The 54,194-nt window shown below is 69.1% G+C and carries 57 protein-coding genes and 1 pseudogene (1 of these 58 running past the window's edge); 20 read left to right on the forward strand and 38 right to left on the reverse strand.

The genetic code is table 11. The features are described 5' to 3' along the window. Positions 1–198: 198 nt before the first annotated feature. From AC07OZ_RS15485 to AC07OZ_RS15505, 5 genes are all read right to left on the reverse strand, one after another. Positions 199–360: a YbdD/YjiX family protein gene (locus AC07OZ_RS15485; RefSeq protein WP_495468540.1), complete on the reverse strand. Its 162-nt coding sequence runs from the start codon at positions 358–360 to the stop codon at positions 199–201. A gap of 79 nt (positions 361–439) precedes the next feature. Further along, positions 440–2,518, reverse strand: coding sequence for a carbon starvation CstA family protein (locus tag AC07OZ_RS15490; protein ID WP_495467992.1), 2,079 nt, complete (start codon positions 2,516–2,518; stop codon positions 440–442). Between the two features lie 145 nt (positions 2,519–2,663). Then, a complete protein-coding gene (locus AC07OZ_RS15495) occupies positions 2,664–3,740 on the reverse strand; it encodes a hypothetical protein (RefSeq protein WP_495467993.1) in 1,077 nt (358 codons plus the stop codon). Between the two features lie 151 nt (positions 3,741–3,891). Further along, positions 3,892–4,614 (reverse strand): response regulator transcription factor, encoded by a 723-nt coding sequence (locus AC07OZ_RS15500; RefSeq protein ID WP_495467994.1) that lies wholly within the window; start codon positions 4,612–4,614, stop codon positions 3,892–3,894. Then, positions 4,611–6,017 carry a cache domain-containing protein gene (locus AC07OZ_RS15505; protein ID WP_495467995.1) on the reverse strand — a complete coding sequence of 469 codons (1,407 nt, stop codon included), beginning with the start codon at positions 6,015–6,017 and terminating at the stop codon, positions 4,611–4,613. The genes AC07OZ_RS15500 and AC07OZ_RS15505 overlap by 4 nt, the downstream gene beginning before the upstream one ends. Before the next feature lie 168 nt (positions 6,018–6,185). On the opposite strand from AC07OZ_RS15505, the gene lspA reads away from it, so the two are divergent. Then, the gene (gene lspA, locus AC07OZ_RS15510) at positions 6,186–6,683 is read left to right on the forward strand and encodes a signal peptidase II (RefSeq protein WP_495467996.1); all 498 of its coding nucleotides are present in this window, start codon (positions 6,186–6,188) and stop codon (positions 6,681–6,683) included. Positions 6,684–6,939: 256 nt separating this feature from the next. Further along, positions 6,940–8,724, forward strand: a complete 1,785-nt coding sequence (locus AC07OZ_RS15515; RefSeq protein WP_495467997.1) for a sensor histidine kinase — start codon at positions 6,940–6,942, stop codon at positions 8,722–8,724. Here AC07OZ_RS15515 and AC07OZ_RS15520 read toward each other — a convergent pair. Then, a complete protein-coding gene (locus AC07OZ_RS15520; RefSeq protein WP_495467998.1) occupies positions 8,704–9,687 on the reverse strand; it encodes a quinone oxidoreductase family protein in 984 nt (327 codons plus the stop codon). The two genes, AC07OZ_RS15515 and AC07OZ_RS15520, sit on opposite strands and share 21 nt — an antisense overlap. Before the next feature lie 96 nt (positions 9,688–9,783). On the opposite strand from AC07OZ_RS15520, the gene AC07OZ_RS15525 reads away from it, so the two are divergent. Continuing rightward, on the forward strand, positions 9,784–10,701 hold the full coding sequence (locus tag AC07OZ_RS15525) for a DMT family transporter (protein WP_495467999.1): 918 nt from the start codon (positions 9,784–9,786) through the stop codon (positions 10,699–10,701). Between the two features lie 47 nt (positions 10,702–10,748). Here AC07OZ_RS15525 and AC07OZ_RS15530 read toward each other — a convergent pair whose 3' ends face one another. Together AC07OZ_RS15530 and AC07OZ_RS15535 are read right to left on the reverse strand one after the other, a co-directional pair. After that, positions 10,749–11,537 (reverse strand): SDR family NAD(P)-dependent oxidoreductase, encoded by a 789-nt coding sequence (locus AC07OZ_RS15530; protein WP_495468000.1) that lies wholly within the window; start codon positions 11,535–11,537, stop codon positions 10,749–10,751. 27 nt (positions 11,538–11,564) lie between these two features. Then, positions 11,565–12,500, reverse strand: coding sequence for a DMT family transporter (locus AC07OZ_RS15535; protein WP_495468001.1), 936 nt, complete (start codon positions 12,498–12,500; stop codon positions 11,565–11,567). 276 nt (positions 12,501–12,776) lie between these two features. Between AC07OZ_RS15535 and AC07OZ_RS15540 the strand changes: the two genes are divergently transcribed. Further along, positions 12,777–13,802, forward strand: a complete 1,026-nt coding sequence (locus tag AC07OZ_RS15540; RefSeq protein WP_495468002.1) for a GGDEF domain-containing protein — start codon at positions 12,777–12,779, stop codon at positions 13,800–13,802. Positions 13,803–13,869: 67 nt separating this feature from the next. Next, entirely contained in the window at positions 13,870–15,423 is a 1,554-nt protein-coding gene (locus tag AC07OZ_RS15545) for a sensor histidine kinase (protein WP_495468003.1), read from the forward strand. A 46-nt stretch (positions 15,424–15,469) separates the two neighbouring features. On the opposite strand, the gene AC07OZ_RS15550 is transcribed toward AC07OZ_RS15545, so the two are convergent. Both AC07OZ_RS15550 and AC07OZ_RS15555 read right to left on the reverse strand, forming a co-directional pair. Continuing rightward, entirely contained in the window at positions 15,470–15,691 is a 222-nt protein-coding gene (locus tag AC07OZ_RS15550; RefSeq protein WP_377156019.1) for a hypothetical protein, read from the reverse strand. A 121-nt stretch (positions 15,692–15,812) separates the two neighbouring features. Beyond that, positions 15,813–16,271: a hypothetical protein gene (locus AC07OZ_RS15555; protein WP_495468004.1), complete on the reverse strand. Its 459-nt coding sequence runs from the start codon at positions 16,269–16,271 to the stop codon at positions 15,813–15,815. Between the two features lie 245 nt (positions 16,272–16,516). Here AC07OZ_RS15555 and AC07OZ_RS15560 point away from each other — a divergent pair, with 245 nt between their 5' ends. Next, positions 16,517–17,392: a transglycosylase SLT domain-containing protein gene (locus AC07OZ_RS15560; RefSeq protein WP_495468005.1), complete on the forward strand. Its 876-nt coding sequence runs from the start codon at positions 16,517–16,519 to the stop codon at positions 17,390–17,392. Positions 17,393–17,495: 103 nt separating this feature from the next. Here AC07OZ_RS15560 and AC07OZ_RS15565 read toward each other — a convergent pair whose 3' ends face one another. The 4 genes from AC07OZ_RS15565 to AC07OZ_RS15580 all read right to left on the reverse strand — a co-directional run bounded on the left by AC07OZ_RS15565 (position 17,496) and on the right by AC07OZ_RS15580 (position 20,940). Next, positions 17,496–19,178, reverse strand: a complete 1,683-nt coding sequence (locus AC07OZ_RS15565; RefSeq protein WP_495468006.1) for an MFS transporter — start codon at positions 19,176–19,178, stop codon at positions 17,496–17,498. Between the two features lie 220 nt (positions 19,179–19,398). Then, on the reverse strand, positions 19,399–20,040 hold the full coding sequence (locus AC07OZ_RS15570; RefSeq protein ID WP_495468007.1) for a 2-hydroxychromene-2-carboxylate isomerase: 642 nt from the start codon (positions 20,038–20,040) through the stop codon (positions 19,399–19,401). Between the two features lie 94 nt (positions 20,041–20,134). Next, entirely contained in the window at positions 20,135–20,398 is a 264-nt protein-coding gene (locus tag AC07OZ_RS15575) for a DUF1289 domain-containing protein (protein ID WP_495468008.1), read from the reverse strand. Next, positions 20,395–20,940 (reverse strand): YbaK/EbsC family protein, encoded by a 546-nt coding sequence (locus AC07OZ_RS15580; RefSeq protein WP_495468009.1) that lies wholly within the window; start codon positions 20,938–20,940, stop codon positions 20,395–20,397. The genes AC07OZ_RS15575 and AC07OZ_RS15580 overlap by 4 nt, the downstream gene beginning before the upstream one ends. A gap of 118 nt (positions 20,941–21,058) precedes the next feature. Here AC07OZ_RS15580 and AC07OZ_RS15585 point away from each other — a divergent pair, with 118 nt between their 5' ends. Beyond that, a complete protein-coding gene (locus tag AC07OZ_RS15585; protein WP_495468010.1) occupies positions 21,059–22,003 on the forward strand; it encodes a LysR substrate-binding domain-containing protein in 945 nt (314 codons plus the stop codon). A 32-nt stretch (positions 22,004–22,035) separates the two neighbouring features. Here the strand turns inward: AC07OZ_RS15585 and AC07OZ_RS15590 are convergent, their stop codons facing one another. Next, positions 22,036–23,997, reverse strand: a complete 1,962-nt coding sequence (locus AC07OZ_RS15590; RefSeq protein ID WP_495468011.1) for an FTR1 family protein — start codon at positions 23,995–23,997, stop codon at positions 22,036–22,038. Positions 23,998–24,311: 314 nt separating this feature from the next. Here AC07OZ_RS15590 and AC07OZ_RS15595 point away from each other — a divergent pair, with 314 nt between their 5' ends. The 4 genes from AC07OZ_RS15595 to AC07OZ_RS15610 all read left to right on the forward strand — a co-directional run bounded on the left by AC07OZ_RS15595 (position 24,312) and on the right by AC07OZ_RS15610 (position 28,027). Continuing rightward, the gene (locus AC07OZ_RS15595; protein ID WP_495468012.1) at positions 24,312–25,478 is read left to right on the forward strand and encodes a CaiB/BaiF CoA transferase family protein; all 1,167 of its coding nucleotides are present in this window, start codon (positions 24,312–24,314) and stop codon (positions 25,476–25,478) included. Beyond that, positions 25,478–26,386, forward strand: coding sequence for an HpcH/HpaI aldolase/citrate lyase family protein (locus AC07OZ_RS15600; RefSeq protein ID WP_495468013.1), 909 nt, complete (start codon positions 25,478–25,480; stop codon positions 26,384–26,386). Before AC07OZ_RS15595 ends, AC07OZ_RS15600 begins: the two co-directional genes overlap by 1 nt. Before the next feature lie 55 nt (positions 26,387–26,441). Then, complete coding sequence (locus tag AC07OZ_RS15605; RefSeq protein WP_495468014.1) at positions 26,442–27,416, forward strand: Bug family tripartite tricarboxylate transporter substrate binding protein; 975 nt, start codon at positions 26,442–26,444, stop codon at positions 27,414–27,416. 137 nt (positions 27,417–27,553) lie between these two features. Further along, positions 27,554–28,027, forward strand: coding sequence for a thioesterase family protein (locus tag AC07OZ_RS15610; RefSeq protein ID WP_495468015.1), 474 nt, complete (start codon positions 27,554–27,556; stop codon positions 28,025–28,027). Between the two features lies 1 nt (position 28,028). On the opposite strand, the gene AC07OZ_RS15615 is transcribed toward AC07OZ_RS15610, so the two are convergent. The 4 genes and pseudogenes from AC07OZ_RS15615 to AC07OZ_RS15630 form a co-directional block, all read right to left on the reverse strand. Next, positions 28,029–28,655 (reverse strand): helix-turn-helix transcriptional regulator, encoded by a 627-nt coding sequence (locus AC07OZ_RS15615; protein WP_495468016.1) that lies wholly within the window; start codon positions 28,653–28,655, stop codon positions 28,029–28,031. Next, positions 28,652–29,902 (reverse strand): MFS transporter, encoded by a 1,251-nt coding sequence (locus AC07OZ_RS15620; RefSeq protein WP_495468017.1) that lies wholly within the window; start codon positions 29,900–29,902, stop codon positions 28,652–28,654. The genes AC07OZ_RS15615 and AC07OZ_RS15620 overlap by 4 nt, the downstream gene beginning before the upstream one ends. 5 nt (positions 29,903–29,907) lie before the next feature. Next, on the reverse strand, positions 29,908–30,780 hold the full coding sequence (locus AC07OZ_RS15625) for a questin oxidase family protein (protein WP_495468541.1): 873 nt from the start codon (positions 30,778–30,780) through the stop codon (positions 29,908–29,910). 42 nt (positions 30,781–30,822) lie between these two features. Further along, positions 30,823–31,230 (reverse strand): annotated as a pseudogene (locus AC07OZ_RS15630) (VOC family protein); the annotation flags it as partial. A 177-nt stretch (positions 31,231–31,407) separates the two neighbouring features. Here AC07OZ_RS15630 and AC07OZ_RS15635 point away from each other — a divergent pair. The 3 genes from AC07OZ_RS15635 (at position 31,408) to AC07OZ_RS15645 (ending at position 33,445) form a co-directional block, all read left to right on the forward strand. Beyond that, the gene (locus AC07OZ_RS15635; protein WP_495468018.1) at positions 31,408–31,884 is read left to right on the forward strand and encodes a protein-tyrosine phosphatase family protein; all 477 of its coding nucleotides are present in this window, start codon (positions 31,408–31,410) and stop codon (positions 31,882–31,884) included. Between the two features lie 61 nt (positions 31,885–31,945). Beyond that, on the forward strand, positions 31,946–32,602 hold the full coding sequence (locus AC07OZ_RS15640; RefSeq protein ID WP_495468019.1) for a pseudouridine synthase: 657 nt from the start codon (positions 31,946–31,948) through the stop codon (positions 32,600–32,602). Between the two features lie 45 nt (positions 32,603–32,647). Continuing rightward, a complete protein-coding gene (locus tag AC07OZ_RS15645; protein ID WP_495468020.1) occupies positions 32,648–33,445 on the forward strand; it encodes an SDR family NAD(P)-dependent oxidoreductase in 798 nt (265 codons plus the stop codon). Positions 33,446–33,457: 12 nt separating this feature from the next. Here the strand turns inward: AC07OZ_RS15645 and AC07OZ_RS15650 are convergent, their stop codons facing one another. The 6 genes from AC07OZ_RS15650 to rpsP all read right to left on the reverse strand — a co-directional run bounded on the left by AC07OZ_RS15650 (position 33,458) and on the right by rpsP (position 37,718). Beyond that, positions 33,458–34,447: a CobD/CbiB family protein gene (locus AC07OZ_RS15650; protein ID WP_495468021.1), complete on the reverse strand. Its 990-nt coding sequence runs from the start codon at positions 34,445–34,447 to the stop codon at positions 33,458–33,460. Between the two features lie 69 nt (positions 34,448–34,516). Then, on the reverse strand, positions 34,517–35,320 hold the full coding sequence (locus AC07OZ_RS15655) for an NUDIX hydrolase (RefSeq protein WP_495468022.1): 804 nt from the start codon (positions 35,318–35,320) through the stop codon (positions 34,517–34,519). 133 nt (positions 35,321–35,453) lie between these two features. Then, entirely contained in the window at positions 35,454–35,825 is a 372-nt protein-coding gene (gene rplS, locus AC07OZ_RS15660) for a 50S ribosomal protein L19 (RefSeq protein WP_495468023.1), read from the reverse strand. A 208-nt stretch (positions 35,826–36,033) separates the two neighbouring features. Next, positions 36,034–36,807, reverse strand: coding sequence for a tRNA (guanosine(37)-N1)-methyltransferase TrmD (gene trmD, locus AC07OZ_RS15665; RefSeq protein ID WP_495468024.1), 774 nt, complete (start codon positions 36,805–36,807; stop codon positions 36,034–36,036). Between the two features lie 20 nt (positions 36,808–36,827). After that, on the reverse strand, positions 36,828–37,424 hold the full coding sequence (gene rimM, locus AC07OZ_RS15670; RefSeq protein WP_495468025.1) for a ribosome maturation factor RimM: 597 nt from the start codon (positions 37,422–37,424) through the stop codon (positions 36,828–36,830). 18 nt (positions 37,425–37,442) lie between these two features. Continuing rightward, a complete protein-coding gene (gene rpsP / locus AC07OZ_RS15675) occupies positions 37,443–37,718 on the reverse strand; it encodes a 30S ribosomal protein S16 (RefSeq protein ID WP_297523977.1) in 276 nt (91 codons plus the stop codon). A 265-nt stretch (positions 37,719–37,983) separates the two neighbouring features. On the opposite strand from rpsP, the gene AC07OZ_RS15680 reads away from it, so the two are divergent. Both AC07OZ_RS15680 and AC07OZ_RS15685 read left to right on the forward strand, forming a co-directional pair. Next, on the forward strand, positions 37,984–38,601 hold the full coding sequence (locus AC07OZ_RS15680; protein ID WP_495468026.1) for a GNAT family N-acetyltransferase: 618 nt from the start codon (positions 37,984–37,986) through the stop codon (positions 38,599–38,601). Continuing rightward, positions 38,598–39,071 (forward strand): NINE protein, encoded by a 474-nt coding sequence (locus tag AC07OZ_RS15685; protein ID WP_495468027.1) that lies wholly within the window; start codon positions 38,598–38,600, stop codon positions 39,069–39,071. Before AC07OZ_RS15680 ends, AC07OZ_RS15685 begins: the two co-directional genes overlap by 4 nt. Before the next feature lie 10 nt (positions 39,072–39,081). Here AC07OZ_RS15685 and AC07OZ_RS15690 read toward each other — a convergent pair whose 3' ends face one another. From AC07OZ_RS15690 to murJ, 9 genes are all read right to left on the reverse strand, one after another. Beyond that, the gene (locus AC07OZ_RS15690; protein WP_331613426.1) at positions 39,082–40,092 is read right to left on the reverse strand and encodes an inorganic phosphate transporter; all 1,011 of its coding nucleotides are present in this window, start codon (positions 40,090–40,092) and stop codon (positions 39,082–39,084) included. A gap of 21 nt (positions 40,093–40,113) precedes the next feature. After that, on the reverse strand, positions 40,114–40,761 hold the full coding sequence (locus AC07OZ_RS15695; RefSeq protein WP_495468028.1) for a DUF47 domain-containing protein: 648 nt from the start codon (positions 40,759–40,761) through the stop codon (positions 40,114–40,116). 153 nt (positions 40,762–40,914) lie between these two features. After that, positions 40,915–41,268 (reverse strand): DMT family protein, encoded by a 354-nt coding sequence (locus AC07OZ_RS15700; protein WP_495468029.1) that lies wholly within the window; start codon positions 41,266–41,268, stop codon positions 40,915–40,917. 60 nt (positions 41,269–41,328) lie between these two features. Then, entirely contained in the window at positions 41,329–41,823 is a 495-nt protein-coding gene (gene folK / locus AC07OZ_RS15705) for a 2-amino-4-hydroxy-6-hydroxymethyldihydropteridine diphosphokinase (protein ID WP_495468030.1), read from the reverse strand. A gap of 24 nt (positions 41,824–41,847) precedes the next feature. Then, complete coding sequence (gene pcnB, locus AC07OZ_RS15710) at positions 41,848–43,491, reverse strand: polynucleotide adenylyltransferase PcnB (protein ID WP_495468031.1); 1,644 nt, start codon at positions 43,489–43,491, stop codon at positions 41,848–41,850. After that, complete coding sequence (locus AC07OZ_RS15715; protein ID WP_495468032.1) at positions 43,488–44,156, reverse strand: histidinol-phosphatase; 669 nt, start codon at positions 44,154–44,156, stop codon at positions 43,488–43,490. The genes pcnB and AC07OZ_RS15715 overlap by 4 nt, the downstream gene beginning before the upstream one ends. 51 nt (positions 44,157–44,207) lie before the next feature. Next, positions 44,208–44,882 carry a DnaA regulatory inactivator Hda gene (gene hda / locus AC07OZ_RS15720; RefSeq protein ID WP_495468033.1) on the reverse strand — a complete coding sequence of 225 codons (675 nt, stop codon included), beginning with the start codon at positions 44,880–44,882 and terminating at the stop codon, positions 44,208–44,210. Positions 44,883–45,020: 138 nt separating this feature from the next. Continuing rightward, positions 45,021–45,797: a SirB1 family protein gene (locus tag AC07OZ_RS15725; RefSeq protein WP_495468034.1), complete on the reverse strand. Its 777-nt coding sequence runs from the start codon at positions 45,795–45,797 to the stop codon at positions 45,021–45,023. A 10-nt stretch (positions 45,798–45,807) separates the two neighbouring features. Further along, complete coding sequence (murJ, locus tag AC07OZ_RS15730; protein ID WP_495468035.1) at positions 45,808–47,382, reverse strand: murein biosynthesis integral membrane protein MurJ; 1,575 nt, start codon at positions 47,380–47,382, stop codon at positions 45,808–45,810. Between the two features lie 189 nt (positions 47,383–47,571). On the opposite strand from murJ, the gene rpsT reads away from it, so the two are divergent. Then, positions 47,572–47,868: a 30S ribosomal protein S20 gene (gene rpsT / locus AC07OZ_RS15735; RefSeq protein ID WP_067269869.1), complete on the forward strand. Its 297-nt coding sequence runs from the start codon at positions 47,572–47,574 to the stop codon at positions 47,866–47,868. Positions 47,869–47,942: 74 nt separating this feature from the next. Here rpsT and AC07OZ_RS15740 read toward each other — a convergent pair whose 3' ends face one another. The 3 genes from AC07OZ_RS15740 to AC07OZ_RS15750 all read right to left on the reverse strand — a co-directional run bounded on the left by AC07OZ_RS15740 (position 47,943) and on the right by AC07OZ_RS15750 (position 50,270). Continuing rightward, entirely contained in the window at positions 47,943–48,749 is an 807-nt protein-coding gene (locus tag AC07OZ_RS15740; protein WP_495468036.1) for an alpha/beta fold hydrolase, read from the reverse strand. Further along, positions 48,746–49,801, reverse strand: a complete 1,056-nt coding sequence (locus AC07OZ_RS15745) for a M14 family zinc carboxypeptidase (protein ID WP_495468037.1) — start codon at positions 49,799–49,801, stop codon at positions 48,746–48,748. Before AC07OZ_RS15745 ends, AC07OZ_RS15740 begins: the two co-directional genes overlap by 4 nt. A 133-nt stretch (positions 49,802–49,934) precedes the next feature. Next, entirely contained in the window at positions 49,935–50,270 is a 336-nt protein-coding gene (locus AC07OZ_RS15750) for a DUF3579 domain-containing protein (protein ID WP_067269864.1), read from the reverse strand. Positions 50,271–50,500: 230 nt separating this feature from the next. Here AC07OZ_RS15750 and AC07OZ_RS15755 point away from each other — a divergent pair, with 230 nt between their 5' ends. Next, positions 50,501–51,724, forward strand: coding sequence for an aspartate aminotransferase family protein (locus tag AC07OZ_RS15755; RefSeq protein WP_495468038.1), 1,224 nt, complete (start codon positions 50,501–50,503; stop codon positions 51,722–51,724). After that, positions 51,721–52,683 carry an ornithine carbamoyltransferase gene (gene argF, locus AC07OZ_RS15760; protein ID WP_431047585.1) on the forward strand — a complete coding sequence of 321 codons (963 nt, stop codon included), beginning with the start codon at positions 51,721–51,723 and terminating at the stop codon, positions 52,681–52,683. The genes AC07OZ_RS15755 and argF overlap by 4 nt, the downstream gene beginning before the upstream one ends. Before the next feature lie 75 nt (positions 52,684–52,758). Here argF and AC07OZ_RS15765 read toward each other — a convergent pair whose 3' ends face one another. Next, positions 52,759–53,658 (reverse strand): substrate-binding periplasmic protein, encoded by a 900-nt coding sequence (locus AC07OZ_RS15765; protein ID WP_495468039.1) that lies wholly within the window; start codon positions 53,656–53,658, stop codon positions 52,759–52,761. 261 nt (positions 53,659–53,919) lie between these two features. Between AC07OZ_RS15765 and AC07OZ_RS15770 the strand changes: the two genes are divergently transcribed. Further along, on the forward strand, positions 53,920–54,194 hold the start of the coding sequence (locus AC07OZ_RS15770; RefSeq protein WP_495468040.1) for a metallophosphoesterase family protein. The gene runs 484 nt beyond the window's last position; 275 of the gene's 759 nt are visible here — the first part of the coding sequence; its start codon is at positions 53,920–53,922; its stop codon lies beyond the right edge, outside the window.

Raw genomic sequence — 54,194 nt, forward strand, 5'->3', positions numbered from 1 at the left:
CCCTCTGGAACAGTGGGCAACGATTCAATCCAGCGATGCTCTCGTCCCTTGGAGCTTGAAAGGAACCATAGAACCTCGAACAGACGGCGCCCCAAGTCAGTCCGGGGCTCGACCACTCCGCCGGCCCCGGGCGACCTTGCGCCGTCTCCACGTCCGCCTTCGCGCTCGCGCTCGCGCTCGCCTTCGCTTCGTCAGCGCTCAGCAGCAACGGCCGGTGCGGGAGCTGTAGCGCGCCTCCTGGCGCTCGCGGAAGAAAGCCTCGTAGCTCAGCGGGGCGTCGTCCGGGTGCGTACGGGCCATGTGCGCCAGATAGGCGCCGTAGTCGGCACCGATCAGTTGCTGGCGCACGCCGCGCGCCATGTAGCGCCCCGCCTGCAGGACATCGGACGCGGTCGACAGCGCGGCTTGCGCCGCCTGCGCCGCGACCTCGGCCGCCTGCTTAAGCATGACCACCCGCCGTCGCGCCTTCAGGCATGCGCTCGAACGGCGTTTCGTGAACCGACGGTTTGCGCTCGGCTCGCGCCTTCAGCACCGCCTTCACGCTGTACACGAGCACGCTCACGACCACGAACATGAAGAGCCCGCACAGCGCCGCGTCCAGACGGTCGTTGAAGATCACGCGCTCCATCGCGTCCAGGCTCTTGGCCGGTGCCAGCACCTTGCCCGCCGCCAGCGAGTCCGCGTACTTCGCGGCATGCGCCAGGAAGCCCACCTTCGGATCGTCGCTGAAGATCTTCTGCCAGCCGGCCGTCATCGTGCAGATCAGCAGCCAGGCCGCCGGCAGGATCGTCGTCCAGGCATAGCGGTCCTTCTTCATCTTGAACAGCACCACCGTGCCCAGCAGCAGCGCGACGGCCGCCAGCATCTGGTTGGCGATGCCGAACAGCGGCCACAGCGTGTTGATGCCGCCCAGCGGATCCACCACGCCCTGGTACAGGAAGTAGCCCCAGGCCGCCACGCACAGGCCGGTGGCGATCAGGTTGGCCGGCAGCGATTCGGTGCGCTTCAGCGCCGGGACGAAGGTGCCCAGCAGGTCTTGCAGCATGAAGCGGCCGGCGCGCGTGCCGGCGTCGACAGCGGTCAGGATGAACAGCGCCTCGAACAGGATCGCGAAGTGGTACCAGAAGGCCATCATCGCCTTGCCGCCGACCACCTGATGCAGGATGTGGGCCATGCCAACCGCCAGCGTCGGTGCGCCGCCGGCGCGCGCGAGGATGGTGTTCTCGCCGACGTCCTTGGCCGTCTGCACCAGCATCTCCGGCGTGATCACGAAGCCCCAGGTGGAAAGCGTCGCGGCCACCTGGTCGGGGGTCGTGCCCACGAGCGCGGCCGGGCTGTTCATCGCGAAGTAGACGCCCGGCTCGATGCACGAGGCCGCCACCAGCGCCATCACCGCGACGAAGGATTCGGCCAGCATGCCGCCGTAGCCGATGAAGCGGGCGTTGACCTCGTTGTCCAGCATCTTGGGCGTGGTGCCCGAGCTGATCAGCGCGTGGAAGCCCGACACCGCGCCGCAGGCGATGGTGATGAACAGGAAGGGGAACAGGTTGCCCGACCACACCGGGCCGTTGCCGGCCGCGAACTGCGTGAACGACGGCATCTGCATCGGCGGGGCGACGATCACGATGCCGATGGCCAGCGCGATGATCGTGCCGATCTTCAGGAACGTGGACAGATAGTCGCGCGGCGCCAGCAGCAGCCACACCGGGATGCTGGCGGCGACGAAGCCGTAGCCGATCAGCATCCACGTCAGCGCCTTGCCGTCGTAGGTGAACAGCGGCGCCCAGGCGGGGCTCTCATGCACCCACTGGCCGCCGATGATGGCCAGCATCAGCAGCACGAAGCCGATGATGGAGACCTCGCCGATGCGGCCCGGACGGATGAATCTCAGGTAGACGCCCATGAACAGCGCCACCGGGATGGTCGCCGCCACGGTGAAGGTCCCCCAGGGCGAACCCGCCAGTGCCTTCACGACGATCAGCGCCAGCACCGCCAGGATGATGATCATGATCATGAAGGCGCCGAACAGCGCGATCACGCCGGGCACCGTGCCCATCTCCTGCTTGACGAGGTCGCCCAGCGAGCGGCCGTCGCGGCGCGTCGAGATGAACAGCACGATGAAGTCCTGCACCGCGCCGGCGAAGATCACGCCGGCCAGGATCCAGAGCAGGCCCGGCAGATAGCCCATCTGCGCGGCCAGCACCGGACCGACCAGCGGGCCGGCGCCGGCGATCGCGGCGAAGTGGTGGCCGTACAGCACGTACTTGTGGGTCGGGACGAAGTCCAGGCCGTCGTTGTACTTCCAGGCCGGCGTCTTGCGGGTGGGGTCCAGGCCCAGGACCTTGGTGGCCAGGAACAGGCTGTAGTAGCGGTAGCCGATCAGGTACACGCAGATCGCCGCGACGACGACCCACAACGCGCTGACCGCTTCACCGTTCGCCAGCGCGACGGTGGCCAGGGCGAAGGCCCCGAGGATGGCCACGCCCGCCCAGGCGAGGTGGCGACTCATGTTCGACATCGATGTCTCCTTTTATCGTCGCGCGCCCGGCGGCCACGAAGGACGTCGACACGCGCGGGCTGTCTTGCGGCGGCAGTTTCCGTTCCTGTGACGTTTCTCACATCCGTTGCACGGACTAGGTCCGGGACGTGGGAGCACGTAGGGGTCAACCCTCAGACCCCACGGTCGCCTCCGGTGGCTCCCACCGCGTGGCCTTCACCGCCCCCATCCGCACGATCCCGCGACTCAAGGCGTCCGCCAGGTCCTCTCCCCGCTCGAACATGTCCATGGCGGTCGCGGCCCGCCACGACCGTGCCTCCGAGATCCCGGCACGCGGAGCATCGGAAACACCGCGGACCAGTTCCGGATGCAGGCACTGCGCACCAAGCATCGTGATCGGCAGTCCCACACATTCGGTGTTGAAGGCGGCTCGTAGCGCCGTCGGGCTGACGCGAAGCGCGCGGGCCACGCGTTCAAGGTTGTTGCAGCGCAGCGCCTTCTCGCGCAAGTGGTGGTTCGAGAACATCACGCGCAGAAGATCGATCGGCGGCCGGTAATCGCAGGCCCGGGACTTCTTTCCCAGTTTCTCGAAGGAGGCTTGACGGTTCGACTCCGCGGAGTCGGCGGACAAGGGCGGCGGCTCGAAACGCCGCGCCAGCGGATGCCGCATCGTCAGCCGTTCCGCCATCGCCGGCTGGCTTCGCAAGTGGCGGACCAGACCCGCCCGCAACGCGATGCCGTCGCGGCAGCAGTCCGGCGCCGTCTGTCCGCGGGACTCGTGACAGCGTCGGGACGCCTGGGCCGCCAGTTCGAACACCAGGCTGGCCCAGAACGGCCGGCTGACCTGCATCACCGGATGGGCCTCGCCGCCGACGTCGCGCACTTCACCGAGGCCGATGTGCGCACTGCCGTCATACGCGAAGAATCCGCAGAGCCAGGGACGGCAGCACGCGGTGGACCCCGCGTCCGGATCCTGCGCAATCAGGACGCGTCCCGCCTTGCACCGGTCGAAGAACGCCCAGCTGACCAGCGGCGCCATGCCGGCCGGAAAGATGCCCATCCCCTGCAGGCAGACGCCGATGTCGAAGAGGAAAGCCGCGTGGTGATCGGGCTGGTCCGTCGACACCCAGGTCTCCGGCCCTTCGAGTTCAGCCAGCCAGCGGTGGGCCCCAGCGGACGGCGCGGGACCGGCTTCCGCGGCAACGGACGGGGGCAGGACAGCGGGCCGCTGGTCGGGCGGCATCGAAGAGGCGCTTCGGAAAGCACCGGATGCAGAGGGCAACATGGCGCGGCAGGTCGGGAGGAAGCTCCCTCTGTCAGCGCCCGCGTCACGCCGGTTTCACCGCCCGGTTCTTCACGCGCTCCGTCCAGCGCCAACCTGGCGCCAGCGCCCGTCAGACGGGATCGCGATGCAGTCCGCGCGCGTGCTCCACGGCATAGCGGATCAGCTCCGCCTGGCCTTCGAGGTCGAGCTTGCGCTTGATGTTCTGACGGTGGGTCTCGACGGTCCTCACGGACAGGTCGAGGGTGCGAGCGATCTGCTTGCTGGATTCGCCGCGGGCGAGCGCGGAGAGGATCTCGCTCTCGCGCGGCGAGAGGATGGGCCGGGGCTGCTGGCTGCGGAACATCCGCTTGGAGACGCCCGGGCTGAGGAAGGTGCCGCCGGCCGCGACCGCGTCGATCGCCGCGACGATCTCGCCCGCCGGCGCATCCTTGAGCACATAGCCGCGCGCGCCGGCCTGCAGCGCGCGCTGCACGTACTCGGGGTTGTCGTACATGCTGTACATCAGCACGCGCAGGTCGGGCACGCGTTCCAGCATCGTCTGCGCGAGCTGGATGCCGTTGTGCCCCTTCAGGCCGACGTCCAGCAGCACGACCTGCGGCTGCGTGGCGATCAGCATCATCATCGCCTCCTCCGCGGTGCCGGCCTCGCCGACGACGAGGTAGCGCACCTCGCCCTGCAGGCGCGAGCGCACGCCCTCGCGCACCAGCGGGTGGTCGTCGACCAGCAGGATCCGGACGGGCGTGGTCGTGCCGGCCGATGCGGCCGCGGCGTCGGCGGCGGTCGCATCGGCCGCGGCGGCCGTCGAGGTGCTGGAGGACGGGTCGGTAGTCATGGCGAGGGATTGTCGCGCGCCAGGCGGCTGATCGCCGACGCGGGCACGATGGCCTCCACCTGCGTGCCGTGGCCCGGACTGGACTGCAGGTCCAGGACGCCGCCGACCGAGGCCATCCGCTCGCGCATGTTGCGCAGGCCGATGCCCTGGCTGGGATCGGCGCGTTCGGCATCGGCGGGATCGAAACCCGTGCCGTCGTCGAGCACGCGCAGCAGCACCGCGCCCCCATCGCCGCGGGATGGCTCCGGCGCGAACTCGAGCGCCATCTCCACGCGCGCCGCGCCGGCGTGCTTGGCGACATTCGTCAACGCCTCCTGCGCGACGCGGAACAGCACCGTGTTGAGCAGCTCCGGCAGTTCGCGCGGCGTGCCGGAAACGCTCATGGCCACGGACACCGCGCCCGCCTCGTCGAACTCCCGCGCGAGATGCTCCAGCGCGGCCGGCAATCCCAGCGTGTCGAGCAGCGCCGGGCGCAGGCGATGGGACAGGCCGCGCACCTCGCTCAGGCTGGCGTTGAGCCGCTCCAGCGCGCGCGGCAACAGCGTGGTCGAACCCGCCTGCTGCGCCGATTCGATCAGCAGCTTGGTCGACACCAGGGTCTGGCTGACGCCGTCATGCAGCTCGCGCGAGAGGTGCGCGCGCTCGTCCTCCTGCGAACGCACGACCTCGTGCGCCAGCGCGCGCAGCCGGGCCTCGGACTGGCGGTGTTCGCTGAGGTTCAAGGCCAGCGCGGACGCGCTGATCAACGCGACGCCGAACACCGCGATCGCCGCGATGCCCCACATCGTCCGCGCGATGTTGGCCTGCGCCTCGCGGTCGAGCTGCTCCAGCGTCGCGCGGATGCCGTCCAGGTACAGGCCCGTGCCCAGCATCCAGTTCCAGCGCTCCATCGCGACGACATAACCCAGCTTGGGCGCCATCTCGCCGCTGGACGGCTTGCGCCAGAGGTACTCGACATAGCCGCCGCCGGCCCGGGCCTGTTCGACCAGCTGCTGGATCGTCGGCCGGCCCAGCGGATCGCGCAGGCCCCACAGGTCGCGGCCCAGCAGCTCCGGCTGGCGCGAATGCATCAGCACCCGGCCCTGCAGGTCGTAGACGAAGAAATAGCCGTCCTCGCCGTAGTCGAGCGAGGACAGCAGCCGCAGCGCCTCGCGCTTGTCGCGCTCGACATCGGCGTCGGTGGTCCGCGCGGCGATCGCGGGCGAGCGCTCGTACAGCGGCTGCAGCGTGCTGACGGCCAGTTCGACGTAGTGGCGCAGCTCATCGCGGCGCGCGTCCATGTAGGCGCGCTGCACGGCGGCATGCTCGCGGGCGAGCAGCTCGCGCTCCTGCTGGCGCACCGCCACCGCGATCAGCAGCAGCGAGGCCACCAGCGGCAGCAGCGCCAGCAGCAGGATCTTCACGCGCAATCTCATCGGGCCGTCATCCGTTCATCATCGGGTCGTCATCGGAAACGCATCGAGCGCGGCTCCCCGGGCCGCACTCTAGCCGCACGGCCAGGCCTCGGCGGGCGCTACAGTTGCGGGTTCCGCCCGACGTCTCCGTCACGCAGTCTCCATCCCGCAGCATCCATGGCCACCAAGTCTCCGTCCTCGTCGAACAACCGCCTGATCCAGTGGCTGGCGATCGCCCTGCTGGTCATCGTGGCCGATCAGTTCACCAAGGTCCTGATCCTGCACAGCTTCCAGTACGGGGACAGTCACTACGTGCTGCCCTTCTTCAACCTGGTGCGGGTCCACAACACCGGCGCGGCGTTCAGCTTCCTGGCGGGCGCGTCGGGCTGGCAGCGCTGGTTCTTCGTCGGACTCGGCGTCGCGGCGACGATCTTCATCGTCTGGATGCTGCGCCGCCACGGCCACCAGACGCAGTTCGCGTGGGCGCTCAGCCTGATCCTGGGCGGCGCGGTGGGCAACATCGTCGACCGGCTGCTGCACGGCTACGTCGTCGACTTCATCCAGCTGCACTGGGCCGGCTGGTACTACCCGTCCTTCAACATTGCCGACAGCGCCATCACCATCGGCGCCGTCCTGCTGATCTGGGACGAACTGCGCCGCGTCAAGCGCGGCTGAGCACCGGGCGCGCGGGAGCGCGCCCTCCCCCGAACGCCCCTCGGACCGAGGGTTCCTCCGGAGAAACGAGGCTGGCGTCCGCACGCCCGCCCGCATAGCCTTTGTCCTGAAGAGGGAGGCCGTCACGCGGGCGCGGACGGTTCGGCACGCGTGGGCCTTCGACGTGACGAAGTGGACATCGCGACCATGGACAGGACACGGCCGACGGCGACAATCCGCTGCGACCAAACGTAACCAAGAACAGGGCCTCGCCCCCATGCTCGACTTCTCCTGCCTGACCCACTATGACTGGCTCGATGTGCCCATGTGGGTCTACGACCAGGAGCGTCAGCGCAACCTCTGGGCCAATGCCGCCGCGCTGGGTTTCTGGCGCGCCGACAGCGCCGAGGAATTCCTCTCCCGCGATCTCAGCGACATGAGCCCCTCGGTCGCGGAGCGGCTGGCGGTGACCGCCGCCGATCACACGCAGGGGAAGCTGGTCCGCGAGCAGTGGACGCTCTATCCCAAGGGCCAGCCGACGACGGTGATGCTGGTCTCCCGCGGCATCCGCACGCCCGACAAGCGCCAGGTGATGCTGTTCGCGGCGGACTCGCTGGTCAGCGGCGTCGACAAGAGCCTGCTGCGCGGTGTCGAGGCGCTGCAGCACACCTCCGTGCGGATCGCGGTGTTCTCGCTGCGAGACGGCAGCGTGCTGATGCGCAATCCCGCCGCGGCGATGTGCTTCAACGGCCTGCGCAAGACCATCGGCGCGACCGACTTCAGCGCGATCTTCCCGGAACCCGACCTGGCGCGCCGCATCGTCGCGCAGGTGCGCGGCGGACAGACCTTCGGCGCCGAACTGGAGATCAACACCGCCAACGGCCGCCGCTGGCACGCCGTCGATGCGCGCCCGATGCGCGACCCGGTCAGCGGCGAGGTCGTGCTGCAGCTCAACGCGCGCGACATCGGCGACTTCAAGGCCACGCAGGCGCAACTCGAGGCCGCGCGCGAAGCCGCCGAAGCCGCCAGCCAGGCCAAGAGTTCCTTCCTGGCCAACATGAGCCACGAGATCCGCACGCCGATGAACGGCGTGCTGGGCCTGACCGAGCTGGTCCTGCAGACCGAGCTCAACGAGCGCCAGCGCAAGTTCATCGAGCTCGCGCACAGTTCGGCCAAAGGGCTGATGGTCATCATCAACGACCTGCTGGACATCGCCAAGATCGAGGCCGGCCGCGTGATCATCGACCAGGCGCCGTTCAGCCTGCACGACTGCCTGCGCGAGGCGCTGCACCCGCTGCTGCTGCAAGCGCACGAGAAGGGCCTGCAACTGCACGCGCGCGTGCAGCCGGGCGTGCCGCAGCATCTGCTGGGCGACGCGCTGCGGCTGCGCCAGATCATGGTGAACCTCGTCGGCAACGCGTTGAAGTTCACCGAGAAGGGCGAGGTCCGCGTCGACATCCAGCGCGTGGACAGCGATGGCGGCGGCGCCGAGCCGGCCCACGCGGGTCCGCTGCGCCTGCGCATCGCGGTGCACGACACCGGCATCGGCATGACGCGCGAGCAGATCGCGCAGATCTTCAGCCCGTTCACGCAGGCCGACGGCAGCATCACGCGCCGCTACGGCGGTACCGGCCTGGGCCTGACCATCGTGAAGCGCCTGGTGGAGCTGATGGGCGGCGAGGTCCAGGTGGAGAGCCAGCCCGGCGCGGGCTCCTGCTTCAGCTTCGAGATCAAGGTGTCGCAGCCGCTGGTGCTGGACGAGGTGCTGCGCACCGAGACCGTCGACGTGGACGTGCATGAAACGACGGCAGGTTCCCTCGATGGCGAGCCGGCCACCGACTTCGGCGCGGACACCGTGCCCGCGGGCCTCGACGATCTGCCCGCGCCGCAACGCATCGTCACCGACGAGCGCGACACTGAACTCAGGGAAGCCAGGGAGCCCAGGCACGACTCCCGGGCCGACGACAGCGCCAACGACGCGCTGCTGGACGCGGAGACGGTGGCGGCCGATCTGGATCCACCGCTCTCCGCGGCCACCGGTTCAAACCAGCAGCACGCCTGAGCCTGTCGTCGTGCGGGCTTCCAGCTCGCGGTGGGCGCGCTGCACCTCGTCGAACGGATAACGCTGCTCGACCTCGATCTTCACCACGCCACGCTCGACGGCATCGAACAGAGCGCCTGAAATCTCCTGCGTCGCCTCGAGCGACGAGAGGTGCACGAACAGCGACGGCCGCGTCAGGTAGAGCCCCGACGCCGACAGCGCCTTCAGCGGCACCGGCGGCACCACGCCGGACGCGTTGCCGAAGCTGACCATCAGTCCGAAGGGCCGCAGGCTCGCCAGCGAGCCTTCCCAGGTCGACGCGCCGACCGAGTCGTAGACGACCTTCACGCCCTGGCCGCCGGTGATCTCCTTGACGCGATCGGCGAAGTTCTCCTTCGAGTAGTTGATCGCGAACTCGGCGCCATGATCGAGCGCGAGCTGGCATTTCGCATCGCTGCCGGCAGTGCCGATCAGCCTCAGCCCGAGCGCCTTCGCCCACTGGCAGGCGATCAGGCCGACGCCGCCCGCGGCCGCGTGGAACAGCACATGGTCCCCGGGCTGCAGGCCCCCCTGCGGCAGCGTGCGCTGCAGCAGGTACTGCACCGTCATGCCCTTGAGCATCATCGAGGCGCCCTGCTCGAAGCTCAGGAAGTCCGGCAGCTTCACGACGCACTTCGCCGGCATCACGCGCGCGGTCGCATAAGCGCCGATCGGCTGGCTCGCGTACGCGGCACGGTCGCCGACCTTCAGATGGGTCACGCCATCGCCCACCGCCTCGATGACACCCGCCCCCTCCATGCCGATCCCCGTCGGCAACGGCAGCGGGTAGACGCCGCTGCGGTGGTAGATGTCGATGTAGTTGAGGCCGCAGGCCGCGTGGCGGATGCGGATCTCTCCGGGGCCCGGGTCGCCGACCTCGACGGATTCAATCGTCAGGACCTCCGGTCCGCCGGGTTGCGAGATGCGCACGGCTCTGTCGCTCATCAGGGTTCTCCTCAAGGGGGGGATGTCGCTCGCGCGTCGCCCGACGCGCCGATCGCGGCTATCGTGCCAGTCTCGCGACTCCAGCGCTTCGCCGCAATGACGTTGACCCCACGACTGGCCCTGATGCTGACGCTGCCGCCGCTGCTGTGGGCGGGCAACGCGGTCGTCGGGCGATCGGTCGGGCCGCTGGTGCCGCCGCTGCTGCTCAACGCGACACGCTGGACGCTGGCCTTCGTGCTGCTGGTGCTGATCGCGCGGCCGGCGCGCGCGCTGCTGCAAGACCTGACCCCGCTGCGCGCCCGCTGGGGCTACTTCGCACTGACCGGTCTGCTGGGCATGGGCTGCTACAACGCGTTGCAGTACCAGGCGCTGCACAGCTCCACGGCCCTCAACGTCACGCTGATCGCCGCGAGCCTGCCGGTCTGGATGCTGGCCGTCGGCGCCCTGCTCTACCGCGTGTGGCCGACGCGCCGCCAGTTGGCCGGCGCAGTGCTCTCGCTGGCGGGCGTGGCGCTGGTGATCTCGCGCGGTCACCTGGAGCGTCTGGCGCAGGTGCAGTTCGTCGTCGGCGACGTTCTCATGCTGCTGGCCGTGCTCAGTTGGGCTTTCTACAGCTGGCTGCTGGCGCGGCCGCCCGCGCACATGCAGGGCGAGCGCCGTCCCGACTGGGACTGGGCCGCGCTGCTGATGGCGCAGATGCTGTTCGGCCTGGCCTTCGGCTGGGCCTCAGCAGGCGTGGAACAAGCCGTCGGCGTGCCGCCGGTGCAATGGGGCTGGCCGCTGGTGGCGGCGCTCCTCTACGTCGCGATCGGGCCGTCGCTGATTGCCTATCGCTGCTGGGGACTGGGCGTGGCCCAGGCGGGGCCGACGCTGGCGGCCTTCTTCGGCAACCTCACGCCGGTCTTCGCGGCGCTGATGTCGGCCGCACTGCTGGGCGAATGGCCGGCGTGGTTCCACGGCGCGGCCTTCGCGCTGATCGCGGCGGGGATCCTGGTCTCCTCAGCCAAGCGCTGAAGGCCCGTCGAGGGGAAGCGCCGGCCTCGCGAAGCCGGCGCCGACGATCAGAACGTCCCCGGGTACGACCCGCCGTCCAGCAGGATGTTCTGCCCGGTCAGGTAGCCCGCATGCGCCGAGCACATCAGCGCGCAGATCGCGCCGAACTCCGCCGCGCTGCCGAAGCGTTGCGCCGGGATCGCGCCCATGCGCTTGGCGCGCACGTCGTCGACCGGCTGGCCCGACTTCTGCGCGCCGGCGGCCATCGTCTTCTGCAGACGCTCCGTGTCGAAGGCGCCGGGCAGCAGGTTGTTGATCGTCACGTTGCGCCCGGCGATGCGCGACTGGCGCGCGATGCCCGCGACGAAACCGGTCAGCCCCGAACGCGCGCCGTTGGACAGGCCCAGCACGTCGATCGGCGCCTTCACCGCGCCCGAGGTGATGTTGACGATGCGGCCGAAGCCGCGACCGGCCATCTGGTCGACCGTCGCCTTGATCAGCGCGATCGGCGTCAGCATGTTGGCTTCCAGCGCGGCCAGCCACTGCTCGCGGTCCCAGTCGCGGAAGTCGCCGGGCGGCGGACCGCCGGCGTTGTTGATCAGGATGTCCACCTGCGGCGCGGCGGCCAGCGCGGCGGCGCGACCAGCTTCGGTCGTGATGTCGCCGGCCACGGCCACGACCTGCACGGCGGGGTTGAGCGCGCGCAGCTTCGCGGCCTGCGCCTGCAGCGCCTCCTCACCGCGCGCGGTGATCACCACGTTGACGCCTTCGGCGGCCAGCGCCTCGGCGCAGCCCGCGCCCAGGCCCTTCGAGGCCGCGCACACCAGGGCCCACTTGCCCGTCAGTCCCAAGTCCATGTCGATCTCCGTTCTTGATTCGTCGGCTCAGCGCCGCTGGCGCGCGAGCAGCCACACGCCGCCCAGCACCAGCACCGTGCCCGCGACGACCCAGCCGGTCAGCGGTTCGTCGAGGATCAGCACGCCCATCAGTATCGTGGACATGGGGCCGACCATGCCCGTCTGCGCGGCGACACCCGCCCCCATGCGTTCGATCGCCATCATGACCATCAGCACCGGCGCGAAGGTGCAGGCCAGCGCGTTCAGCACCGACAGCCACCACACCGCCGGCGCGAGATCCGCCAGCCCCGACACCGGCCGCGTCAGCAGGAACTGCGCGATGCAGAAGCCGCAGGCGACCGACGTCGCCAGCCCGGTGAGCCGCATGGCGCCGAGGCGTTTGACCCATTCGCCGCTGTAGACCAGGTACAGCGCGTACGACACCGCGCTGCCGAACACCAGCGCGCCGCCGAGCCACACGTTGGCGCCCGCCACCTGCAGTTCGTGCCCGAAGACGAGCAGGACGCCGGCGTAGCTGACCGCCAGCGCGCCCGCCTGGCGCAGCGTCACGCGGCGTCCGAACATCGCCCACGAGAGCAGCAGCACGATGGTCGGGTTGAGGTACAGGATGAGCCGCTCGAAGCTCGCGCTGACATAGGCCAGGCCGGCGAAGTCCAGGAAGCTCGCGAGGTAGTAGCCGCTGAAACCCAGGCCGAGCACGGCGAGCTTCTCGCGTCCCGTGAGCGCCGGCTTGCCGCGGCCGGCCCACCAGGCCAGCAGCAGGAACAGCGGCAGCGCGAGCAGCATGCGCAGCATCAGGAGGGTGATGGCGTCGACGCCGTGGCGATAGGCGAGCTTGACGATGATCGCCTTGCCGGAGAACCCGATCGCGCCGCCGACGGCGAGCAGCAGCCCGCTGAGCGGCACGCGCGCGGAAGCCGCATCGGAAGGGGCGACCGGCGCCGCGGAAGGGGAACTGCTCATGCGGCCGATTCTAGGAATCGGGGCGCGGGCCGCATTCGCGAAGGGGCAATGCACGCTTGCCCACCTTGTCCCCTGCCCTGTCCCTTCCCGCGTGAATAGTTGCGAGCCGCGCCGCCAATGTGCGGTGGCGCCCTCAAGACCTGGCCCCATGACGCCGAAGTCCGGAAGCGCCTGCCGCGCCATGAAGCAGCGGACGGCAGCAGTGGGGATAGGAAATGACAAGGGACCGCGCGTCGACGGACGTGACAGGTTCCGGACCTGCGAGGGACCCTGCCGATGAGATACACCGAGAGCATTGCCGCCAGCGCGCAAGCGTTGCGCACCGCCTTGCCGTTGATGTCGAGACAGCGTGCCGCGCTGCATCCGGTCACGTATGCCGTCTGGTACGAGCATGTGACCGCGATGAACGGCGCGCTCAGCCGCGAGTTGATGGGGCTGACCCAGGACGGCGCGACGCTGGACGAGCCGCAGACCTGGGCGCTCTATCGCAAGCACATCGCCGAGCTCGACGAGCAGATGGCCGTGACGCTGGCGCAGGACGTCGGCGACGTGCTGCGCGGCGTCTCCGACTGCACCGACCAGGCCGGGCAGCAGGTGCAGCAATACGCGCGAGCGTTGCAGGGCTGGGAGCGCTCGCTGCGCAACGCGGCGCCGGGGCAGCATGTCCAGGTGCTGGCCGCCGCGCTGCAAGGCACGCACGACATGGGCCACGCGGTCCACGGCCTGGTGGCGAAGCTGGAGGCCAGCCGCCAGGAGGTCGCCTCGCTGCGGCAGGAGGTCCACCGGGCCCGCAGCGAGGCGCTGCTGGACCCGCTGACGGGACTGAGCAACCGCCGCGGCTTCGACCGCGCGCTGGCCGATTGCCTGCGGAGCCCCGATGCCGGCTCGCCGACGGCCCCCTGCCTGCTGCTGGGCGACGTCGACGATTTCCCGGCGCTGCGCGAGCGCCTCGGTGAAGCGCGCCTGAACGACACGCTGCAGCAGGTCGCCAACACCGTGCGCAGCATCGCCCAGAGCCACCACGTCGCCGCGCGCATCGAAGACGACGAGTTCGCGCTGCTCATCCCGGGCGCCGGCCTGCACGAGGCCTACACGCTCGCCGAGCAGTTGCGCCATGGCGTTGCGCAGCTGCAGGCGGATGCGGACCGGCGCCTGAGCCTGTCGGTGGGCGTCACGCAGCTCGGCCAGGGCGAGAGCGCGCGGGACTTCATAACCCGCGCCGACCAGGCGCTGCAGGCGTCGCGCGCCCAGGGCCGCAACCGCGTGACCGTGCTGGCGGCGGATGAGCGTTTCGCCGCATGAGGCCGTCACCGTCGACCCGCATAATCCGTCGTCACAAGGGATGGACAGAGGGACGGACGTGGCCCTGATGAAGACTTCTCTGCGCAGTGCCGTGATCCTGGCGCTGCTGGCGGGCCTGGCCCTGCCGACCGGCGGCGTGCTGCTGTACGAGCAGCAGCTGAGCCGCCGCGTCGTGATGGAGGACCTGCAGCGCGACCTGTCGCGCGTGTCGGAGGTGCTGGCGCTGTCGCTGGCGGAGCCGATCTGGCAGGTTTCGCCCGACCTGGCCGAGCCGATGGTGAAGGCGCAGGTCGACGATCCGCGCTTCGTCTCGGTGGTCGTGACCGAGAACGCCGCGCAGCAGGCCTTCGTCGAATTCCATCGCGGCACGCCCGACGATGCGATGACGCTCAGCGAGACACGCCCCGTGCTGCGCGACGGCCGCGAGATCGCCAAGCTGACAGTCGTCATGAGCGCCGAACCGCTGATGGCGCGCAAGCGCGACGATCTCTGGAACGCGCTGTGGCGCAGCCTGCTGACGCTGACGGTGTCGCTGGCGCTGATCCTCGTCGTGATGCAGCGCCGCGTGCTGCGCCCGATGGCCCGCTTGTCCGAGGCGGCCGACGAACTCGCGTCGGGACAGCTCGACAAGCCGCTGGCCTTCGGCGGCGAGGACGAGATCGCCCGCGTCGGCAAGGCGATGGAGCGCATGCGGCTCGCGCTGCTGAAGGCCTTCGACGACCTGCGGGGTCATGCCAGCACGCTCGAGGACCAGGTGGCGCAGCGCACCGCCCAGCTGACCGAATCCAACGCCGACCTCACGCAGGCGCTGGCCAACCTCAAGACGGCACAGCGCGAGCTGGTCGAGTCGGAGAAGCTGGCCTCGCTGGGCCGGCTGGTCGCCGGTGTCGCGCACGAACTGAACACGCCGCTGGGCAATGCACTGACGGTGGTGTCCGCGCTCGAGGACCGTTGGGGCAAGCTCGACCGCATGCTGACCGACAACACGCCGATGCGGCGCAGCCAGCTGGAGGAACTCGTCAAGGACACGCGGCGCGGCCAGGACATCCTGCATCGCAACGTGCAGAAGGCGGCCGACCTCGTGCGGGACTTCAAGCAGGTCGCGATCGACCAGACCAGCGACACGCGGCGCGACTTCGAGCTGGCGCAAGTGGTGGAGGACGTGCTCGTGATGGTCGAGCCGAGCTTCAAGCACACGCCCTTCCGCATCGTCACCGACCTGCAGCCGGACCTGCGCATGAGCAGCTATCCCGGCGCGCTGGGTCAGGTCTTGACCAACCTCTTGATGAACACGCTGGTCCACGCCTTCGAGGGCGAGACGACAGGCGAGGTGCGCGTCAGTTGCCACCGGCTCGACGAGGCGATGGTGGAGCTTTGCGTCGACGACAACGGCCACGGCATGGACGCGTCCATCGTGCGCCGGATCTTCGATCCCTTCTTCACGACCAAGCTCGGCAAGGGCGGATCGGGCCTGGGCATGCACATCGTGCACAACATCGTAACGAACGTTTTGGGTGGCCAGATCGAGGTGATCTCACGGCCGGGCGAAGGCACGTGGATGATGATGCGATTGCCGGTCGACGCGCCGCTGCGCGCCGCCAGCGAGGACCGGGTCGGTTGATCCGTCCCCGGGTCCGCGACGCTGACTGCGTCGCTGAGGGCGTCGCTTACTGCGAAGCGCCCGACGCGGCCACGGAAGCCGCTTCAGCCGGCAACGCCGCGGAGGCCGCCGCCATCGCCGCCGAGGCCGCGTCGCTCGCGGCCTGATCCGCGTGGCCACCGGTCACGTCGTGCTTCTCGCCCGTCAGGTCGATGTTGCCGCCGCTCTTCATCAGCACGAACAGCGCGATGGCAGCGAAGACGATGAATCCAACGACGATTTTCCACATGGTTCCGTGATCCTCTTGAGGTTGCCGGTCGCGACAGACTGACCGGGTCGGAGGCCATTGTGGGAAGCGAGGCTGACAGCAGGCTGAGCGCCGCCTGTATCCAGGCGTGACGCGGGTCGGCTCAGCCGATCTGCTCGATCGCATAAGCGATCGCACGCCACGTCGGGTCGCTGCTGGTGGACAGCACCCGCTCGACCAGCGGCCGCCACTCGTGCTGGCCGCCCGCCAGCCGGTCGACCATCGCGAACACCAGCGTGGCGGCATCGGCCTCGCCGGAATGCTGCTCGCTCGCGAGCTCCGCGCGGCCCACCGAAGCGTCCCCGCCCAGCAGCGCGCCGACCGCCATCAGCACCTTGACGGCCCGCTCGTCGCCCAGGTCGAGCGCGAGCGCCGCCGCGATCGGCGCGGCCTCGTCGTGGCGGCCGATCCGGCTGGCCAGCAGCAGGCACGCGGACAGGATGCGTCGCCCGGTCCAGGACGCTTCCGGCGCGGGCAGCACGGAAGCAAACCCGCCGCCGCTGCCCGACATGGGGTCGAACGGGGCGGTGCTGTCGAAGGAAGGAGGGGACTGCAGGTACATGGTGGTTGCTCACGGGTGGCCGCTCTCGATGAGCCTTGCATGCCGTCGAGACGATCGACGCTCGCATCGCGAAGTCTTCGCCCTCGACGCGAAGCAGCGCAGCCCGCGCCGATCTCCGCAATGCCTTCGTGATGTCTTCGTGACGTCTTCGGAGATCGGGACGCAGCTTCGGATCCGACCGGCGGCGCGCGCACGAGTGCCCAAGATGGCCTTTTGTCGTCAGCAACCCCAGAAGGAGACCTGCCATGTCCGTGAGCTTCCAGACCCAACCGCTCGGAGGCCTTGGTGGCCTGGGCGGCCTCGATTCCCTCGGCCAGGCGGGAGGCCTCCAGGGCCTGTCGCAGGCGCCGGGCGGCGCGGCCGAGATCCAGGCCAGACTGACCGAGGTGATCCTCCAGATCCTCAACCTCCTGATCAACGAGATCATGAAGGCGCTGCAACAGCAGCAGCAAGGCGCGCAAGGCGGTGGTGGAGGCGGCGGCGGTGGCCCGTCGGGTGCTTCGGGCACGGGTGCCCCGCAGGGCGTGGGCGGTCCCCAGGGCGCATCGGGCGCCGGCGGCCCGCAAGGCGCGTCCAACCCCTACCAACCGAACAACGCCTATCAGGCCCAGCAACCGTCCTATGCGCCGCCGGTGTCGAACGCCGGCTCGCCGTCGGGCGTGGGCGATGTCTCCTCGACCAGCGGCGGCAAGGGCCCCGCCGGCATGCCCGCGGAGCTGTGGAAGGACTGCCAGGAGGCCGGCAGGAAGACCGGTGTCGACCCCTACATCCTGGCCGCGCAGATGGAGAAGGAAAGCCAGTTCGGCAAGGGTCTGAACGGCAGCCCGAGCGCGGGCGACGGCCTGATGCAGGTCGAGCCCGGCACCCGCCAGGCCTACGCCGGCAAGTTCCAGGAAAAGATGGGACACGCCTACGACCACAACGATCCCAAGGACCAAGTCGCCATGGCCGGCGTGATCCTCGCGGACAAGGGCGGCGACGCCACCAACATGCTGCAGAAGTACAACGGCGGCGACAACTGGGCGCCGGGCGCCACCGACTCCTACGGCCGCGAGATCAAGGCCGCCGAGTACGCGTCCTCGGTGCTTGCGAAGGCGCAGCAGATGAAGGCTGCTGGCTGAAGCAGAAACTGAAGCGCGGAAAAGAACAAGGGCGGCCTCTCGGCCGCCCTTGTCGTTGGCGGCATCGGCGCCGGAGCGCCGATGCCATCGTGCTTGCGCTCGCTCAGTCGCGGGCGTAGATGTCCACGTCCTTGGTCTCGCGGACGAACAGCAGGCCGATCACCAGGGTGAGCGCGGCGATGCCGATCGGGTACCAGAGGCCGTGATAGATGTTGCCGTTCTGCGCCACCATCGCGAAGCTGATCGACGGCAGCAGACCGCCGAACCAGCCGTTGCCGATGTGGTACGGCAGGCTCATCGAGGTGTAGCGGATGCGGGTCGGGAACAGCTCCACCAGCATCGCGGCGATCGGGCCGTAGACCATGGTCACGTACAGCACCAGCACCGCGAGGATCGCGATCACCAGCGGCGTGTTGACCTTGGCCGGGTCGGCCTTGGCCGGGTAGCCCGCGGCCTTCATCGCGTCGCCCAGGTCCTTCTTGAACGCGGCGATCTTCTTCGTGCTGTCCTCGTCGAACTTGTGGCCGCCGGCGGTCAGCGTGGCGGTCGGCGCATCGATGACCTTGTCGCCGATCTTGACCTGGCCGGTACCGGCCGCGCCGGGCACCGTCTCATAGTTCGCCGCGGCTTGCGCCAGGGCGCGCTTGGCGATGTCGCAAGGCGTCGTGAAGTCCACGTCGCGCGCGATCGGGCTGCCCTGGAAGGAGCACTGCGCCGGATCGGTCGTCAGCGTGATCTGCGCGGTCGCCTGGGCCTTCGCCAGGTCCGGGTTGGCCGCGTTGGTCAGCGCCTTGAACAGCGGGAAGTAGGTCAGGATCGCCAGCAGCAGGCCCGCCATGATGATCGGCTTGCGGCCGATCTTGTCGGACAGCGTGCCGAACACGACGAAGAACGGCGTGCCGATCAGCAGCGCGACGGCCACCATGATGTTGGCCGCGGCCGGATCGACCTTGACCACGCTCTGCAGGAAGAACAGCGCGTAGAACTGGCCCGTGTACCAGACCACGCCCTGGCCGGCCACCAGGCCGAACAGCGCCAGCAGCACGACCTTCAGGTTCTTCCACTGGCCGAAGGACTCGGACAGCGGCGCCTTGGAGGTCTTGCCTTCGGACTTCATCTTCTGGAAGGCGGGCGACTCGTTCATCGACAGCCGGATCCACACGCTGATCGCCAGCAGCAGGATCGACACGATGAACGGGATGCGCCAGCCCCAGGCCGCGAAGGTCGCCTCGCCGAGCGCCGTGCGGGTGCCCAGGATGACGATCAGCGACAGGAACAGGCCCAGCGTCGCCGTGGTCTGGATCCACGAGGTGTACGCGCCGCGCTTGCCGTGCGGGGCGTGCTCGGCGACGTAGGTCGCGGCACCGCCGTATTCACCGCCCAGCGCCAGGCCTTGCAGCAGGCGCAGGCCGACCAGGATCACCGCCGCGGCGGGACCGATGGTCTCGTAGGTGGGCAGCACGCCGACGATGAAGGTCGACAGGCCCATGATCAGGATGGTCACCAGGAAGGTGTACTTGCGGCCGATCATGTCGCCCAGACGGCCGAACACCAGCGCGCCGAACGGACGCACGATGAAGCCCGCCGCGAACGCCATCAGCGACGCGATGAACTGGGCGGTCGGATCGAGACCGGTGAAGAACTGCTTGCCGATGATCGCGGCGAGCGAGCCGTACAGGTAGAAGTCGTACCACTCGAACACCGTGCCCAGCGAAGAGGCGAAGATGACCTTCTTCTCTTCGGCCGTCATCGGCGCATTGGTGGTCACTGCGCTTGCAGTTGCCATGGGATTGTCTCCTCGGGATTTCCCAGAGCCATCGACCGATGGCCCTTGGGGCGCGACTATCCGAGCGCGCTCTGACCCGTTTCTGACGACTTGCTTGCCTCAGACTGACAAACCCGGGTCGAACCCTTGCTTCGGTTTTCTCGATGCGGAATTTCGGCCTCTGTGCGCCGCAGCAGAGGGTATGTCCCTACGGCGACATTCGAGGGTGAAGCGCCTTCGCTCAACCGCGCTGCACGCCCACCGGCAAGGTCCGCGCGGCATCCCACGCCGGACCGTCGAACCATGCGTCGCCATCGAGGTAGCCGGTCAGCATGTCGATCGCGTCGAGGCCCCAGAACAGCTTGTCGTCGACGGCCATTGTCGGCACGCCGAAGACGCCGCGCGCGACGGCGGCGTCGGTGGCTTCGCGCAGCGCGCTCTTGACCTCGGCCGAGGCGGGATCGCGCATGGTCGCGAGATCCGCCGACAGCTCGGCGAGACGCTGCGGATCCGCCGCATCGAGCCCGCCGCGCCAGACATGGTGGAAGACGCGCTCGACCGCGTAGCGGCCCGGCGTCTGGTCCGCCGGCGCGGTGGCCCACAACAGGCGCAGCAACGGCAGCGGGTTGAACGGGTGCGCCGCCGGCAGGTCCAGCGGCACGCCGAGCCGGTGGCCGAGCCACGACACCTGGCGGTAGGTCCAGTCGCGCTTGCCGGGGATCTCGGCCGGGCCCTTGTGGGCGAGCGACTTCAGCATCGCGCCGAAGAGGATGGGCAGGTACCGGACCGCGACGCTGCGACCGGCCAGCGCCTCGGGCAGACGCTCGAAGGCGAGCGCCGCGTAGGGCGAGATCGGGTCGAAGTAGAAATCGATGGTGCGCATGGTCGGAGGTTTCCTCGTCGCGTCGCTGTCTACGCCCTCTCCCGCGGGGCGGAAGCGGGTCGGGGTGAGGTGGGGGCGTGGCCGTGCGCCGCCCTCAATCGCGCAGCGGCGCCGTCGCGAGGGCGCCGTGAGACGCGAGCAGCGCCCGACGTTCGGGCAGCAGGTTGAGCAGCCGGATCCGCGATTCATCGTCGGATTTGCTCCAGCCCGCGATCTCGGGGATGGTGCGCGCGCAGCCGCGGCACAGCGCGGTGGGCTCGTGCATCTTGCAGATGTTGATGCAGGGCGAGGCGACTCGCCCTTCGGGCGTGCGCGCGACGTTGTCGGCGGTGACCGGCATCAAGGTCGAAGCGCTCATGACTGGGCCACCTCGATCACCGGCGCGCCGGTCAGCGCGACCAGCTGTTGAGGCGTCATCAGGAACACGCCGTTCGGATGGCCGGCCGCGGCCCAGATCGCATCGAAGCGGAACAGCTCCTGGTCGATGAACAGCTGCGGCGGCGCGCCCTCCTCCGCCGGCTGGAAGCCCAGCGGCGACACGCCGCCAATCGAGAAGCCGGTGCTGGCCTTCACATAGTCGGCATCGGCGCGGCCGAGCTTGCCGGTGTGGACCTCGAGCTTGCGCTCGTCGACGCGCTTGTCGCCGGACGCGATCACCAGCACCGCGGCGCCGTCGGACTTGCGCTTGAAGACGACGCTCTTGGCGATCTGTCCGAGCGCGACGCCGAGGGCGTCGGCGGCCTCCTGCGAGCTGCGGGCCGAGACCTCGAGCCAGCGCGGCTCATGCTCGTGGGACAGCGCGCGCAACGCCGCGCGCACGCGGAGGAAACCGTCGGGACGGGCGGTGTCGGTCGCTGCCGGGGCCGCCGAGGAGGCCGCAGGGGAAGTCGTGTCGCTCATGCCGCGCATTGTGCCAAGGCCCTGGACGCGCGATTGGCGCATCGTCGCGAGACCACCGGTCGCGCACTTCGGTATGGTGCGAAGGTCCCGACATGGGGACAGGCCGGGAGATCGAGTCGTGGAACTGCGCCAGCTGAGGTACCTGATCGGCGTCGCCGACGCCGGCAGCCTGCTGAAAGCCTCCAAGCTGCTGCACCTGGCGCAGCCCGCGCTGGGCCAGCACATCGTGGCGCTGGAGGAGGAACTCGGCGCGACCTTGTTCATCCGCTCCAGCCGCGGCATGGCGTTGACCGACAACGGCCGCCGCTTCGTCGAGCATGCGCGCAAGGTGCTGGCGGAACTCGAGGCCGCCAAGGCATCGGTGCTGGCAGACGGACAGCACCTCGCCGGCGAAGTCATCCTGGGCCTGCCCACGACCGTCGCGCTGGCGGCCACGGTGCCGCTGCTCCGCCTGGTCCGGACGCGGCTGCCGCTGGTGCGGCTGCGCATCGTCGAAAGCCACAGCGGCTTCCTGCGCGAATGGTTGCAGGCGGGGCGGCTGGAACTCAGCATCCTCTTCGAGGACCGCCAGGAGCCGTGGCTGTCGCAACGGCAGCTCCTCACGGAACAACTGGTGCTGGTGGGCGCCGCGGGCGCCGGCGCGCAAGCCCTGGCACGCGAGGTCTCGCTGCGCGAGTTGAGCCGGCTGCCGATGATCCTGCCCAACACCGAGCACGGCCTGCGTCGCATCATCGACGCCGCCTGCCGGGCGAACGGCGTCGCGCTCGACGTGGTGGCCGAGATCGACTCGCTGCCCGCGGTGAAGAGCGCCGTCGCCGCGGGACTCGCGTACACGATCCTGTCGCCGGGCTCGGTGAGCGAGGAACTGCGGCAGGGCCGCCTGCGCCAGGCCGTGATCCGCGATCCGGAGATCCGGCGGACCATCTGCAGCTGCTTCGCGCTGACCCGCTCACCCGGCCCGGCGGCGCGCGCGGTGAGCGACCTCGTCGACGAGGTGATCCGCGAACTCGTGCTGACCGGTCAGTGGCCCGCGACGTTGGCCGGTCACGTCGTCATGCCTTGAAGCATCGACGCTGGCGATGGCTGAGGCTCAGCTCATTTCCCCGCGCTCGCGGGCCTTGATCTGGCATTGCGCAGGAAGAATCCCAACACCAGCAGCAGCACCAGTCCCTGCGCCGTCAGGCCGATCACCGACGGATAGACGCCCAGCACTTCCAGCCGCGGCGCGGACAACGCACTCGGCGCCAACCAGCCCGCTTCCTGCAGCGCGGCCACGCCCTTCCCGGTCAGGACGACCGCCAGGATGGCCACCAGCCATGAGCTCACGGAGAAGAACTTCCCGATCGGCAGCCGGGCGCTGTAGCGGAGCAGGAGCACCGTGATGAGCACCAGGCAGAGCACACCCACGCCCAGGCCCGCCAGGATCGCGCCGTCATTGCCCTGGCCCCACAGCGCCGCGTAGAACAGGATCGTCTCGAACACTTCGCGATAGACCGCCACGAAGGCCAGGCCGAACATGAAGAAGGCGGACCGGCGGCCGAGCGCCTCGGACATGCGCTCGCGCAGGTAGGCCTGCCATTGACCTGCCACGCTCTTCTGATGCATCCAGATGCCGACGCTCAAGAGCACGACGGCGGCGAACAGGCTCGACAGGCCCTCCGTGACCTCGCGGTTGGCGCCACTGATGGAGACCGCGTAGGTCGCGATGGCCCAGGTGACGCCGCCCGCGGCCAGCGCGCCGATCCAGCCGGCATGCACGTACGGCAGCACGTCCGGACGCTTGGCCTGACGCAGGAAGGCGATCATGGCGACGACGACCAGCAGCGCCTCGATGCCTTCTCGCAGGAGGATGGTCAGGCTGCCGAAGAAGGCCGCGGTCGAATCGGCGCCGGACGCGGCCAGCACGTGGTCCGCGTCGTTGAACAGCCCGTCGATGCGGGCCGCGGCGGCTTCGACATCCTGGACCGGCGCCTTCGACGCGATCAGCGAGCGGTACTGGCCCATGGCCACTTCGATCTGGTCCTTCAGGGATCCCTCACGGGCCGCCAGCGCTTGTTCGTAGGGTTCGACGCCGTCGAGATAGGACGACAACGCGAGCTCGGCGGCCTCCTTCTGATGGCCTGCCTTGAACGCGGCCACGCTTTGATGCAGGCGCTCGCGCGCCAAGGTGAGGCGGTTAGCGCGAGGCGAGGCCAGGGCCTCGGGATGCGCATGGAGATAGGCCATCGTGGCGGCGGCCTGCTCGTCGCCGAGGGAGCCGGCGAGCTCCGCTTCCGTCAGCCGGACGAAGTGGTCCATGCCGGTCACCTCGTCGCGGACCTTCTGCGACGCCTTCCAGAGTTGCTGCCCCTGCTCGCGCTGCCTGTCGTCATGCGCGAAGGTGCCCAGGTACATTGCGACCGCCCATCGCTCCTCCTCGGAGAGTTGACCGAACGCCGGCATCGCCGTTCCGGCGATCCCCTGGCTGGCCGCCTGGTACAGGGCGAACACGCTGCGCTGGCGCGCGCGGTCGTGGTTGGTGAACGCGATCGGCTTGGGGTCCAGCTGCTTGGCCAAGGGGCCGTTGCCATGACCCGATGCGCCATGGCAGGCCGCGCAGTTCGCCGCATAGACCGAGGCGCCCAGCTTCAGGTCGGGCAACACGCCGGGGGCGAGCGGAACCGGGTACACCGCGATCAGGTGCGTCGCCAGGGCCTTGGCCAGGCCGCCGACCTTGGTGGCATCGGACTTGGCGGCGATCTCCGCCTGAAGGGCCTCACTCTCGCGCAGCAAGGTCGCGCGTTCGGGCTTGTCCTCCAACGCGGCGATCTTGTCGTGCGCGGTCTGCGCGAACTCGCGCATCTCGTCGTACTCGGACTGCGCGACGATCTTGCCGTCCTGCACCGCCCCCGGGTAGTCGACGGCCAGGTAGTCCAGGATCTGCCACACGCGGCGCACGTCGGCCTCCGCGGCGCTCGCCGTGCCGCCAACGACCAGGCCGAGGAGGATCAAGCCGGCGGTGAGGATCTTGTGCACGATCCGGAGTGCGATCTGCGGATCGACGTGAGTGCGACTCATTGCTGTTCCCGAGCGAAAAAGTGGCCCGACGTGCGGGCCCGAGGCGTGCGTCAAGCGCGGGGTGGCGCGAGAGCCGCCCCGCCATCAGGAGACCGAGTATGGCCGCCTGGAGCGCCGGAAGGTTTCGGGAAGCTTGCAAGGCTGGGCGATCGTGCGGGTCTTCGTCAGGACCTTCGTGAGGATCGTTGTGAGGATCGTTGTGAGGCGGGCGAGACGACGCCGCTAGTCCGGATCGGACTAGCGCCTAACCGACATCCGTATTTCCCAGCGGCGGCGCGCGTCCGTAGGCTGCTTCCATGAAAGGAAGCGCCTCCATGAGTTCTGAGCCCTCTCTCCCCGACGAGCGTTTGCCGTTGTCGGATGTCCTCGTGATCGACCTGTCGCGGCTGGTGTCGGGCAACGTGCTGACGCATGTGCTCGCGGACCTCGGCGCGTCGGTCGTGAAGGTCGAGTCGCCGGAGCGCGGCGACGACCTGCGCGCCTGGCAGCGCCAGGGCGTCAGCACCTACTGGATGGAATACAGCCGCAACAAGGACAGCGTCGCGCTGGACTTGCGGTCGGAAGAAGGCATGGCCTCGCTGCGCTCGCTGATCGCGCGCGCCGACATCCTGGTCGAGAACTTCCGCCCCGGCACGCTCGAGAAGATGGGACTGGGGATCGACGCGCTGCAGCGGCTGAACCCGCGGCTGATCGTGGTCCGCATCTCCGGCTGGGGCCAGACCGGTCCGTTCGCGAAGAAGGGCGGCTTCGGCTCGCTGATCGAGGCGATGAGCGGCTTCGCCGCGATGAACGGCCACGCGGACCGGCCGCCGGTGCTGCCGCCCTTCTCCCTCGCCGATTCGGTGGCGGGCTTGCATGGATCGACGGCCGCGCTCGCCGCGCTGCTCCGCCAGCGCGTCAATCCGTCGCCGACGGTGCAGGAGATCGACCTCTCGCTCTTCGAGCCGCTGTTCTCGATGCTCGGCCCGCAGGCCTCGGAGTTCCAGCTCACCGGCCAGGCCACGCAGCGCTCCGGCAGCCGCTCGCCCACGCATGCGCCGCGCAATGTCTACGCGACGAAGGACGGACGATGGGTCGCCTTGTCCGCCGGCATGGCGGGCACGCTGCAGCGGCTCTTCGCGGGCATCGGACATCCCGATGCGCTGAAGGACGAACGCTTCGCCACGCATGAGGCGCGGCTGGCCAACATCGATGCGCTCGACGATCTGATCCAGGGGCATCTCTCGACGCTCACGCTGGCCGAGGCGCTGTCGTTCTTCGAGGACCGCGACATCACCGCCGGCGAGGTCTGCGACATCGAGGACCTGCTCCAGCACCCCTACATCCTGGAGCGCGAGCTGCTGCTGGACACGCCGACGCCGGACGGCCGCACGGTCTCCGTGCACGCCGTGCCCTTCAAGATCAACGGCGCACGGCCGCCCGTGCGCCGGCCCGCGCCGGCCCTCGGCCAGGACAACGACAAGTGGCTGAAGGAACAATGATGAGCGCCGCCACTCGCAGCGGTCAGCGCTCGCCTCGTGCCTATCGCTCCTACCTCTTCGTTCCCGCCGACAACGAACGCCTGCTGCAGAGCGCGTTGAACAAGACGCCCGATGTCGTGATCCTGGATCTCGAGGACGGTGTGCATCCGAGCAGGAAGGCGAGCGCACGCGCTGGCGTTGCCACCGCGATCGGGCGCGTGCACGCGGGCGGCAAGACCGCGGCGGTGCGCATCAACGGCGCGCTGAACACCGCCATCGACGACCTGCGCGCCGCCGTGTCGCCGGGCCTGCGTCTGCTGGTGCTGCCGAAGGTCGAGCACGCCCGCGATGTCCAGCTGCTCGCCGGCGTTGTCGACGAGCTCGAACGTGCGACCGGTCTGCCGGCGGGCGAGGTCCGCTTCCTGCTTCAGATCGAATCCGCCGCGGCGCTGCCCCGACTCCACGACATCGCCGCCGCCTCGCCGCGCGTCCATTCCATGATGCTCGGCAGCGAGGACTTCTCGCTCGACGTCGGCGGCCTGCCGACGCCGCAGGCCCTGCTCACGCCGAGCCTGATGGTGCTGTACGCGGCCCGCGCGGCCGGCGTGCTGCCGGTGGGCTTCGTCGGCTCCATCGCCAACCTCGGCGGCGTCGACGAATTCGAGGCCTTGCTGCAGGAAGCGCGCACGCTCGGCTTCCGCGGTGCGGTGGTCGTGCATCCGAAGTTCGTCGACGCGATCAATGCCTGCTACACGCCGACGGCGGCGCAGATCACGCAGGCGCGCGCCATCGTTGCTGCCTTCGCGGTCGCCGATCGCGAGGGTCTCGGCGCGACCAAGCTCGGCGATCTGATGATCGACAAGCCGGTGGTCCTGCGCGCGAAGGCCCTGCTCATCGAGGCCGGCCTGGATCCCGTAGGCGACGGTTGACTCCCGCGGCTTCGACTTTTCCCGCGAATCCCAGACAACAACAGGAGACAACGTCATGCTGACGAAGCGAGAGTTCTGCGCCTTCACCGCCTTTTCCGCCCTGAACGCCGTCGTGCCCGCGGCGCGCGCGCAGACCTATCCGGGCAAACCGGTCACGATCGTCGTGCCGCAGGCCCCGGGAGGCACGAACGACGCGGTGGGCCGCATCCTGGCGCAAAAGCTCACCGAGAAATACGGGCAGGTCTTCAACATCGACAACCGCGCCGGCGCGGGCGGCAACATCGGCACGGAGCTCGCCTCGCGCGCGCCGAAGGACGGCTACACGCTGCTGCTGACGATCAGCAGCACGCAGGCGATCAACCCGGCGCTGTACCGGCGCACCGGCTTCGACCCGGTGAAGGACTTCGATCCCATCGCGCCGATCGGCGTCGTGCCCAATGTGCTGATCGTCCATCCGAGCTTCCCGGCGAAGGACCTCAAGGGCTTCATCGCGGCGGCCAAGGCGAAGAGCCCGTCGTACCAGTACGCGTCGGCCGGCAACGGCTCGCTGAACCATCTGCTGGGCGAAATGCTCAACCGCTCCGCCGGGCTGCAACTCGAGCACGTGCCGTACAAGGGCGTCGGCCCCGCGTTGACCGACATGCTGGGCGGCCAGGTGAGCGTCGGTTTCGCGAGCCTGCCGTCCTGCCTCGAGTTCGTGCGCGCCGGCAAGCTCGTGGCGCTGGGCGTGAGTTCGCCCAAGCGCTCTTCGGCGCTGCCCGACGTCCCGGCGATCGGCGAGGTCGTCCCGGGATTCGCGGGCGAGTTGTGGGTCGGACTCTTCGCGCTCCACGGCACGCCGGACGCGATCACGAAGCAACTGGCCGAGGACGTGACGGCGGTGATGAATGCGCCCGATGCGCTCGCCAAGCTCAAGGCGCTGGGCGTGGAGCCGCTCAGCGGCGGCCCGACCGCGCTGGCGGCGATGCTGAAGCAGGACATCGCGCGGTGGGAGCCGATCGTCAAGGCATCGGGCGCGCGTGTGGACTGAGACGGGGCATGCAGCAGGACGGTCGCCAGGACGCGAGGGGATGCGAGGCGATGCGGGGCGGAGCGGGGCGAGGCGTTCATCCGGATTAGGGCGAGCGCTCTCCTGCGGCGCGCGACCTTGCGTTATGGTCCGCGCCCATGACCGACGTGAAGAGCCCTTTCGAGCCTGAGTTCACCACCGCCCTGTGCGAGATCTTCGAACAGCTGATCACCTTCAACCAGGTGCTCGGCGTGAAGATCGACGAGCTGCAGCACGAGATCGTGCGGGCGCACATCCCCATGCGGCCGGACCTGGTCGGACACTACGCCCACAACCGGCTGCACGGCGGCGTGATCAGCGCAACGCTCGATTCGATGGGCGGTCTCGCGGTGATGGCGGCGATCGGCGCGCGGCATCTCGACGAGCCGCCGCAGCAGCGGCTGCAGCGTTTCGCCAAGCTCGGCACCATCGACCTGCGCGTCGATTACCTGCGCCCCGCCATCGGCGCGCTGTTCCGCTGCGAGGCCGAGGTGATGCGGCTCGGCAGCCGCGTCGCCAACACGCGCATGGCCTTCACCGATGAACAGGGACGCTTGCTGGCGACGGGAGCGGCGGCGTACATCGTGTCGTGAACTACAACGGGCTGATCCGATAGGCGCATCGTCGAGCGCCGGCCAGCAGATGCTCGGTGCGCTCGACGGTGAGTCCGGGGCCGAGGCAGCGCTCGAACAGCGCCAGCTCCGAGCGGCAGAAGCCCTGGCAGCTTTGCGCGGCCGCGCAGATCGGGCAGTGGTCTTCCACCAGCAGCCAGTCCTTGCCGACGCGCTCGGCGCGCGCCATGTAGCCCTCTTCCGCGCGCAGCCGCGCGAGCTCGCGCACGCGGTCGCCCGTCGTGCGGCACCGGTCGATCGCCGCGCGGTAGCGCAGCTCGCTCTCCCGCTCGCGCGCGGCGATCAGTTGATCGAGCCCCGCCTCGCCGAAGACCGCACGCGCTTGCTGGATCAGTTGCACCGTGAGATCGGCGTGCCGATCGGGAAACCGCCCGTGCCCCTCCGCCGTCAGCGACCACAGCTTGCGCGGCCGTCCCGCCTCGCCGCGCTGGTCGTCCTGCGACTCGACCAACCCCTGTTCCTCCAAGCGCGCGAGCAGCTTGTGCGCGCCCATCGGCGTGATGGCGGCGGTCGCCGCCAACGCGGCGGCCGCCTGCGGCCCGCGGCTCTTCAGCTCGAACAGCAGCCGGTCCTCGTTGCCCTGGCTCATGAATGGCGCCTCGCAAAGCGGATGAAGCCGATCGCCGCGCCCAGGCACATCGTGCCGCCCAGCAGCATGATCCAGCGCGCCGACAGCATGCCCAGCGCGCCGCCGATCAGCGCGATCAAGGTGTTGGACAGGCAGAACACCGTCGTCAGCAGACCCATCACACGACCCTGGCCATACGCCGCGAAGCGGTCCGACATCCACGCCGGCATCAGCGCGTTGTAGAACGACAGCGGAATGCCCAGCAACGGGATCAATGCGAGACCCATCCACGAGGGAGCGAGGCTCAGCGCCAGCAGTCCGATGGCCGCGACGACCGCGAACCGCGCCGCGCGATGCAGCGGCGTCGGCCCTGAACCGATGCGCGCCGCGAAGATGCTGGCCGCCGTCATCGCGGCGCACTGCACCGCCGTGACGAGCGCGATGCCGCGGCTGTCCAGGCCCGCCTGCTGCAGCATCCACAACGGCGCGAACTCATACAGCGCATTGACGCCCAGCGTGTAGGCCAGTTGAAGCAGCGCGAGGTGACGCAACACCGGGTCCTGCGCGATCAGCCCCAGCGACTGCTGGCGCCGCATCGCGGCCAGCATGCCGCCCTCCGGCTTCATGGCCGGGCGATCGTCAGGCAGGCCCAAGCCGAGCAGCACCAGGCACGGCAGCATCACGACGGCGGCGACGATGAACGGCACCGCCTCACCCCACGGCAGCGTCAGGCCGCCGAGCAGCGGCCCGACCAGCCAGCCGATGTACAGGCTCGCGTTGAGCCACGCGAAGCTGCGCGTGCGCTCCAGCTGCGGATGCCAGTCGGCCAGCAGCGCCCGCACGACGGCGACGTTGCCTTCGGTCAGGCCCGTCGCGAAGCGCGACAGCACGAATAGCGGATAGTCCCGCGAGGCCAGCGCGAAGGCGCTCAGCCCGTAGCCGACGAGCGTCGCGGTGATGGTGACGCTCAGCACGCGCCGCCGGCCGTAGCGATCGGACATCGGCCCGATCACCAGGCTGCCGACCAGGATGCCGGCGGGGTTCACCGCCAGCGCCAGGCCCATCAGCAGCTCCGGGCGCAAACCGAGGAAGTGAGTGAAGTCGTCGACCGGCCCGCCGACGAAGATCGGCGCCAGGATCGGGTACGGCAGCGCGACGCCGGCGGTGCTCATCAGCGCGAGTGCGCAGACCGCCCAGAGCAGCAGATGCGGATGGCGCAGCGGCGCGGGCGAGGCGGACGTCGCGGAGGACTCGGTGGAAGACAGCACGGCGCTCATTGTGCGGCCCCTTCGCGACGCAGACACAAGGCATAGCCGGGCCAGCCGCGATGGCGCCACTCCTCGCGCGCCGCATCGGCGACCTTGATGCGGTGGTCGTTCATCGACGCGTGCAGCGACGGCAGTTCACGGGTCCAGTCGTCCTCCGTCGCGCTGCCCGCATGCACCAGCGCCCAGGCCGGCGCGGGACGAAGTTCCGACAGATAGGTGCCCAGCCACGCGCGCCAGACGGTGCGCAAGACCTGGCCCTCGTCGATGTCCACGCCGCGCGAGGCAGCGGCTTCCAGCAGCACACGCACCGCGTGCGTGCCGGTCACCAGGTGCAGCGATGCGAACTGGTGCCGCGACAGATAGGCCGCCAGCGAGGCCTCGGCCAGTGCGTCCAACGTCAACCGGGGGCGCTCCACGTAGCCGTCGAAACCGGGCAGCGCCAACGCATGCTGCATCCTCGTCGTGATCAGCGTGCCCGGCATCGGCGGCATCGCCAGCGCGGGATCGGCGCGCACGGCGTCGATCACGTCGCGCAGGCTCTCGCGTCCCCGACCTGCCGGCACCGGCGCGCCGAGCGGGCTTTCCAGCCCGATCGTCGTCTTCAGTGCCGCATCCAGTTCCTGGCGGTGACCGGCCTGCAACGCATACGCGAGCCGGATCGCGACATGGAAGGCCTGGGCTTCGGGCGCGGCCAGCACGCGGCGCAGCGCGTCCTCGACGGACGGCGGCGGCGCACCGTCGTCGTCCGCAGGGCGCGACAGCGGCGCCCAATGGTCGATGTGGCGCTGCAGCGCCTCGCGCGGCGCGCCCAGCCGACCCAGCGCGCCGAGCGCCATCGGCAGGTGGTTGAAGAGCGGCATGGACTCGGTGCCGTACATCGGACCGAACTTCACCGACTGATCCAGCGCCTCGTGCAGACCCGCCGGCCACGGTGGCCCCTTGAGCTCGAGGGCGTTGCCGTCCGGATCGAACAGGTAGAGCGACGGGCCCTCCCCCTCCGCGCCATAGCGCGAGCCGTAGGTGTCGACGGAGACGCCTTGCGACGTCAGCCAGCGGCGCAGCGCGGGCTCGTCGAGCGTCTCGACGCGCAGGCAGAAGTGGTCGACATTGCGCCCCTCAGTGCCAGGCCCCGCGCCGCCGACCCGCCCCAGCTTGCCGTCCAGTGGCACGAGGTCGATCAGTTGGGCCCCGGCGCGCAGCTGCACGAGACCGATCTCCTCCTGGCGCCGCTCGACGGTGCAACCCAGCAGGTCCACGTAGAAGTGCAGCGCGGCCGGCAGATCGCGCACGCGCAGCACGAGGTGGTCGAGTCCCTGGATCTTGATCATGATGGCGAGCTCCTTCTGCTTGCTTGTTGTGGCTTCGGGCATGGTCTCCAGCGTTGTGGAGGCGTCGCCTCGGACGGGGCGTTGAACGCCGTGCCGCCATGATCGCGCCGGCCGTCAAATAAATAAACTTTTAGTTGATTAACATCTTGATCAACAGGGAGACCCGACAATCGGGGCATGGCTTTCCGACCCCTCCCCCTCCCCGACGCCATCCCGGGCCGGCTGTGGCTGCAGTCGATGCCGGGCCGCCGCGAGTCCTGGGGCGCCTTCCTCGACGAGGCGCGCCTGAACCAGCTCAACGTGGTGGTCTGCCTCAACCCGCTCGAGGAAGTCGCCGAGCTCTCGCCGCCGTATCACAAGGCGATCGCCGAGGGCCGCCTGCCCTTCCGCTGGCTGCACGTGCCGATGCGCGACTTCGGCCTCGCGTCGGACAGCGCGGCGTTCCGCCAGGGCGTGGAGCACATCGCGCAGGGGCTGCGCATGGGCGACCGCGTGCTGCTGCATTGCGCCGCTGGCATGGGCCGCACCGGCACCATGGCCGCGTGCGTGCTGAAGCGGCTGGGCGCGCCGGCGGCGGAGGCGCTCGAGGCGGTCAGCACGGCCGGATCGAATCCGCAGTCGGCGCTGCAGTCGGGGTGGATCCACCAGTTCTGAACGGCGACGACGTGTGGACGACGCTCCGACGACTCCCCGATGAAGCTTCAACGACGCCTCGATGATTGATCCGACTCTGCCGTCCCGGCAATCGCTGACCATCGTCCACGCGGACACGTGGCGTGTCGTCGTCGACAAGCCGTCGGGTCTGCTGTCCGTGCCTGGCCGCGGCGAGGACAAGCAGGACTGCGCCTGGGCACGCGTGGCGGCCGAGTTCCCGGACGCGTTGATCGTGCATCGCCTGGACCAGTCGACCTCCGGCCTGATCGTCTTCGGTCGCGGCGTGGCGATGCAGCGCGCGCTCAGCGAAGCCTTCGCCGCGAGGCTCGTCGACAAGCGCTATGAAGCGGTCGTGGCGGGCCTCGTCGAGCGCGACACCTTCGAGATCGACCTGCCGCTGATCGTCGACTGGCCGAACCGCCCGCGGCAGATGATCGATCACGAGCGCGGGAAACCCAGCCTGACCCGCGTGCGGGTGCTGGATCGCGATGTCGCGGCGGGCACCACGCGCGTCGAGCTGGAGCCGGTCACCGGCCGCTCGCATCAGTTGCGCGTGCACCTGCTGGCCGTCGGCCACCCCATCCTCGGCGACGCGTTGTATGCGCCGCCGGAAGTCCTCGCGCGGGCGCCGCGCCTGCTGCTGCACGCGCGGGACCTCAGCCTCCCGGCAGTGCTCGACGCGCCGGCGCTGTCACTGCATTCCCCACCCGATTTCTGAACGCGCGACGCGCACCCCATCCTTTGACACAGGAGCGTTTTCAACATGTCCACGACCGCTTCCAACGACGCTGCCCAGCCTCGTTCCCTCACCGTCATCACCGGCAGCTCGCGCGGCCTGGGCGAGGCGCTGGCGCGCCAGTCGCTCGAAGCCGGCCATGTGGTCATCGGCATCGCCCGGGGCCGCAGCGAGGCGCTGGAGCAGTTCGCCCGTGAGCGCGGTCTGCCGCTGCAGCAGTGGCAGGTCGATCTGTCGAGCCCGCTGACGATCGCGCAGCACCTGGCCGATTCGCTGCGCGCGCAGTCGCGCGAATGGACCAGCGCGACGCTGATCAACAACGCCGGCGTCGTCACGACACCCGGTCCCATCGACGGCGAGTCGCTGGAAACCCTGTCCTCCGCGCTGCGCGTCGGCCTGGAGGCCACCGTGCTGTTGAGCGCAGCCTTCCTCGACGCCACCCGCGACTGGCCCGCCGATCGGAAGGTGCTGAACATCTCGTCCGGCCTCGGCCGCCGGGCGATGGCCGGCAGTGCGCTCTACTGCGCGGCCAAGGCCGGCATGGACAACCTCAGCCGCGCGATGGCGCTGGACGAGGAACACAAGGCCGCCAAGGGGGAACGCGCCGCACGCGTCGTCTCGCTCGCGCCGGGCATCATCGACACCGACATGCAGGCCCAGCTGCGCGGCGGCGATTCGACGAAGTTCCCGGACCGCGACCGCTTCGCGGCGTTCAAGGCCGAAGGCCAGCTGGCCAGCGCGGAGGACACTGCGGCGAAGGTGCTGAAGTTCCTCGCCAGAAACGACTTCGGCCAGCAGGTGCTGGCCGATGTGCGGGACGCCTGAGTCCAGGCCTGGTCAGCCGACGAGGTTCGCCAGCGTCAGCAGCGCCAGCAGCATCATCCACAGCACGACCGAACGCCACACGAGCCCGACCACGCTCTGCAGATGGCCCAACTGCGGTGGCACCCCGGCGGTGGAGCCTTCCGCGCTCGTCGCGTCGATGTCGCCGCCGGACTCGAAGGTCTTGCTGCGGTCCGGCGTCACGCCTGGCGCGGCGCTGCCGCCCAGCTGCACGCCGACAGCCCCAGCGGCGGAGGCGAGGATGATGCCCTCGTTGTCATGGGCCCACAACGCGGAGTCGCGGCGCCAGGAACTCACCGCCTCCTCGAAGTTTCCGACGATCGCAAAGCCCGTCGCCGTCAGGCGCGCGGGGATGTGGTCGATCATCCCGAACAGCTTGCGCGACAGCTCCATCAGGCGCTCGTTGGTCGGCGCGTCCAGCGTGCGGCTCTTGAAGGCCCAGTAGCGGCCGGCGAATTCGGCCATCCGGTACAGCACCGCGCCGGCCGGGCCCAGGCCCAGCGTCGAGAACAGCACGAACCAGAAGAACACGCCGAAGACATGCCGGTGCGCCGCCAGCAGCGAGTGCTCCAGCACGTGTCTCAGCAGCTCGGTGCGCGGCAATTCGCTGGCGTCGAGGTGACGCCATTCGGCGAGCAGGCGGCGGGCTTCGAGCTCGTCGCCGCGCTCCAGCGCGTCACGGATGTCGGTGAAGTAGTGGCTGAACTGGCGGAAGCCCAGCGTCAGGTAGAGCACCAGCACGTCCATCGCCAGCGACAGCAGCAGGCTGTAGGGCCGCACGAGCGCGTAGATCGCCCCGACGAGCAGGGCCGGACCGACGACGGTGATCGTCCACACGACGGCCGCATGGTGCGACCGGCCCGCGTCGAAGTTGCGCCCGGTCCAGCGCACCCAGGCGATCATGCCTTGGTGGACCGGATTCCCGTGCGGCAGAGGCTTGAGCTGCTCGCACACCAGCGCCAGCAAGACCGCGAAGAAGTTCATGGCCCGGGATGATAGCGGCCCGCACACCCTCCGAAGGGGGATCGGTGTCCCCCCGCCCGGCGCCGTGACTCAGACCTGCAGGAAGCGGTAGAGATTGCGCAACATCGCGGCGGTCGCGCCCCAGATGAAGAACTCCTTCGACGCGTCCGCCGTCAGCGTCACGTCGGGGTCCGCATTCGACACCGCAAGACCTGGCCCCGTCCACGGCATCGACAGGAATTGCCGGCGGCCTTTCAACGGTCCGCCATCGCCCTCGGCCTGGCCCGCGGCCTCGCCTGCGTCGTACTCGAAGGTATGGCGCTGGTGGTGCGCCGGGTTCATCAGGAACTCCAGCGGTACCTCGAAGGCTTCCGCCACCTCGAAGGCATCCAGCCGCAGCGAAAAGCCCGGACGGATCAGGCCAACCACCGGCGTGACCTCGTAGGCCGTCACCGTGCGGTAGACGGGAAGCTGGCCGATCAGATCCACGTAGCGTTCGTCGAGGCCGATCTCCTCCTCGGCCTCGCGCAGCGCGGTGCGCTCGGGCGAGCCGTCCTCCGGCTCGGCGCGGCCGCCGGGGAAGCTGATCTGGCCGGCGTGGTCCCGCAGGTGCGCGGTGCGTTGCGTCAGCAGCACGTGCAGGCCCTCGGCGCGCTCCACCAGCGGGATGAGCACGGCGGCCTGCGTCGTCGTGCGGCCCGGGAAGATGCCGCCGTCGCCGGGCAACTCCGGCTCGATGCTCTGCGGATGGAGGAAGCGATCACGCAACCAGTCCGGCGTCAGGCGCTCGCGGGGAACGGCGGGGAGATGCGCATCGGTGCCGGTGACGGGGATGGCGCGGGGATCCTGGATGGCGGGACGGCTGGCGGGACGGCTGGAAGAAGGCGTCGACATGCGGCAGGGACGTCCGGTGCGCCGGACTTGTTCGTGGGCGCTCGAGGCGCGAAGCCCCGATTGGACGCCAGAAACGACAAAGCCGCTCCGGGCAGGGCCTTGGAGCGGCTTTGGGGGTGGCTTGCGCCGAGGATCAGGCGGCGACCGTCTTGATGGCCAGCTTTTCCTTGATACGCGCCGACTTGCCCGAACGCTGACGCAGGTAGTACAGCTTCGCGCGACGGACGTCGCCGCGGCGCTTCACTTCGATCGAAGCGATCAGCGGGCTGTACAGCTGGAACGTACGCTCAACGCCTTCGCCGCTCGAGATCTTGCGGACGATGAAGTTGGAGTTCAGACCGCGGTTGCGGCGGGCGATCACGACGCCTTCGTAGGCCTGCACGCGCTTGCGGGTGCCTTCGACGACGTTCACGTTCACGATCACCGTGTCGCCAGGGGCGAACGCGGGGATGGTCTTGTTCAGGCGAGCAATTTCTTCTTGCTCGAGGGTTTGGATCAGATTCACGAGGATCTCCTGTGATCTTGCCGGCGCGAATCAGGATGATTCCAGGTCAGGCCGCCATCGAATGAATTCTTCGGCGCCGCCCGCGTGGGGATTCAACCAACGGTGTCAAAGCACCGCCCTTGCCCCATCAGCCCAGTAGAGGATCGGAAAACCCGCGATTATAGACGCAGCGGGGCGATCGTCAAACTCCGCCCGGCTTGGCCGTCGTTCAGCCCCGGGCGGTGCGCAGCGACGCGAGGAACTTCTCGTCCTTCTTGTCGAGCTTGCCGTCGCGGCGCGCGGCCTCGATCAGCTCGGGCCGGCGCCGCTGCGTCAGCGCGAGCGACTGCTCGCGCCGCCAGCGGGCGATCTCGGCGTGATGGCCGGACAGCAGCACCGGCGGCACCGGCAGCGGGCCCTCGGGCGTCTCCAGGACCTCGGGGCGGCTGAAGTGCGGGCAGTCCAGCAGGCCGTCCGAGAAGCTGTCCTGCTGGTGCGAGGCGGCATCGTTCAGCACGCCCTCCTGCAGACGGGCGATCGCGTCCAGCATCGCGATGGCCGGCAGCTCGCCGCCCGAAAGCACGAAATCGCCGAGGCTGATTTCCATCGTCACGTGGCGGTCCAGCACCCGCTGGTCGATGCCTTCGTAGCGGCCGCAGAGCAGGATGGCGCCCTCGCCTGACGCGAGTTCACGCGCCAACGCCTGGTCGAGCTTGCGCCCGGTCGGACTGAAATGGATCACGGCCGGGGCGCCTGGATGCGTGCTCGCGCGATCGGCCGTCACAGCGGTCAGCGCACGCTCCAGCGGCGCGGCCAGCATCACCATGCCCGGACCGCCGCCGAAGGGGCGATCGTCGACGCGACGGTAGTTGTCTTCGGCGTAGTCGCGCAGCTGCCAAAGGCGCACGTCGACCTGCTTGCTCTCGTACGCGCGACGCGTCACGCCGACCCGCAGGAAGGGATCGAAGAGCTCAGGAAAAAGGGTGAGAACGTCGAAGCGCATGGGCATCAGGCCCGGCGGCTTCAGTAGTCCAGATCCCAGTCGACCGGGATGACTCTGGCGGTCTTGTCGACGTCGCCGACAAACGCGTTCACGAACGGGATCAGGATTTCCTCGTCCGGCTTGACCGGCGCGGTCTTGCCCGCGGGCAGGATGCGCAGCACGCAATGCGGGCCGGTGTCGATCAGGTCGATCACCTCGCCCAGCGTCTGGCCGTCCTTGTTGACGACGCTCATGCCGATCAGGTCGACCCAGTAGAACTCGTCTTCGCCGGCATCCGGGAACACGCTGCGCGAGACGAAGATGCGGGCGCCCTTCAGCGCTTCGGCGCCGTTGCGATCCGCCACGCCTTCGACCTGGGCGACGATGCCATCCGCGTGATCGCGGACGGAAAGAATCTTGAGCACGGGGGGCACGACATGCGGCTTGCCCGGCAATGCCTTCTCGCTCGGTTTCATGAACCAGTGGCGAGAGGCGAAGAGCGCCTGGGCATCGGGGGAATGGCTGAGGATCTTCAGCCAGCCCTTGATGCCCCAGGCGTCCAGCACGCGCCCGACTTCGATGGCGTCCTCCGGAAAGGCCGGGGAACTCTCGATCACGTCGTCAGGCGCCTGCTTCATCGACTGCGATCCGGAGGATTAGGCAGCGACGGCGGCGGCCGGAGCGGCAGCCGACTTCTTGGCCACGTCGACCAGGCGCGCGACGGCCGGCGACAGTTGGGCGCCGGTGCCGACCCAGTAGGACACGCGGTCCTGGGCGACACGCAGGCCTTCGGCGTTGCCGGTGGCGACGGGGTTATAGAAACCGACGCGCTCGATGAAGCGGCCATCGCGACGATTGCGGCTGTCGGTCACGACGATGTTGTAGAACGGACGCTTCTTGGAGCCACCGCGGGAGAGTCGAATAACGACCATGATCTATCCTTCAGGTTTTGAGCGTTCCACCGCACCAGGGAGACACACAGGGGCAAGCAGACAATTGGATCGACTTCTCAAGGGGCACGCGTGTGTCGCGAAAGATCCCCACGAAAGGTCGACAGCGGCCCTGTAGATACGCCCCCGGACCGTCATCACCCAAGCTCCGGATCAGGAAGCTTCGAAGCGTGACAGCCACACCCAGGGGCCAGCGCCAAAACCCAGCATTATAAACTCGCGTTTGACGCTTTGTCCTCCTCCCCCAATGACGACGACCACCAGCAGTTCCTCCCCTCTCCTGATCCGCCCCAGCCTGGAGGGCGATATCGCCTCGATCCAGCAGATCTACGAGCACGCGGTGCTGCACGGCACCGGCACTTTCGAGACCGACGTGCCCGACCGCGCCGAGATGGGCCGACGCCGCACCGAGGTGCTCAGCCGCAGCCTGCCCTACCTGATCGCGGAGCGTGACGGGCAGGTGCTCGGCTTCGCGTACGCCAACTACTTCCGCCCGCGGCTGGCCTACCGCTACTTCGTCGAGGACTCGATCTACCTCGCACCCCAGGCCCAGGGCCAGGGCGTCGGCCGCCTGTTGCTGGCCGAACTGATCGCCCGCTGCGAGGCGGCCGGCGCGCGCCAGATGGTGGCCGTGATCGGCGATTCCCAGAACCTCGGTTCGATCGGCGTGCATCGCAGCCACGGCTTCGAGGACATCGGCGTCATGAAGGCCGCCGGCTGGAAATTCGGCAAATGGCTGGATGTCGTGCTGATGCAACGCCAGTTGGGTCAGGGTGACAGCAGTTCGCCCACCGGTGCGACACCCGCGGCCACGGCGGCCTCGCCGGCGGCGCCTTCCGCTCCCGCCGAGACTCCGGCCGCATGAGCGCCGTCGCCCCTGACGCCGGCGGCGCGGCGGACTTCAAGTCCAAGACCGTCGCCACCTGGCTGAGCTTCGCGCTCGGCAGCCTCGGGGCGCATCGCTTCTACCTGCACGGTTTCAGCGACAAGCTCGCCTGGCTGCATCCGCTGCCGACGTTGCTCGGCCTCTATGGCGTGCATCGCATGGACACGCTTGGCCAGGATGATGTCGCCGCCTGGTTCCTGATCCCGCTGCTCGGTCTGATGATCGCCCAGAGCATGCTGGCGGGCATCGTCTACGGCCTGATGCCCGACGAACGCTGGGCCGACCGCTTCAATCCCGGCCAAGCGGTGCGCAGGACCGGCTGGCTGCCGATCCTGGGCGTCATCGCGTGTTTGATGGTCGGCGGCGCCTGCCTGATGGCGACGATCGCCTTCTCGGCGCAGCGCTACTTCGAATCGCAGGTCGAAGCCGCCCGCGAGATCAGCCAGTAGCGCCTTTTGCTCAGAACAGCGTGAAGCTGATCCAGTAGAACAGCCCGGCGATGAACGCCGACGCCGGGATCGTGAAGATCCAGGCCCAGACGATGTTTCCGGCGACGCCCCACCGCACTGACGACGCACGCTGCGTCGAGCCCACGCCGACGATGGCGCCGGTGATCGTGTGCGTCGTGGACACGGGGATCCCGAGCGAAGTCGCCAGGAACAGCGTGATCGCGCCACCGGTTTCCGCGCAGAACCCGCCGACCGGTTTCAGCTTGGTGATCTTCTGCCCCATCGTGCGGACGATGCGCCAGCCGCCGAACATCGTGCCCAGGCCGATCGCCAGGTAGCAGATGACGATGACCCAGGTCGGCGGCGAATGCTCGCCGGCGCCTGCGTAGCCGGAGGCGATCAGCAGCATCCAGATCAGGCCGATGGTCTTCTGCGCGTCATTGCCGCCGTGGCCCAGGCTGTACAGCCCGGCCGAGACCAGCTGCAGCCGCCGGAACCAGTTGTCCACCCGCAGCGGCGAGCTGCGTCTGAACAGCCACGCCACCGCCACCATCAGCAGCGAGCCCAGCAGGAAGCCCAGCAGCGGCGAGACGAAGATGAACAGCACGGTCTTGCCGATGCCGCTCATGATCAGGCCCTTGGTGCCCGCCTTGGCGATCGCCGCGCCGACCAGGCCGCCGATCAGCGCATGCGACGAGCTCGACGGGATGCCGTAGAACCAGGTGATGACGTTCCAGGCGATCGCCCCGATCAGCGCGCCGAAGATCACGTGGTGATCGACGATGCCCGCATCGATCGATCCCTTGCCGATCGTGGCCGCCACCTTCAGTTCGAAGAACAGCACCGCGATCACGTTGAAGAAGGCCGCGAACAGCACGGCCTGCTGCGGCTTGAGGACGCCGGTCGACACGACCGTCGCGATCGAGTTCGCCGCGTCATGGAAGCCGTTCATGAAGTCGAAGGCGACGGCCAGCACCACGAGCATGGCCACGACCCAGAAGGCCACGTGCATCGTTCCCATGGGAGACGCTCCGCGACCGGGTCAGGAATTCTCGAGGACGATGCCCTCGATGAGGTTGGCGACGTCCTCGCAGCGGTCGGAGATCGACTCCAGCTGCTCGTAGATCGCCTTGAGCTTGATCAGCTCGCGCACGTCCTCCTGTTCGCGGAACAGCTTGGACATCGCGGCGCGCATCACGCGGTCGGCGTCGGACTCGAGCTGGTCAATCTCCTCGCAGGCCTTGATGGCGGCCTCGGCGGTCTTGGGCTCGCTCAGCTTGGGCAGCAGCGTCACGGCGTGCTTCACGCGCTCGCAGCACTTGGCCGACAGCTCGCCCAGGCGCAGCACTTCCTCGGGGATGGAGCGCACGTCGTAGAGCTGCATCGTCTCGCTGGAGTCCTGCAGCAGGTCCAGGATGTCGTCCATCGCGTTGATCAGGCCGTGGATCTGCTCGCGGTCGATCGGCGTGATGAAGGTGCGGTGCAGCAGCCGGTTCACCTCGGCGGTGACACGGTCGGCATGGTGCTCGGCCTTGTCGACCTCGGCGGCGTACTTTTCGCGCAGCGTCAGGTCGTTGTAGTTCTGGATCATGAGCATGAAGGCGCGCGCGCCTTCGACGATCTGCGTGCCGTGCTCATTGAACAGTTCGAAGAAATTGCCCTCTCGGGGCAGCAGCTTGCCGAAAAACATGGGGGAGGCTCCGCGCCGTGCGATCCGCGCCGGATCGTCACAATTGAGTCATTTCCGTGTCACGGAAAACCCGCGAGTGTAGCGGTCCGTGGCCCGTTGGAGCCATACCCCAGGATTGGCGCCTACTCCCCCACCCATCCGGGGAGCGGGAAATCAGCTGCGGAAGATGAAGTAGACGGCGCCCATCAGGCACAACCCCGCCCAGATGTAGTCGGTCTTGAACGGCTGGTTCATGAAGAACATCGAGAACGGCACGAACACCGCCAGCGTGATCACCTCCTGAGTGATCTTGAGCTGCGCCAGCGTGAAGCCGCCCTGGTAGCCGATGCGGTTGGCCGGCACCTGCAACAGGTACTCGAAGAGCGCGATGCCCCAGCTGATCAGCGCCGCCACGTACCACGGACGCGCCGCCAGATCCTTCAGGTGGCCGTACCACGCGAAGGTCATGAAGACGTTGGACAGCGTCAGCAGGACGATCGTCTGCCAGCCGGCGGCGGTTGCGAACATGGAGAGGTCTCCCGAAGAGTTGGAGGGGGCGCGACGCGGGTGCGACGTTCGCGCGATTCGTCAGGGAAGGCGCAAGGGCGCGCCTTCGCGCTCGACGACCTGATCGGCGACCGCGGGCAGATGCTCCGCCAGCCCACCCAAGCCCGGCGCGTCCAGCGCCGGCTCGAGTTCCAGCAGCGGGCGCAGCACGAAGGCACGCTGGTGCAGTCGCGGATGCGGAACGATGAGCCGGTCCAGGTCGATGGTCTCGTTGCCGTAGAGCAGCAGGTCGAGGTCGAGGGTCCGCGGCGCATGGCGGAACGGCCGTTCGCGCCCGTGGCGAAGCTCGATGGCCTGCAAGGCCGCGAGCAGCGTCAGCGGCGGCAAGCTCGTCGCCACGCGGGCGACCGCATTCAGGTAGTCGGGTCCCTCGCATCCGATCGGCGCGCTGCGCCAGGCGGAGGAGACGGCTTCCAGGGTCAGGTCTTTCACGTCGGCGAGGTCGGCCAGCGCCGCTTCCAGCGTGCGCCGCAGATCGCCGAGGTTGGCGCCCAGGCCGACGTAGGCCGTGATCATTCGTCGAGGACGTTGCTGCGGGACTTACTCGTCGCCGGACGGGCCGGTCTCCGTCGACGCACCCGCGCCGCCGGCACCACCCGCCGCCTTCGGCTTGCGACGGCGACGGCGCTTCTTGGCGGGATGACCGGAGCCGCCCTCGCCTTCCGCGGCGTCGACCGCTTCGGCGTCGATGGGCAGACCGGCCGCCGACTCACCGCTGACCGGCATCGTCGAGGGCGTGCTCACGGCGCCGCGCGGCACCGAGTGCACGCGTCCGCCGCCCGCCTTGGGCTTGCTGCGCGGACCGCCCTGGCGCTGCGTCTCGCGCGCCAGTTCCAGCAGCGCGCGGCGCTCGTCTTCAGTACCCAGCGCGAAGTCTTCCCACCAGTCGGCCAGGGCCGGATCGATCTCGCCCGCCTCGGCGCGCAGCGCCAGGAAGTCGAAGCCGGCGCGATAGCGCGGCTGCTCGATCAGGCGGTGCGGACCGCTGCCGGTGCGGCGCTCGAAGCGCGGCTGCATCATCCAGATCTCGCGCATGTCCGCCGCAAGCTTGCCGCGGCCGGAGATGTCGCCGACACGCGCGTCGAAGACCAGATCGATCGCCTGCTGCAACGCAGCGACTGCCCCCTCGCCGCCGTCGATCAGGCGCGTCCAGCGCTGCTGGACCTCGCCCCACAGCATGCAGGCGAGCATGAAGCTCGGCGCCACCGAGCGGCCTTCCTCGACGCGCTTGTCGGTGTCTTCCAGCGCCAGGCGGACGAACTTGCCGTGCACGTTGTCCGGCAGCGCGCCGTCCTTGTCCAGCACCGCATCCAGAATGGGGAACACGCCGCGCGCCAGGCCCTGCTTGCGCAGCTCGTCGATGCTGGCCAGCGCGTGGCCGGTCTGCAGCAGCTTGATCATCTCGTCGAACATCCGCGACAGCGGCACGTTCGCGAGCAGCGGCGCCATCGTGGCGATGGGCGCGCGGGTCTTGGGCTCGATCGTGAAGCCCAGCTTCGCGGCGAAGCGCACGGCGCGCAGGATGCGGACCGGGTCCTCGCGGTAGCGGCTCTCGGGATCACCGATCATCCGCAGCACCTTCTTGCGGGCGTCGGCCAGACCGCCGTGGTAGTCGACCACCAGCTCGCGCTCCGGGTTGTAGTACATCGCGTTGACGGTGAAATCGCGTCGCGCGGCGTCCTCGATCTGCGGACCCCAGACGTTGTCGCGCAGCACCCGGCCGGACGCGTCGACGACGTGCGACTTGCCTTCGAGCGCGCCCTTGGACGTCTTCTCGTTGCCCTGCACCTGCTCGGCGTCGTCTTCCTTGAGCAGCGCGCGGAAGGTCGAGACCTCGATCACCTCGTGCTCGCGGCCGCGGCCGTAGACCACGTGGACGATGCGGAAGCGCCGGCCGATGATGAAGGCGCGGCGGAACTGGTTCTTCACCTGCTCCGGCGTCGCGTCGGTGGCGACGTCGAAGTCCTTGGGCCGGCGGCCCAGCAGCAGGTCGCGCACGGCGCCGCCGACGATGAAGGCCTCGTAGCCCGCGTCGGTCAGGCCCTTGACGACCTTGACACCGCGCTCGTCGAGCAGCGCCGGGTCGATGCGGTGTTCCTCCGCCGCGATTTCCACGCGCTTGCCCAGCGGCGTGGCGGTGCTTTCGGACTTGCCCAACAACTTGTTGATGAATTTCTTGATCATTCGAACAGCTTCAGTATCGGCCAGCCGCGCTCGCGCGCCAGCGCCTCGAGGGCCGAGGTGGGGTTGGTCGCCACCGGATGACTGACCCGCTCCAGCAGCGGTAGGTCATTCATCGAGTCGCTGTAGAAATGCACGCGCTCGAAATCCTCCCAGCGGTGCCCCTGCGCCGCCAGCCATTCGTTCACGCGCACGATCTTGCCCGCCTGGAAGGACGGGGTCCCCTGCACGCGCCCGGTGAACGACCCGGTCGCGTCGCGCTCCAGCTGCACGGCGATCAGGTGATCGATGCCGAAGGCCTTGGCGATCGGCGCGGTCACGAATTCGTTGGTCGCCGTCACCACGACCACCAGATCCCCGGCGTCCAGGTGGCGCTGCACGAGTGCGCGCGCATTGTCGCGCAACATCGGCGCGACGATCCGGGCCATGAAATCGGCGCGGGCCGCCTCGGCCTCGGCCAGCGGCCGGGCGCGCCAGACGGAGGTGGCGAACTCGACGTACTCGTCCAGGTCGAGGTCCCCGCGCTGGTAGTCCGCGTAGAAACCGTCGTTGCGGGCGGCCCAGGCGGCGCCGTCGGCCCAGCCGATCTCCACCATGTAGCCGCCGAAGGCGTGGTCCGAGTCCTGCGGGATCAGCGTGCCGTCGAGGTCGAACAGGGTCAGGTCCACGGGTCTTGTCCTTGAAAAACCTTGAAATCGATGCAACCGGCGGCGTCGCCCTCAGGCGAGCGCCCCCTGGTCGGCGAGCATCTGGCGCAGCAGCGGCACGGTGACCGCCCGCTTGCTGGCCATGGCGAATTCGTCCAGCCCATCCAGCAGCGTCATCAGGTGCTTGAGGTCGCGGGCGTAACGGGTGAGCAGGTAGTCCATGACCTCGTCGCTCAGCGCGATGCCGCGCCGGTCGGCCTCGCGGCGCAGCACGGCGCGCACCTCGGCCTCGGACAGCGGCTGCAGCGCGAAGGTCGGCCCCCAGCCGAGCCGGGTGCGCAGGTCCTCGCGCAGGTTCAGGTCGATCGGCGGCGCGGTGCCGGTCGAGACGACCGCCAGGCCCAGCGTGGCCGCCTCGACGAACAGCGCGAAGGCGGCGTGCTGCTGGCCCGGGTCGAAGCGCTGGGCGTCGTCGAGGAGCAGCAGGCTCGGATGGGTGGGCAACTCCCAGGGCAGCGGGGTGTCGGCGTCGTACCAGCCAACCTGCGCGCCGGCCTGCTGCCAGTGACGCGCGAGCGCGCGCAGCAGGTGCGTCTTGCCGCTGCCGGGCGGCCCCCACAGGAAGACCGGCGGCGAGCCCGTCCCGAGCGCCAGCACATGCGTGAGGGCCGCGGTGTTGGCACCGGTGAGGAGCGTGTCAAAGGTGTAGTCGGGCTCGGGACCGAGCGACAGCGGGATCTGCTTCAAACCACTTCAGCGTTGGATGGCGGGGCGACGTCGGCAACTCGGAGGTCGGCGACAGGGAGGCCGGCGACAGGGAGGTCACACCCTCAGGAAGAATGGGATTCTAAGCGGCGCCCGACGACCCCTCCCCCGTCGGCACCCTCAATGGAGGGTGCCCGGTCCGCCACCCGCATCGCGGAGCTGCTGCAGGCACTGCTCGAGCTCGGCGCGCTCGACGCGGTCGTCGGGCAGCAGCGCCACGAGCTTGCGCTGGATCGCCAGCAGCCGGGGCAGGTCCTGCTGGTCCATGTGGATCTGCTTGAGGTTGCGCAGCATGCGCGCCAGGATCTGCCGCGGCGGCGCGGTGCCCAGGAAGGTGTCCAGCGACATCGGCTCCTCCGGCATCAGGCCGGCGCGTTCGCGCCAGGGGCTGAGGAATTCGTCGAGCTCGCCGCGTCCCAGCGAACGTCCGCTGAACGGGTCCAGCACGACCTCGCCCTGCGGCAGGCGCAGCTTCATCAGGAAGTGGCCGGGGAAGCTGACGCCCTTGACATGCAGCCCGACGTGCGAGGCCAGCTCCATGTAGATGATCGCCAGCGAGATCGGGATGCCGCGACGCGTGGCGAGCACCTGGTGCAGATAGCTGTTGCCGACGGCGTAGTAGTCGTTGACGTTGCCCGCGAACCCCAGTTCGCCGTGGAAGTACTGGTTGAGCATCCGCAGCCGGTGGCTGGGCGGCGCGTCGGCGGGCAGGCGGTGGCGCAGCCGTTCGCCGAGGCGGTCCAGCTCCGCCATCACCTGCTGCACGTCCAGCCGGGGCACCTCGTCGAGCGCGATCGCCGTGGCGGCCTCGGCCAGGTTCAGCGTGTCGTCGTCGGCAACCAGCGTCGAGAAATAGTCCAGCGCCGACGGCACCGTCCACTGCAAAGGCGAACTCATGCGTCCGAGTCTACGCCCGGCGCGCGAACTGGCGCAGCTTCACGCCCAGCAGCAGCAGCACGGCAAAGTACAGCAGCGCCGAAGCCCCCAGGCTGAGCGCCATCCACCCGGCGCGCGCCAGCTCGAACTGGAAGCCCTTGCCGCCAACCCAGGCGAAGTGCCCCGCCAGCCACCATTGGAGCGCGCCCATCGCCGCGCTGGCGACGAGGACGCGCAGCAGGAACAGCATCCAGCCGGCTTCCGGCGCATAGGTCCCGAGCTTGCGCAGCCCGCGCAGCAGCAGCAGCGCGTTGACGACGGCCCCCAGGCCGATCGACAGCGACAGGCCGGCGACACCGATCTTGAATCCGAAGACGAAGATCGCGTTGAACACCTGCGTCAGGATCAGCACGCCGACGGCGATGCGCACCGGTGTGCGCATGTCCTGGCGCGCATAGAAGCCGGGCGCGAGCACCTTGATCGACACCAGCCCCATCAGGCCCAGTCCGTAGCCCATCACGGCCTTCGCGGTGTGGGCGACGTCCTCCGCCCGGAAGGCGCCGCGCTGGTAGAGCACCGCCACCAGCGGCTCGGCGAAGACCAGCAGCGCGACCGCGCAGGGCAGCGCCAGCAGCAGGGTCAGGCGCAGGCCCCAGTCCAGCAGGCCCGAATACTTCTGCGTCTCGCCCTTGGCCGTGCTGGCCGCCAGTTGCGGTGTCAGCACGACGCCCAGCGCGACGCCGAGCAGCGCGATGGGGAACTCCATCAGGCGGTCCGCGTAGGTCAGCCAGGACGCCGCGCCCTCGCCCACCGCGATCGCGATCTGCGTGTTGATCAGCAGCGAGAGCTGCGCCACGCCGACGCCCAGCAATGCCGGCCCCATCTTGCGCAACACCTGGCGCACGCCCTCGTCGCCGGCGGCGCGGCGCAGCCCGGCGAAATTGAGCGCGAAACGCGGCATCAGGCCGACACGCCGCAGCGCCGGCACCTGGACCGCCAGTTGCAGGATGCCGCCGATCATGACGCCCAGCGCGAGCGAGTAGATCGGCTCGTAGCCGTAGTGCGCCAGCACCGGCGTCAGCCCGTAGCCGCAGGCCAGCGAGGCCAGGTTCAGCAGCACCGGCGTCACCGCCGGCACGATGAAGCGCTTCCACGTGTTCAGGATGCCGGCCGAGAGCGCCACCAGCGACATGAAGCCGATGTACGGGAACATCCACCGCGTCATCACGACGGCGGCCTCGTGCGCATCCCTGGACAGCCCCGCTCCCAGGGCCCAGACCAGCACCGGCGCACCGATCACGCCGATCACGCAGGTCACCAGCAGCGCCCAGAGCAGCACGGTCGCGACGGCATCGATCAGGTGGCGGGTGGCCTCGTCGCCGTCCTTGGCGCGCGCGGCGGCCAGCGACGGCACGAAGGCCTGCGAGAACGCGCCCTCGGCGAACAGCCGCCGCAGCATGTTGGGGATGCGGAACGCCACGTTGTAGGCGTCGGTCATCGCGTTGGCGCCGAACAGCCCCGCCACCATCTGTTCGCGGACCAGGCCCGTGATGCGGGACAGCAGCGTGAAGACCGAAACGACGGAGGCGGTGCGGAGCAGGTTCATTCAGGCGCGGCGCGGAGCCAGTACTGGGGGCCGTGTGGGAGGCGGAACGGGGATGCGGCCGGAGCGGGACGCCCCGGCGGAAGACCGCGCATTATGGGTGTCCCGGTGCGGGCGCCATACTCCGGATTTGGTTTTTCAAATCCTGGCTGCTATACTCGCCGTCTTTGCACCAACTGGACAAATAACACAATGGCAAGCTCTTCCAAAGCCAAGAAGAAAACCGTGCGTCTGGCCTCGGGCCGCAAGCGCGCACGTCAAGACGTCAAGCTGAACGCCGCCAACTCGGCGCTGCGTTCGAAGTTCCGCACGGTCATCAAGAACGTGCAAAAGGCGATCGTCACGGGTGACAAGGCCAAGGCCGCCGACCTGTTCAAGACCGCCCAGCCCGTCATCGACTCGGTCGCCGACAAGGGCATCTTCCACAAGAACAAGGCTGCTCGCCACAAGAGCCGCCTGTCTTCGAAGATCAAGGCGCTCGCCGCCTGATAGCAAGATCCAGCTCTGGTGCACGAACAAAGCCCGCCGACAGGCGGGCTTTTTCGTTGGGGCCTCCGCCCCGTTCAGAGCGGCATCGGCGTCGTGATCTGTCCGACGACCTCGCGCACGTGGAGCCAGTCCACGACATTGCGCGCGACCCATTCCCCATCATCGAGCGGCAGGTCGTGCCCCGCGTGCCGGTGCAGCCGCAAGGGCGCGCCCCAGGCCCGGCTGATGGCCTGCGAGCAGCGCCAGTCCACGAGCGAATCCCCCTGGCTGCACAGCAGCAGCATCGGCGGCTCGGGCTTGGCGAGGCTGGCGCGGTAACGCGCCGCCGCCAGCAACTGGCGCAACGCATTGCGCCGCCGCACCGGATGCTGCCGCTGGATCGAGACCCAGTCGTCGATCACCTGGTCCGGCTGACGCTGCATCCGCGTCGTCATCTGCAGCACCTTGGCCTCGCGCCGGCGCAGGCTCAGCCGCGTCAGGCTCAGCAGCAGCAGCGACCAGTAGTTCGACGGCCGCAGCCGCCGGAAGAACGCACTGAAGGGCCGCAGGCTGGTGTTGATCAGCACGACGCCGTCGAGCTCGCCCGGATGGCGCGCCGCCCATTCGCTGGCGACCATCGCGCCCAGCGACATCGCCAGCACCTGATACGGCGGGGGAACGCCGCGACGCCGAAGCTCCGCGCGGCATGCCTCCATCATCGCGTCGACATGGGTCGGGCTGCTCTGGCGATGCTTGTCGCCGTTGCCGGGCAGGTCGAGCAGCTCCAGCCGGGCCTCCGGCTGCTGCACCCGCAGCGCGCGCAGCAATCGCGCGGGGAAGTCCCCCCAATGGCCGCTCTCGCGGGTCAATCCGCGCAGCAGCACCCAGGTGTGGACGCTCATCGGGCGGTCCTCCGATACCAGCGAATCAACGCCTGCTCCCCGTGATCGATCCTTGTGTCCGGCCCCGGCAACCACCGGAAAGCGCTCTGCGTCGCGCGAGTCATGAAATCCATCCAAGCCATATGCCGACGCAACACCCGCTGTTGTCTATGTTCGATCAGCGGATTGAACATGCCGTGGCGGGAGAGTAGCTGGCGCGGGTTTTTCTTCACCCACAGCCATGACCCCATTTCGAGCGTCATCGGCAGGAAGATCCCTCGATCAAGGGAGAGGGACTCGTCGTAGAGGTGGTCCCACAGGTCGCCGTGGGTCAGGTAGTGCCTGCTCTGCGGCTCCATCACGTAGGGATGCGGGGACAGGCATTGATCGAGCACCTCGCACAACGCGTGGATCTCGGCGAGGTGGTGCATCGGCCGGCGCGTGCGCGCATAGGGGAACCAGATCCGGTCGCGCAGGCCGAAGCCGCTGTGGAAGTCGATGGCCACGGAGATCGGCCGCCCCAGGAGTTCATCGCGGACGAATCGGCACAGCGCGTCGCTCTCGACCTGCAGGGGCGCGCCGGCGGGTCCGCGGTAATACGGCAGATGCCGGGTCAGGCGATGCCCGCCGACGAGGAAGGGTACGCCATGGTCCGCGTCCTGCGGCGCGTTGCGCATCAGGTCGACACCCTGCGGATTCGCGCGCGAACCGGCCAGCACCCCGCCCGGGTTGACGACGGGCAGGAACACGAGCCGCAGCGATTCGAGCTGCTGATGCAGGCTCAGATCCCAGCGCAATCGACGCACCAGGCTGCCGAGGTAGGCCAGCACGACCTGCGCGCCGATGCGCTCCAGCCCATGGACCCCGCCGATGAAACCGAGTGCGGGCACGCCGGGGTCAGGATTGCCCAAGGTCACGCCGATCACCGGCAACGGGCTGCCGACGGTGTCCACCGTCGCGAGTTCGCGCGCTTGCAGCAGGGCCCCGCCCTGATCGATCAGGCGCAGCAGCTGCTGCATTTCCGGCAGGACGGCCGCGGCCCGAGAGCCCGCGTCGGCGGTGAAGACGGCCATGTCCAGGGAGCCCGGTGGGGAGGTCGCGGCGAACCGCTCAGCGTAGACGCAAGGCCGCGGACCGGCGATGGCCCGATCGGGCCAGCGCCACCACCTGTTCAGGGGAGCGGGAGCGGGACGGCGCTCCCCGCCGTCAGGCCTTGCCGGACTCCCGGTCGCCCGGCAGCAGGCAGGCGTCGACGACCTGCAGCTTGTTGTCACGGGCGAAGTTCATGACGAACTCCCAGGCCATCGGTTCGACGGACTTCAGCGCCTCGTTGACGATCACGCACTTGACGCCGTCGATGACGCGCGGCACGCAGTAGGGGGAGTAGCCGAGGTAGGCGTCGCGGCCGCTGCGCGTGCCGCCGGGACGGAAGCAGGACATGGCCCCAGCCAGACGTTCGGCCCAGTCGCTCGGGCGGAAGGTGCGGCCATCCGTGGTGATCCCCTGGATGAACACTTCTCGCGGCTTGGGCTGCTCAGTCATTGGCTACGGTCTCACGCGTCCCGGCAAAAACTCTATTGTGCCTTGGATGTGTTGCGCCGCAGCACACGTGGGCTTCTGCTCGCCCCGCAAACCTCCCCGCTGGTCAGCGCGGCTTCCATGCCTGTGCAGGAGGAATCTCCTCACGCCCCAGGGTCGACCCGTAGAATCGATCGGCTCACCCACGCGGCCCACAGCCGCCTTCCTCGACCCTCCCACGTTTTGGAGACTTGATGAACGCCCCGGACTCCTCGTTCGCCGCCCCGACCGAACCCCATGTGATGCACACCTACGGCCGCCTGCCGATCGCCTTGTCGCACGGCGAAGGCGCCTGGGTCTGGGATACGGCCGGCCGACGATACCTGGACGGCCTCGGCGGGATCGCCGTCAACACGCTCGGACACAACCATCCGAAGCTGGTGGCGGCCTTGCGGGACCAGGTGGGCAAGCTCATCCACACGAGCAACTACTACCACGTCCCGCTGCAGGAGCAGCTCGCAGCCAAGCTCTGCGCGCTGTCGGGGCTGACCAACGCCTTCTTCTGCAATTCCGGCCTGGAAGCCAACGAGGCCGCGCTCAAGATCGCCCGCAAGTACGGCCATGACCGCGGCAACACGAACCCCGAGGTCATCGTGTTCGAGAAGGCCTTCCACGGGCGCTCGATCGCGACGCTGTCGGCCACCGGCAACCCGAAGGTGCAGGCAGGCTTCGGCCCGCTGGTGCCGGGCTTCGTCCGCGTGCCGCTGAACGACATCGAGGCGATCCGCAAGGCCATCGCCGAACACCCGAACGTGACCGCGATCTTCCTGGAGACCATCCAGGGCGAAGGCGGCATCAACCCGGCGCACATCGATTTCCTGAAGGCCCTGCGCCAGCTGTGCGACGAGCACGACCTGCTGCTGATGCTGGACGAAGTCCAGTGCGGCATCGGCCGCACCGGCAAGTGGTTCGCGCACCAGTGGGCCGGCATCGTGCCGGACGTGATGCCGCTGGCCAAGGGTCTGGGCTCGGGCGTGCCGATCGGCGCGGTGGTATGCGGCGACAAGGCCGCCAAGGTCTTCGGCCCGGGCAACCACGGCACGACCTTCGGCGGCAATCCGCTGGCGATGCGCGCGGGCGTCGAGACGCTGACGGTGATGGAAGAGGACGGCCTGCTGGCCAACGCCGCGACCGTCGGCGCCGAGCTGAAGGCCGCGATCGAGCACGGCCTGGCGGGCGAGGCTGGCCTCGTCGAGGTCCGCGGCCACGGCCTGATGATCGGCATCGAGCTGGACCGTCCCTGCGGTGTGCTGCTGACGCAGGCGATGGAAGCAGGCCTGCTGCTGAGCGTGACGGCCGACAAGGTCATCCGCCTGGTGCCGCCGCTGATCCTCACGAGCGAGGAAGCCGCCGAGATCGCCGCGCGTCTGGTGCCGCTGGTGAAGGCCTTCCTGGCCGCACCCGCCGCGACACCATGAAACCGGGGAACACGCTGATGCGTCACTACCTGCAGTTCAAGGACCTGCGCGCGGAGGAGTACACCCACCTGTTCGAACGGGCGGCGACGATCAAGCGCCGCTTCAAGAACTACGAGAAGTACCAGCCGCTGCAGGACCGCACGCTGGCGATGATCTTCGAGAAGGCCTCCACGCGGACCCGCGTGAGCTTCGAGGCGGGCATGTACCAGATGGGCGGCTCGGTGGTGCACCTGACCACCGGCGACAGCCAACTGGGCCGTGCGGAGCCGATCGAGGACAGCGCGCGCGTGATCAGCCGCATGGTCGACATCGTGATGATCCGGACCTACGAGCAGACCAAGCTGGAGCGCTTCGCGGCGCACTCGCGGGTGCCGGTCATCAACGGGCTGACCAACGAGTACCACCCGTGCCAGATCCTGGCGGACCTGTTCACCTTCATCGAGCAGCGCGGCATGGACCGACGCGGCGCGATCGACATGGACTGCCTGAAGGGACGCGTGGTGGCCTGGGTCGGCGACGGCAACAACATGGCCAACACGTGGCTGCAGGCGGCGGAGATCCTGGGCTTCACCGTGCACGTGAGCACGCCCAGCGGCTACGAGATCGACCCGGCGGTGGCGGGCATCAAGGACACCCGCTGCTACAAGGTCTTCAAGGATCCGAAGGAAGCCTGCCGCGGCGCGGACCTCGTGACGACGGACGTGTGGACCAGCATGGGCTACGAGGCCGAGAACGAGGCGCGACGCACGGCGTTCGCGGACTGGTGCGTGGACAAGGACATGATGGCGCAGGCCAAGCCGGATGCGCTGTTCATGCACTGCCTGCCGGCGCACCGCGGCGAGGAGGTCGCGGCCGACGTGATCGACGGTCCGCAGTCGGTGGTCTGGGACGAGGCCGAGAACCGCATGCATGTGCAGAAGGCGCTGATGGAGTACCTGCTGCTCGGACGCATCGGCTGAGCGCCCTGCCCCGCTCCTGAAATGACAAGGCCCGCCAAGTGCGGGCCTTGTGCCATCCAGCCTCGATCGCCGCCGCTACTTCGGCGCCACGATCGCCTTCAGGCCTTCCTCGTACGACCCGGCCGGGTAGTGTTTCTGCAGCGCCTTCCATATGGTGCCGGATCGCGCGTTGCGCTCCAGCGCGTCGCTCAGCACCTCGCGGTCCTTCGCCGGCAGGTGCCGCGACAGGTAGATCCCGCTGTCGGTCCAGTTGAGCTCCGCCATCGCCTCCAGGCGCAGGCGGTCCAGCAGCGGCCGCGTCTTCGAGTCCTGCAGCAGGGTGCCCGCCAGGATCGACGGCGCCATGACCGTCACATCCGCCAGGTTGCGCTCCAGCGTGCGCACCACCGCCGCAGCGTCGGCCTCCACCACCAGCCGGCGCTGCGCCTTCAGCGTCCTCAGCAACTGCTGGTAGGGCTCGCCGTAGTCAAAGCCGCGCACCACCGCCACGCGCAGTTCGCGCCGTTCGCCGAGTTCGGCCAGGCTCTCGACCGGCGCACGGTCCGACGAGATCGAGATCAGCATCGCCCGCGCCTTCATCATCGGAATGAAGTCGCCGTGCAGGTCGCGCTGGGAGGTCCTGGTCGCCGGCACCAGCAGGTCCGCACCGCCGCCGGCGTACATCGCCTCGACCCGGGCCCGCGGCACGACGCCGAAATCGAACTGGCAGCCGGTCTCCGCCGCGACCTTGCGCAGCAGGTCCGGATACACCCCGCTGACCTCGCCGCCCGAAGTCACCACGCTCATGCCGATCGGCGCCACCGGCACCCGGATCGGCCGCGAGCAATCCGCCCGCGCGGAAAAGGTCGCCAACGTGAACATCAGCCCCACCGCCAGGCCGCTCGCCGCGCGCCTGGCCAGCCGCGGACCGCCCCGCCAGGGACCGCGGGCCCAGCGACCAATCGCCGGCACCCACCCGGATTCCAACGTGTTCATCTTTTTTCTCTCCCGTGCCGGAACTGCCGGCGGCGCTGCGCTCCTGCCACATCGCCTCCCTGGCGTCCCATGTCGTCGGCCAGATTAGCAAAGCCCGGCGCGACCACAACGCGTCAAACCCGCGAGTCCCCCACGCCATCGCCCATCCGGAGGGGGCTGGCCCCTCCGCTTCGGGGGGACTTCCGTCCGCCCCTCGCCGTCTTGCGAAGGTTGACGTCAGCCATGCGTGGCATCCTTGCCGTTCGCACCCATGCCGTTTCCATGAAGACTGCTCTGATCTCCGACCTGCACGCCAACCGGCAAGCCTTCGAGGCCGTCATCGACCACGCCCGGCGGCAGGGCGCCCGGCATTTCGCACTCCTGGGGGACTACGTCGGCTACGGCAGCGACCCCGGCTGGGTCGTCGACCAGGTGCGGGCGCTGCGCGCCGAGGGCGCGATCGTCGTCGCCGGCAATCACGACCTCGGCGTCACGCAGGGGCCGCGCCCCACGATGAACGACGACGCGCGCGCCGCCATCGCCTGGACGCGCGCGCG

The organism is Roseateles sp. GW821-FHT09G03, assembly GCF_059416045.1.

Excerpts from the sequence above, each read along its gene's own strand:
- AC07OZ_RS15485 (WP_495468540.1), bottom strand. The coding sequence starts at position 360 with ATGGCGCGCGGCGTGCGCCAGCAACTGATCGGTGCCGACTACGGCGCC.
- AC07OZ_RS15490 (WP_495467992.1), bottom strand. The coding sequence starts at position 2,518 with ATGTCGAACATGAGTCGCCACCTCGCCTGGGCGGGCGTGGCCATCCTC.
- AC07OZ_RS15495 (WP_495467993.1), bottom strand. The coding sequence starts at position 3,740 with ATGCCGCCCGACCAGCGGCCCGCTGTCCTGCCCCCGTCCGTTGCCGCG.
- AC07OZ_RS15500 (WP_495467994.1), bottom strand. The coding sequence starts at position 4,614 with ATGACTACCGACCCGTCCTCCAGCACCTCGACGGCCGCCGCGGCCGAT.
- lspA (WP_495467996.1), top strand. The coding sequence starts at position 6,186 with ATGGCCACCAAGTCTCCGTCCTCGTCGAACAACCGCCTGATCCAGTGG.
- AC07OZ_RS15515 (WP_495467997.1), top strand. The coding sequence starts at position 6,940 with ATGCTCGACTTCTCCTGCCTGACCCACTATGACTGGCTCGATGTGCCC.
- AC07OZ_RS15520 (WP_495467998.1), bottom strand. The coding sequence starts at position 9,687 with ATGAGCGACAGAGCCGTGCGCATCTCGCAACCCGGCGGACCGGAGGTC.
- AC07OZ_RS15525 (WP_495467999.1), top strand. The coding sequence starts at position 9,784 with ATGACGTTGACCCCACGACTGGCCCTGATGCTGACGCTGCCGCCGCTG.
- AC07OZ_RS15530 (WP_495468000.1), bottom strand. The coding sequence starts at position 11,537 with ATGGACTTGGGACTGACGGGCAAGTGGGCCCTGGTGTGCGCGGCCTCG.
- AC07OZ_RS15535 (WP_495468001.1), bottom strand. The coding sequence starts at position 12,500 with ATGAGCAGTTCCCCTTCCGCGGCGCCGGTCGCCCCTTCCGATGCGGCT.
- AC07OZ_RS15540 (WP_495468002.1), top strand. The coding sequence starts at position 12,777 with ATGAGATACACCGAGAGCATTGCCGCCAGCGCGCAAGCGTTGCGCACC.
- AC07OZ_RS15545 (WP_495468003.1), top strand. The coding sequence starts at position 13,870 with ATGAAGACTTCTCTGCGCAGTGCCGTGATCCTGGCGCTGCTGGCGGGC.
- AC07OZ_RS15550 (WP_377156019.1), bottom strand. The coding sequence starts at position 15,691 with ATGTGGAAAATCGTCGTTGGATTCATCGTCTTCGCTGCCATCGCGCTG.
- AC07OZ_RS15555 (WP_495468004.1), bottom strand. The coding sequence starts at position 16,271 with ATGTACCTGCAGTCCCCTCCTTCCTTCGACAGCACCGCCCCGTTCGAC.
- AC07OZ_RS15560 (WP_495468005.1), top strand. The coding sequence starts at position 16,517 with ATGTCCGTGAGCTTCCAGACCCAACCGCTCGGAGGCCTTGGTGGCCTG.
- AC07OZ_RS15565 (WP_495468006.1), bottom strand. The coding sequence starts at position 19,178 with ATGGCAACTGCAAGCGCAGTGACCACCAATGCGCCGATGACGGCCGAA.
- AC07OZ_RS15570 (WP_495468007.1), bottom strand. The coding sequence starts at position 20,040 with ATGCGCACCATCGATTTCTACTTCGACCCGATCTCGCCCTACGCGGCG.
- AC07OZ_RS15575 (WP_495468008.1), bottom strand. The coding sequence starts at position 20,398 with ATGAGCGCTTCGACCTTGATGCCGGTCACCGCCGACAACGTCGCGCGC.
- AC07OZ_RS15580 (WP_495468009.1), bottom strand. The coding sequence starts at position 20,940 with ATGAGCGACACGACTTCCCCTGCGGCCTCCTCGGCGGCCCCGGCAGCG.
- AC07OZ_RS15590 (WP_495468011.1), bottom strand. The coding sequence starts at position 23,997 with ATGAGTCGCACTCACGTCGATCCGCAGATCGCACTCCGGATCGTGCAC.
- AC07OZ_RS15595 (WP_495468012.1), top strand. The coding sequence starts at position 24,312 with ATGAGTTCTGAGCCCTCTCTCCCCGACGAGCGTTTGCCGTTGTCGGAT.
- AC07OZ_RS15600 (WP_495468013.1), top strand. The coding sequence starts at position 25,478 with ATGAGCGCCGCCACTCGCAGCGGTCAGCGCTCGCCTCGTGCCTATCGC.
- AC07OZ_RS15605 (WP_495468014.1), top strand. The coding sequence starts at position 26,442 with ATGCTGACGAAGCGAGAGTTCTGCGCCTTCACCGCCTTTTCCGCCCTG.
- AC07OZ_RS15610 (WP_495468015.1), top strand. The coding sequence starts at position 27,554 with ATGACCGACGTGAAGAGCCCTTTCGAGCCTGAGTTCACCACCGCCCTG.
- AC07OZ_RS15615 (WP_495468016.1), bottom strand. The coding sequence starts at position 28,655 with ATGAGCCAGGGCAACGAGGACCGGCTGCTGTTCGAGCTGAAGAGCCGC.
- AC07OZ_RS15625 (WP_495468541.1), bottom strand. The coding sequence starts at position 30,780 with ATGTACGGCACCGAGTCCATGCCGCTCTTCAACCACCTGCCGATGGCG.
- AC07OZ_RS15635 (WP_495468018.1), top strand. The coding sequence starts at position 31,408 with ATGGCTTTCCGACCCCTCCCCCTCCCCGACGCCATCCCGGGCCGGCTG.
- AC07OZ_RS15640 (WP_495468019.1), top strand. The coding sequence starts at position 31,946 with ATGATTGATCCGACTCTGCCGTCCCGGCAATCGCTGACCATCGTCCAC.
- AC07OZ_RS15645 (WP_495468020.1), top strand. The coding sequence starts at position 32,648 with ATGTCCACGACCGCTTCCAACGACGCTGCCCAGCCTCGTTCCCTCACC.
- AC07OZ_RS15650 (WP_495468021.1), bottom strand. The coding sequence starts at position 34,447 with ATGAACTTCTTCGCGGTCTTGCTGGCGCTGGTGTGCGAGCAGCTCAAG.
- AC07OZ_RS15655 (WP_495468022.1), bottom strand. The coding sequence starts at position 35,320 with ATGTCGACGCCTTCTTCCAGCCGTCCCGCCAGCCGTCCCGCCATCCAG.
- trmD (WP_495468024.1), bottom strand. The coding sequence starts at position 36,807 with ATGCGCTTCGACGTTCTCACCCTTTTTCCTGAGCTCTTCGATCCCTTC.
- rimM (WP_495468025.1), bottom strand. The coding sequence starts at position 37,424 with ATGAAGCAGGCGCCTGACGACGTGATCGAGAGTTCCCCGGCCTTTCCG.
- rpsP (WP_297523977.1), bottom strand. The coding sequence starts at position 37,718 with ATGGTCGTTATTCGACTCTCCCGCGGTGGCTCCAAGAAGCGTCCGTTC.
- AC07OZ_RS15680 (WP_495468026.1), top strand. The coding sequence starts at position 37,984 with ATGACGACGACCACCAGCAGTTCCTCCCCTCTCCTGATCCGCCCCAGC.
- AC07OZ_RS15685 (WP_495468027.1), top strand. The coding sequence starts at position 38,598 with ATGAGCGCCGTCGCCCCTGACGCCGGCGGCGCGGCGGACTTCAAGTCC.
- AC07OZ_RS15690 (WP_331613426.1), bottom strand. The coding sequence starts at position 40,092 with ATGGGAACGATGCACGTGGCCTTCTGGGTCGTGGCCATGCTCGTGGTG.
- AC07OZ_RS15695 (WP_495468028.1), bottom strand. The coding sequence starts at position 40,761 with ATGTTTTTCGGCAAGCTGCTGCCCCGAGAGGGCAATTTCTTCGAACTG.
- AC07OZ_RS15700 (WP_495468029.1), bottom strand. The coding sequence starts at position 41,268 with ATGTTCGCAACCGCCGCCGGCTGGCAGACGATCGTCCTGCTGACGCTG.
- folK (WP_495468030.1), bottom strand. The coding sequence starts at position 41,823 with ATGATCACGGCCTACGTCGGCCTGGGCGCCAACCTCGGCGATCTGCGG.
- pcnB (WP_495468031.1), bottom strand. The coding sequence starts at position 43,491 with ATGATCAAGAAATTCATCAACAAGTTGTTGGGCAAGTCCGAAAGCACC.
- AC07OZ_RS15725 (WP_495468034.1), bottom strand. The coding sequence starts at position 45,797 with ATGAGTTCGCCTTTGCAGTGGACGGTGCCGTCGGCGCTGGACTATTTC.
- murJ (WP_495468035.1), bottom strand. The coding sequence starts at position 47,382 with ATGAACCTGCTCCGCACCGCCTCCGTCGTTTCGGTCTTCACGCTGCTG.
- rpsT (WP_067269869.1), top strand. The coding sequence starts at position 47,572 with ATGGCAAGCTCTTCCAAAGCCAAGAAGAAAACCGTGCGTCTGGCCTCG.
- AC07OZ_RS15740 (WP_495468036.1), bottom strand. The coding sequence starts at position 48,749 with ATGAGCGTCCACACCTGGGTGCTGCTGCGCGGATTGACCCGCGAGAGC.
- AC07OZ_RS15745 (WP_495468037.1), bottom strand. The coding sequence starts at position 49,801 with ATGGCCGTCTTCACCGCCGACGCGGGCTCTCGGGCCGCGGCCGTCCTG.
- AC07OZ_RS15750 (WP_067269864.1), bottom strand. The coding sequence starts at position 50,270 with ATGACTGAGCAGCCCAAGCCGCGAGAAGTGTTCATCCAGGGGATCACC.
- AC07OZ_RS15755 (WP_495468038.1), top strand. The coding sequence starts at position 50,501 with ATGAACGCCCCGGACTCCTCGTTCGCCGCCCCGACCGAACCCCATGTG.
- argF (WP_431047585.1), top strand. The coding sequence starts at position 51,721 with ATGAAACCGGGGAACACGCTGATGCGTCACTACCTGCAGTTCAAGGAC.
- AC07OZ_RS15765 (WP_495468039.1), bottom strand. The coding sequence starts at position 53,658 with ATGAACACGTTGGAATCCGGGTGGGTGCCGGCGATTGGTCGCTGGGCC.